At 71.8% G+C, this 57,671-nt stretch carries 40 protein-coding genes (2 of these 40 running past the window's edge); 22 read left to right on the forward strand and 18 right to left on the reverse strand.

What is annotated here, in order from left to right:
• The 3 genes from ACH4K4_RS13085 to ACH4K4_RS13095 all read right to left on the reverse strand — a co-directional run.
• Window positions 1-132, reverse strand: partial view of a cytochrome P450 gene (locus ACH4K4_RS13085; protein ID WP_398166977.1) — the beginning only. It extends 1,230 nt beyond the left edge of the window; 132 of the gene's 1,362 nt are visible here — the first part of the coding sequence; it begins with the start codon at window positions 130-132; the stop codon falls past the left edge of the window.
• 37 nt (window positions 133-169) lie between these two features.
• A complete protein-coding gene (locus ACH4K4_RS13090; RefSeq protein WP_398166979.1) occupies window positions 170-880 on the reverse strand; it encodes a TetR/AcrR family transcriptional regulator in 711 nt (236 codons plus the stop codon).
• Window positions 881-996: 116 nt separating this feature from the next.
• The gene (locus tag ACH4K4_RS13095; RefSeq protein ID WP_398166981.1) at window positions 997-1,842 is read right to left on the reverse strand and encodes a protein phosphatase 2C domain-containing protein; all 846 of its coding nucleotides are present in this window, start codon (window positions 1,840-1,842) and stop codon (window positions 997-999) included.
• A 484-nt stretch (window positions 1,843-2,326) separates the two neighbouring features.
• On the opposite strand from ACH4K4_RS13095, the gene ACH4K4_RS13100 reads away from it, so the two are divergent.
• From ACH4K4_RS13100 to ACH4K4_RS13120, 5 genes are read left to right on the forward strand one after another with little or no spacing between them, the layout of a single operon-like run.
• Window positions 2,327-5,134 carry a nitrate- and nitrite sensing domain-containing protein gene (locus ACH4K4_RS13100; RefSeq protein ID WP_398166982.1) on the forward strand — a complete coding sequence of 936 codons (2,808 nt, stop codon included), beginning with the start codon at window positions 2,327-2,329 and terminating at the stop codon, window positions 5,132-5,134.
• Entirely contained in the window at window positions 5,131-5,628 is a 498-nt protein-coding gene (locus ACH4K4_RS13105) for a roadblock/LC7 domain-containing protein (RefSeq protein WP_398166983.1), read from the forward strand. Before ACH4K4_RS13100 ends, ACH4K4_RS13105 begins: the two co-directional genes overlap by 4 nt.
• A complete protein-coding gene (locus ACH4K4_RS13110) occupies window positions 5,625-6,026 on the forward strand; it encodes a DUF742 domain-containing protein (protein ID WP_398166984.1) in 402 nt (133 codons plus the stop codon). Before ACH4K4_RS13105 ends, ACH4K4_RS13110 begins: the two co-directional genes overlap by 4 nt.
• A gap of 4 nt (window positions 6,027-6,030) precedes the next feature.
• Window positions 6,031-6,672, forward strand: coding sequence for a GTP-binding protein (locus ACH4K4_RS13115; RefSeq protein WP_398166986.1), 642 nt, complete (start codon window positions 6,031-6,033; stop codon window positions 6,670-6,672).
• A gap of 41 nt (window positions 6,673-6,713) precedes the next feature.
• Window positions 6,714-7,964 carry a styrene monooxygenase/indole monooxygenase family protein gene (locus ACH4K4_RS13120; RefSeq protein ID WP_398166988.1) on the forward strand — a complete coding sequence of 417 codons (1,251 nt, stop codon included), beginning with the start codon at window positions 6,714-6,716 and terminating at the stop codon, window positions 7,962-7,964.
• Here the strand turns inward: ACH4K4_RS13120 and ACH4K4_RS13125 are convergent.
• The 6 genes from ACH4K4_RS13125 to ACH4K4_RS13150 all read right to left on the reverse strand — a co-directional run bounded on the left by ACH4K4_RS13125 (window position 7,961) and on the right by ACH4K4_RS13150 (window position 14,543).
• Window positions 7,961-9,499: an alpha/beta hydrolase gene (locus tag ACH4K4_RS13125; protein ID WP_398166989.1), complete on the reverse strand. Its 1,539-nt coding sequence runs from the start codon at window positions 9,497-9,499 to the stop codon at window positions 7,961-7,963. The genes ACH4K4_RS13120 and ACH4K4_RS13125 overlap by 4 nt on opposite strands.
• Before the next feature lie 123 nt (window positions 9,500-9,622).
• A complete protein-coding gene (locus ACH4K4_RS13130) occupies window positions 9,623-10,849 on the reverse strand; it encodes an NlpC/P60 family protein (RefSeq protein ID WP_398166990.1) in 1,227 nt (408 codons plus the stop codon).
• A gap of 191 nt (window positions 10,850-11,040) precedes the next feature.
• Window positions 11,041-12,204 (reverse strand): chitinase, encoded by a 1,164-nt coding sequence (locus tag ACH4K4_RS13135; protein ID WP_398166992.1) that lies wholly within the window; start codon window positions 12,202-12,204, stop codon window positions 11,041-11,043.
• 203 nt (window positions 12,205-12,407) lie between these two features.
• The gene (locus tag ACH4K4_RS13140; protein WP_398166993.1) at window positions 12,408-12,671 is read right to left on the reverse strand and encodes a hypothetical protein; all 264 of its coding nucleotides are present in this window, start codon (window positions 12,669-12,671) and stop codon (window positions 12,408-12,410) included.
• An 85-nt stretch (window positions 12,672-12,756) separates the two neighbouring features.
• On the reverse strand, window positions 12,757-13,497 hold the full coding sequence (locus ACH4K4_RS13145) for a TetR/AcrR family transcriptional regulator (RefSeq protein ID WP_398166994.1): 741 nt from the start codon (window positions 13,495-13,497) through the stop codon (window positions 12,757-12,759).
• 98 nt (window positions 13,498-13,595) lie between these two features.
• Window positions 13,596-14,543: a diiron oxygenase gene (locus ACH4K4_RS13150; RefSeq protein ID WP_398166995.1), complete on the reverse strand. Its 948-nt coding sequence runs from the start codon at window positions 14,541-14,543 to the stop codon at window positions 13,596-13,598.
• Between the two features lie 169 nt (window positions 14,544-14,712).
• Between ACH4K4_RS13150 and ACH4K4_RS13155 the strand changes: the two genes are divergently transcribed.
• On the forward strand, window positions 14,713-15,834 hold the full coding sequence (locus ACH4K4_RS13155; RefSeq protein ID WP_398166996.1) for a ferritin-like domain-containing protein: 1,122 nt from the start codon (window positions 14,713-14,715) through the stop codon (window positions 15,832-15,834).
• Here ACH4K4_RS13155 and ACH4K4_RS13160 read toward each other — a convergent pair.
• From ACH4K4_RS13160 to ACH4K4_RS13175, 4 genes are all read right to left on the reverse strand, one after another.
• Window positions 15,831-16,667, reverse strand: a complete 837-nt coding sequence (locus tag ACH4K4_RS13160) for an ABC transporter ATP-binding protein (RefSeq protein WP_398166997.1) — start codon at window positions 16,665-16,667, stop codon at window positions 15,831-15,833. The two genes, ACH4K4_RS13155 and ACH4K4_RS13160, sit on opposite strands and share 4 nt — an antisense overlap.
• A 77-nt stretch (window positions 16,668-16,744) precedes the next feature.
• Window positions 16,745-17,203 carry an HD domain-containing protein gene (locus tag ACH4K4_RS13165; RefSeq protein ID WP_398166998.1) on the reverse strand — a complete coding sequence of 153 codons (459 nt, stop codon included), beginning with the start codon at window positions 17,201-17,203 and terminating at the stop codon, window positions 16,745-16,747.
• 37 nt (window positions 17,204-17,240) lie between these two features.
• Window positions 17,241-18,695, reverse strand: a complete 1,455-nt coding sequence (locus ACH4K4_RS13170; RefSeq protein WP_398166999.1) for a penicillin-binding transpeptidase domain-containing protein — start codon at window positions 18,693-18,695, stop codon at window positions 17,241-17,243.
• On the reverse strand, window positions 18,692-20,230 hold the full coding sequence (locus tag ACH4K4_RS13175) for an FtsW/RodA/SpoVE family cell cycle protein (RefSeq protein ID WP_398167001.1): 1,539 nt from the start codon (window positions 20,228-20,230) through the stop codon (window positions 18,692-18,694). The genes ACH4K4_RS13170 and ACH4K4_RS13175 overlap by 4 nt, the downstream gene beginning before the upstream one ends.
• A gap of 668 nt (window positions 20,231-20,898) precedes the next feature.
• Here ACH4K4_RS13175 and ACH4K4_RS13180 point away from each other — a divergent pair.
• The gene (locus tag ACH4K4_RS13180) at window positions 20,899-22,137 is read left to right on the forward strand and encodes a cytochrome P450 (RefSeq protein WP_398167202.1); all 1,239 of its coding nucleotides are present in this window, start codon (window positions 20,899-20,901) and stop codon (window positions 22,135-22,137) included.
• A 76-nt stretch (window positions 22,138-22,213) separates the two neighbouring features.
• Here ACH4K4_RS13180 and ACH4K4_RS13185 read toward each other — a convergent pair whose 3' ends face one another.
• Window positions 22,214-23,446 (reverse strand): cytochrome P450, encoded by a 1,233-nt coding sequence (locus ACH4K4_RS13185; protein ID WP_398167002.1) that lies wholly within the window; start codon window positions 23,444-23,446, stop codon window positions 22,214-22,216.
• A 739-nt stretch (window positions 23,447-24,185) separates the two neighbouring features.
• Here ACH4K4_RS13185 and ACH4K4_RS13190 point away from each other — a divergent pair.
• The 10 genes from ACH4K4_RS13190 to ACH4K4_RS13235 are packed head-to-tail and all read left to right on the forward strand — an operon-like array spanning window position 24,186 to window position 36,192.
• Entirely contained in the window at window positions 24,186-25,019 is an 834-nt protein-coding gene (locus ACH4K4_RS13190) for a sugar phosphate isomerase/epimerase family protein (RefSeq protein WP_398167003.1), read from the forward strand.
• Complete coding sequence (locus ACH4K4_RS13195; protein ID WP_398167005.1) at window positions 25,012-25,407, forward strand: acyl carrier protein; 396 nt, start codon at window positions 25,012-25,014, stop codon at window positions 25,405-25,407. Before ACH4K4_RS13190 ends, ACH4K4_RS13195 begins: the two co-directional genes overlap by 8 nt.
• The gene (locus ACH4K4_RS13200) at window positions 25,404-28,865 is read left to right on the forward strand and encodes a thioester reductase domain-containing protein (protein ID WP_398167007.1); all 3,462 of its coding nucleotides are present in this window, start codon (window positions 25,404-25,406) and stop codon (window positions 28,863-28,865) included. The genes ACH4K4_RS13195 and ACH4K4_RS13200 overlap by 4 nt, the downstream gene beginning before the upstream one ends.
• A 37-nt stretch (window positions 28,866-28,902) precedes the next feature.
• Complete coding sequence (locus ACH4K4_RS13205) at window positions 28,903-29,763, forward strand: 3-hydroxyacyl-CoA dehydrogenase family protein (RefSeq protein ID WP_398167008.1); 861 nt, start codon at window positions 28,903-28,905, stop codon at window positions 29,761-29,763.
• Window positions 29,760-30,053 carry an acyl carrier protein gene (locus ACH4K4_RS13210; RefSeq protein ID WP_398167009.1) on the forward strand — a complete coding sequence of 98 codons (294 nt, stop codon included), beginning with the start codon at window positions 29,760-29,762 and terminating at the stop codon, window positions 30,051-30,053. Before ACH4K4_RS13205 ends, ACH4K4_RS13210 begins: the two co-directional genes overlap by 4 nt.
• The gene (locus ACH4K4_RS13215) at window positions 30,050-31,165 is read left to right on the forward strand and encodes an acyl-CoA dehydrogenase family protein (protein WP_398167011.1); all 1,116 of its coding nucleotides are present in this window, start codon (window positions 30,050-30,052) and stop codon (window positions 31,163-31,165) included. The genes ACH4K4_RS13210 and ACH4K4_RS13215 overlap by 4 nt, the downstream gene beginning before the upstream one ends.
• Complete coding sequence (locus tag ACH4K4_RS13220) at window positions 31,162-32,160, forward strand: 3-oxoacyl-[acyl-carrier-protein] synthase III C-terminal domain-containing protein (RefSeq protein WP_398167013.1); 999 nt, start codon at window positions 31,162-31,164, stop codon at window positions 32,158-32,160. The genes ACH4K4_RS13215 and ACH4K4_RS13220 overlap by 4 nt, the downstream gene beginning before the upstream one ends.
• Window positions 32,157-33,308: an HAD-IIIC family phosphatase gene (locus ACH4K4_RS13225; RefSeq protein ID WP_398167014.1), complete on the forward strand. Its 1,152-nt coding sequence runs from the start codon at window positions 32,157-32,159 to the stop codon at window positions 33,306-33,308. Before ACH4K4_RS13220 ends, ACH4K4_RS13225 begins: the two co-directional genes overlap by 4 nt.
• Complete coding sequence (locus tag ACH4K4_RS13230; protein WP_398167016.1) at window positions 33,305-34,558, forward strand: MFS transporter; 1,254 nt, start codon at window positions 33,305-33,307, stop codon at window positions 34,556-34,558. The genes ACH4K4_RS13225 and ACH4K4_RS13230 overlap by 4 nt, the downstream gene beginning before the upstream one ends.
• The gene (locus ACH4K4_RS13235) at window positions 34,555-36,192 is read left to right on the forward strand and encodes an AMP-binding protein (protein ID WP_398167017.1); all 1,638 of its coding nucleotides are present in this window, start codon (window positions 34,555-34,557) and stop codon (window positions 36,190-36,192) included. Before ACH4K4_RS13230 ends, ACH4K4_RS13235 begins: the two co-directional genes overlap by 4 nt.
• A 10-nt stretch (window positions 36,193-36,202) precedes the next feature.
• Here the strand turns inward: ACH4K4_RS13235 and ACH4K4_RS13240 are convergent, their stop codons facing one another.
• Window positions 36,203-36,940 carry a 4'-phosphopantetheinyl transferase family protein gene (locus tag ACH4K4_RS13240; protein ID WP_398167019.1) on the reverse strand — a complete coding sequence of 246 codons (738 nt, stop codon included), beginning with the start codon at window positions 36,938-36,940 and terminating at the stop codon, window positions 36,203-36,205.
• 117 nt (window positions 36,941-37,057) lie between these two features.
• Between ACH4K4_RS13240 and ACH4K4_RS13245 the strand changes: the two genes are divergently transcribed.
• The 3 genes from ACH4K4_RS13245 to ACH4K4_RS13255 all read left to right on the forward strand — a co-directional run bounded on the left by ACH4K4_RS13245 (window position 37,058) and on the right by ACH4K4_RS13255 (window position 49,317).
• A complete protein-coding gene (locus ACH4K4_RS13245; protein ID WP_398167203.1) occupies window positions 37,058-47,764 on the forward strand; it encodes an amino acid adenylation domain-containing protein in 10,707 nt (3,568 codons plus the stop codon).
• A gap of 83 nt (window positions 47,765-47,847) precedes the next feature.
• Window positions 47,848-48,327, forward strand: coding sequence for an MSMEG_6728 family protein (locus ACH4K4_RS13250; RefSeq protein ID WP_398167020.1), 480 nt, complete (start codon window positions 47,848-47,850; stop codon window positions 48,325-48,327).
• Between the two features lie 819 nt (window positions 48,328-49,146).
• Window positions 49,147-49,317, forward strand: a complete 171-nt coding sequence (locus ACH4K4_RS13255) for a hypothetical protein (protein WP_398167022.1) — start codon at window positions 49,147-49,149, stop codon at window positions 49,315-49,317.
• A 602-nt stretch (window positions 49,318-49,919) separates the two neighbouring features.
• On the opposite strand, the gene ACH4K4_RS13260 is transcribed toward ACH4K4_RS13255, so the two are convergent.
• The 3 genes from ACH4K4_RS13260 to ACH4K4_RS13270 form a co-directional block, all read right to left on the reverse strand.
• Window positions 49,920-51,341, reverse strand: coding sequence for a hypothetical protein (locus ACH4K4_RS13260; RefSeq protein ID WP_398167023.1), 1,422 nt, complete (start codon window positions 51,339-51,341; stop codon window positions 49,920-49,922).
• Between the two features lie 118 nt (window positions 51,342-51,459).
• Window positions 51,460-51,873 (reverse strand): type II toxin-antitoxin system VapC family toxin, encoded by a 414-nt coding sequence (locus tag ACH4K4_RS13265; protein WP_398167024.1) that lies wholly within the window; start codon window positions 51,871-51,873, stop codon window positions 51,460-51,462.
• Window positions 51,870-52,133, reverse strand: a complete 264-nt coding sequence (locus ACH4K4_RS13270; protein ID WP_398167026.1) for a CopG family transcriptional regulator — start codon at window positions 52,131-52,133, stop codon at window positions 51,870-51,872. The genes ACH4K4_RS13265 and ACH4K4_RS13270 overlap by 4 nt, the downstream gene beginning before the upstream one ends.
• A gap of 215 nt (window positions 52,134-52,348) precedes the next feature.
• Between ACH4K4_RS13270 and ACH4K4_RS13275 the strand changes: the two genes are divergently transcribed.
• Window positions 52,349-53,623, forward strand: a complete 1,275-nt coding sequence (locus ACH4K4_RS13275) for a tyrosine-type recombinase/integrase (protein ID WP_398167027.1) — start codon at window positions 52,349-52,351, stop codon at window positions 53,621-53,623.
• Window positions 53,624-54,672: 1,049 nt separating this feature from the next.
• On the forward strand, window positions 54,673-57,671 hold the 5' portion of the coding sequence (locus ACH4K4_RS13280; protein ID WP_398167028.1) for a type ISP restriction/modification enzyme. It continues 370 nt past the right edge of the window; the window shows 2,999 of its 3,369 coding nt (coding positions 1-2,999); it begins with the start codon at window positions 54,673-54,675; the stop codon falls past the right edge of the window.

The raw sequence follows: 57,671 nt of genomic DNA on the forward strand, positions 1-57,671 counted from the left end.
CGGTTCCATGAGGTTCGGCTCGCCCGGGTGCAGGCCGACGTAGGTGGGCAGCGTGTCGGGCAGGGCGACGGAGTCGGAGGCGGGTGCGCCCGGCGGGGTGGCCGCGACGGATTCGGTGGACGATGTGGTCATCGTGCGTTCTCCTCTCGATCAGGGGTGTGACCGGGGATCACTGGCGTAGTTGCCGCCGCGTTTCCTGTCGGCTCAGTTCCTCCAGGCGCGCGTAGCGCGCGATGATGCCGGGCGCGGCTACGGCGGTGAGCCGCGGGTCGGGGTCGGCGTGGGTTTCCAGCGCGGTGCGGATCGTGTGGCACAGGAGGTCGGCCCGTTCCTCGGGCCGGCCCGGCGCGCGTTCGGGGAAGAGCACCTCGGCCTGGAAGAAGCCGCCGGCCGTCGCGAGGCAGGTGTACATCTGCCGGTCGACGCTCAGGTCCTCGCGCACCAGGCCGTGGGCGCGCAGGTCGGCCAGCTGCGAGCGCAGCGTCTGGTTGCCGGTCTCGACCAGCTCCGCCATCTCTTTCTTGGCGACGTCGTTCAGCCGCCCCATGATGTCGGAGTCGTCGAGGTACAGGGCGCGCAGTACGGGGTCCTCGACGAAGTCCAGGAGGGCTCCGCGCAGCAGGCGGCTGGGCAGTATGTCCCGGCTGTCTGCCCGCATGCGTTCCAACTGCCTGCGGTGCTGCGCCGTCTTGGCGCGCAGGACCACGGCCAGCAGCAGCGCGTCCTTGGTTTTCCAGTGCAGGTAGACGGTGCCCTTGCCGACGTCCGCGCGGCGGGCGATCTCGTCGGTGGTCACGCGGCGGTAGCCCCAGGCGAGCAGCAGTTCGCACGCGGCGTCCAGGATGCGTTCGCCCCGCTCCGTACGCTCCGCTGCTTCCACGTGCCCCCCTCTGACTGTGTGACCAGATTTCTCATCTGGTCACACAGTCAAAGTTAGGCCGGGCGGAGCCGGACGTATAAGGCTGTTTTCGGCCGCCCCGGCCCGCCCCGCCCCTCTTACGGCTCGACCAGGACCACCGTCGCGTCGTCCCGGGACTTGCCGCGCGGGAACCGGGTGCCCGCCGGGTCCGCGGCCTCCGCCGCGCGCACCCGGTCGACCAGGGCCTGCGGCCCCTCCTTGCGCACCACCGCGAGGCAGTCGGCCCAGGAGCCTTCCCCGAAGACCTCGACCCACCGCGACGCCCCGTCGCTGAGCGCGGTCAGCGACCGCACTTCGGAGCGCGGGAAGGAGCCGGTGACCGCGCGGGCGGCCACCGCCGGGTCGGTCGCGGCGGTGAAGAAGCCGCCCTCGGCGTTGCGCAGCGCCTCGACCGCGGCCCCGTACTCGCGGCCCGCCGCCGTGCGTTCGGCGGAGCCGCGCGGCAGCGCCCGTACGGCGTCGCGCAGGGTCTGCACGGCGGGCGGCAGTTCGTCCAGGCGGGTGTCCAGGACCGGCCGCACCGAGCCGTCCGGGTGCTCCACGAGGAGGACGGAATCGGACAGGACCAGGTACTCGACGGTGCCGGGCGACCACCGCGCGGCCACCACGGTTGCCTGGGGCGTACGGGCGTGAGAAAGGTCACAGGTGGAACGGTGAACTTCGGCCGTCCGGGAGATGGCGGCCGAAAGTGTCTCAGGGAGCGTCATATCGCGGTATGAACCGGACAGTTCGAGCAATGCGCCGCCCAGCCGGGCGGTGAACCACGGCACTCCGTGCGCGCAGCCGACGTCGTCGGGCGGTGGGGTCACACCGTCCAGCAGGACCAGGGCTCCGCCCTGGCCGGAGGCGGGAAGAGCGACGGACGCGTAGTCCTCGTTCGGGTGTTGGGGGTCTCCCGGCTCGGTGGCCAGTTCGATGCGCATGCGGGCCAGTCTGCCGCAGCGGGTCCGGTTTCCCGCGGTGTGCGCCGTTCGCCGGGCCTGGGTGCGTAGCAGCAGGTCAGAGCCGTAACAGGGGCTTGAAATCGCGGTCGGGCCGGATGCGGGCGCGCATCTTTCCAGGACTCCGTACGGTTCTCCAAACCCGTCCGGGGGTTGCGGAGGGTTGCACGCCGCGGCGGCCAAGATCGGAAGTTGATGGTCAACTTCCGATTGATGTTCACTCATTCGAGTGGCCGGGTGTGCGTTGCCGGGCCGCTGCGCGATGCCGGTGGAATGGTCGTGGCCCGGATCTTGGGTGGGGCCGGAACGCTCGTCGCGACGCGCAGAGCCGGGCTGTTTCCTCTCGCGGACGTGCGAATTGCTGCGGATCACGCGGCCTTCGCACGGGTACGCGCCGCGAGCGGAGGGCGATCCGGGTCCGCGGGACCACACGGTGTGGGCAGGCGAGACAGGAATGCGAGCAGCGGTGCCAAAGAAGCGGCTTCGGGACGGCGCGGTCGGTCCGGAAACACCGGCCGGTTCGGTTTCGGGTACGGCTCAGGGCGTCGGCCCGGCCGCACCCCCGGGGGCCGTACCGGCGCCGGGAACCGGCACCGCGCCCGGTGGCACCGGGCCCGCCGCCCGTGGGAAGAAGCCCCCCAAGGCCGCTCCGCCCGCACCCGTCCCGGCGCCCGCCGGGCGCCGCGCGCGGGTGCGCAACCGGCTCGTCGTCGCCGTGGCCGTCGCCGCGGCCGCCGTCCTGGGCGCGGGCGCCCCAGCCGTCCTGTCCGCCGTGGACGACGCCCACGACTCCCAGCGCCTGGTCGACCTCGCCGGACTGAACGCCCGCGCCGTCACCCTCGCGCACTCCCTCGCCGACGAGCGCGACGCGATGACCGAGTACGTCGCCGCGGGACGCACCGCCAAGTCCGGCGCCGGCGTCTCGGAGTCCCAGCGGGCCCGCGTGGACCGGCAGATCGGCGAACTGCGCGCGGTCGCCCACGGAGCCGCCGGGGCCACCGACACGTACAAGGCAGCCGACAAGCTGTTGCGCGCGCTGCCGGAAACCCGCCAGAAGGCGCTGTCCGGCCCTGGCCAGGCCACCGACACCCTCGACGCCTACACGGCCGCGATCCAGGCGCTGGGCGCCCTGTCCGACGCCGTCGCCCGCGACCTGCCCGCCCGCGCGAACGAGGTTGCCCCGGACGCCCGTGCCCTGCCGCAGCTCGGCCGCGCCACCGACCAGGCGTCCGTCACCCGCGCGCTGCTGGTACCGGCCCTCGCCAACGGCGGCCCGCAGCCCCGGCTGACCGCCGCGGCCCAGCAGTCGTACGTACGCGAACAGGCCGCGCTGGCCGCCTTCAAGCAGTCGGCGAGCACCAAGGCGCAGGACGCCTACGAGCGCACCGTCAACGGTGGCGACGTCAACACCGCCGAGCACTACCTCACCCGGCTCACCGACCAGCCGCGCCTGGACGCCGCCGACCAGAGCCTGAGCAGCGCACGCGTACAGGCCGCGCTCACCGCCCGGATCGGCCTGATGCGCGGCGTCGAGGCGTCGATGGCCACCGCCGACATCGACCGGCTCGGCGCGCTGCGAGACGACGACGTGACGGCCATGGAGATTCGTATCGCCCTGGTCGGCGCCTGCCTGCTGCTCGCGGCCGGCGCCGGTGTCTCCGCGTGGCGCTCGGTGACCCGGCCGCTCGCGGCGCTGCGACTGGGCGCCAAGCGGGTGGCGGCCGACCCGGCGGGCGAGCCGCCGGTCGGGTTCAAGGGCCGCAACGACGAGTTCGCCGACGCCGTACGGTCCGTCAACGCGCTGCACGCCCACGTGGGCGAGACCGCCCGCCGGGTCGCCGGACTGGAGGCCGAGCGCGCCCGGCTGGTCGGCGGACGGCAGCGGCTGGCCGCCGAGCGCGAGGCGCTTCGGGAGGAGCGGGAGTCGCTGCGGCAGGAGATCGCGGACCTCACCGGGCGGATGACGGCGCTGCGCACCGGCGTACAGGGACGGTTCGTCAACCTCGCGCTGCGCACCCTGGGCCTGGTGGAGCGCCAGCTGACCGTCATCGAGTCGCTGGAGGAGAAGGAGCAGGACCCCGACCGCCTGGAAACCCTCTTCAAGCTGGACCACTTCGCCGCCCGCATGCGGCGCAACAGCGAGAACCTGCTCGTGCTGGCCGGCGCCGAGCACAGCACCGCGCACCCGGGCCCGGTCCCGCTGCTGGACGTGCTGCGCGCCTCCGTCAGCGAGATCGAGCGGTACGAGCGGGTCCGCGTCCAGTCGCTGCCGCCGCACTCCCAGGTCGCCGGGTTCGCCGCCGACGACATCAGCCACCTGGTGGCCGAGCTGCTGGAGAACGCCACCGCCTTCTCGCCGCCGGACTCGCATGTCGAGCTGTCCGGCTGGCTGCTGGAGAGCGGCGAGGTCATGCTCTCCGTCCAGGACGAGGGCATAGGGATGACCGCCGACCGGCTGGCGGAGCTGAACGCCCGCCTGGCGGACGCGGCGGAGCCCTCCGGCGACAGCCTGGAGACGGCGGACGAGGCCCTCGGGCTCGGCCTGTACGTCGTCGTCCGGCTCGCCGCCCGCCACGGCGTGCGCGTACAGCTGCGGGACCAGAAGCAGGGCGGCATCACGGCCGTCGTCGTGCTGCCCGCGTCCATCCTGCCCACCCGGCCCGCCCCGGCCGCCGCGCACACGCCGCCCGGCGAGTCCGGCGCCACCCAGAACCTGCCCGGCTCGGTCGCCGAGGCCAACTCCAACACCCTCCAGACGCGGCTGCCGCGCCTGGACCCGGCGGCCGGGAGCGCGGACCAGAGCGAGCACGCCCCCTCGGACGACTCCCTGGTGGCAGCGGCGGAGCGCGCCGTGGACGCCGCCGAACACGACAGGACCCAGGACGCGGCCCACCCGGCGCCCGGGACCGCGGACCCGGCCGCGCAGACGACCAGCGGGACCGGCGCGGCAGGACCGTACGCCGCCGGGCCCGGCGAACACACCCGGGCGGACGCCGCGACGCCGCCCCGGGTGACCGATCAGGGGCTGCCCAAGCGCACGCCCAGGATCGTGGCGCGGAAGCCCCCCGCCGCACCCCGCACGGGCAACGCGGCGGCCAACGCCGAAGCCCTGCGGGCCCGGCTCGGCGGCTTCCAGCAGGGGGCGCGGGACGGCCGGCGCGACGTCGAGGCCGAGATCGCGGAACGCACAGCGGAGCAGACCATCCCACAGACGGACACCGACGGAGCGGGGGCCCCGGGAGAGAGCCACGTTGTCGAGGAGGCACGCGATTGAAGGCGCAAGCGCCCACTGCTTACGGACTGAGCAGTCAGGCACGGAATCTGCACTGGTTGCTGACCAACCTGGTTGACGAGGTACCGGGCATCCGCTCGGTCGCGGTGGTCTCCTCCGACGGACTGCTGCTGCTCTCCTCCGACCCGAAAGCCGCCGCCACGGCGGCTCCGGGCGGGCGGCCCGGAGCACCCGCGGGGCCCCGCGGGTCCAGCGCGGACCTGGCCACCATCGTCTCCGGGCTGGGCAGCCTGACCACCGGCGCCGCCAGGCTGATGGACGGCGGCGCGGTCAAGCAGACAATGGTCGCGATGGAGGAAGGCAGCCTCTTCGTCATGTCGGTCAGCGACGGCTCGCTGCTCGGGGTGCACGCCGCCCCGGACTGCGACATGAGCGTCATCGCCTACCACATGGCGCTGTTCGTCGGCCGGGCCGGCCATGTCCTCACCCCCGAACTCCGCAGCGAGCTGCGCAAGTCGATGGAGAGCGCCCAGTGAGCACCGTCCCCAAGCTCCCCGTACGCGGCGGGGACAGGAAACCCTCGCGCGTGCGCCCGTACTCGCTCACCGGCGGACGCACCCGCTTCGGCCACGTGCTGCTCGTCGAGACGTTCGTGGCCGCGCTGGACGGCCCCGAGGAGCGGCGCGAGCTGACCTCCGGCGGCTGGGGCGACCGGGTGATGCCGGAGATGCGCGCGATCGTCGAGCTGTGCCGCCGCATGCGCTCGGTCGCGGAGATCTCCGCGCTGCTCAAGATGCCGCTGGGCGTGGTCCGCGTCCTGCTCAGCGATCTCGCAGACCAGGGAAAGATCCGCGTCTACGGCACCGGGCACGGCCCCGGCCGGCCCGACCGCGCGCTGCTCGAAAGGGTGTTGGGTGGACTTCGCAGGCTCTGACACGATGACGGCCACTGCGGCCGGGGCCGCCGGAGCGTCCGGGGTGTCCGCGGCGGCCGACGAGGCGGGGCTGCAGAGCTGGCAGACGGATCGTTCCCGCGCGCCCATCGCGACCAAGATCGTGGTGGCGGGCGGCTTCGGCGTGGGCAAGACGACCTTCGTCGGCTCGGTCTCCGAGATCACCCCCTTGCAGACCGAGGCGGTGATGACGCAGGCCAGCGAGGACACCGACGACCTGTCCGCCACCCCGCACAAGACCACGACCACGGTCGCGATGGACTTCGGGCGGATCACCCTCGACTCCGACCTGGTGCTGTACCTGTTCGGTACGCCGGGGCAGCAACGTTTCTGGTTCATGTGGGACGACCTGGTGCGCGGCGCGATCGGCGCCGTCGTGATGGCCGACACCCGCCGCCTGGACGACTGCTTCCCCGCGCTGGACTACTTCGAGAGCTGCGGCCTGCCGTACATCGTCGCGGTCAACCACTTCGAGGGGACGGCCGAGTACGCCGTCGAGGACGTACGCGAGGCGCTGACCGTGCCGCCGCACGTGCCCGTCGTGATCATGGACGCGCGCCAGCGGATCACGGTCGTCGACGCGCTGCTCGCGCTCGTCGCGCACGCCCTCGAAGCCACTCCCGAATAGCCCCGAGCCGCCCCCCCCGTACCTGGGAAGAGAGCACCACCATGCGGAAGATACTCATCGTCGGAGCCGGCCAGTCCGGTCTCCAACTCGCCCTCGGACTCCAGTCCAAGGGCTACGAGGTCACCCTCATGTCCAACCGCACCGCCGACGAGATCCGCTCCGGCCGGGTCATGTCCACGCAGTGCATGTTCCACACCGCGCTCCAGCACGAGCGCGACCTGGGGCTAAACTTCTGGGAGAGCCAGGCGCCGCGCATCGAGGGGCTGGGCGTCTCGGTCGCCGCCCCCGGCAGCCACGCGGCGCCCGGCGGCACCCAGCGCGCCGTCGACTGGGTCGGCAAGCTGGACGGCCACGCCCAGTCCGTCGACCAGCGCCTGAAGATGGCCGGCTGGATGGAGACCTTCGCGCAGCGCGGCGGGCAGCTCGTCATCCACGGCGCCGCCGTCTCCGACCTCGACTTCTTCGCGAGCCGCTACGACCTGACGCTGGTCTCGGCGGGCAAGGGCGAGCTGGTGTCGATGTTCGGCCGGGACGCGTCCCGTTCCCCGTACGACGCACCGCAGCGCGCCCTGTCCGTCGCGTACGTGCACGGCCTGGGCCCGCGCCCCGAGCACCCCGACTTCGACGCGGTGCGCTGCAACCTCGTACCGGGGGTCGGCGAGCTGTTCGTCATGCCGACGCTGACCAACTCGGGCCGCGCCGACATCCTCTTCTGGGAAGGCGTACCCGGCGGCCCGCTGGACGTCTTCTCGGGCGTCCGGGACCCCAACGAGCACCTGGCGACCACCCTGGAGCTGATGGAGCGCTTCACTCCCTGGGAGTACGCGCGCGCCACGAAGGTCGAGCTGACCGACGCCAACGGCACGCTCGCCGGACGCTACGCGCCGACCGTGCGCCACCCCATCGGCCGGCTCCCCTCCGGCGGCCTGGTCCTCGGCGTCGCGGACGTCGTCGTCGCCAACGACCCGATCACCGGTCAGGGCTCCAACTCCGCGTCCAAGTGCGCCGCCTCCTACCTCGCCTCCATCGTCGAGCACGGCGACCGCCCCTTCGACGCGGACTGGATGCAGACCGCCTTCGACCGCTACTGGCAGACCGCCCGGCACGTCACGAGGTGGACCAACGCGATGCTGGCGCCGCCGCCGGAGCACGTGCTGAACCTGATCGGCGCGGCCGGACAGCTCCAGCCGGTCGCCGACCGGTTCGCGAACGGGTTCAACGACCCGTCCGACTTCGACAACTTCTTCTTCGAGCCGGAGAAGACCGAGGCGTACCTCGCTTCGCTGGGCTAGCCGGCCGACCCGGGCGCCGGGCAGCCGGCGTCCTTCGCCGGCGCGGCCCCCGTGAGCAGATACCGGTCTACCAGGGCGTCCACACACGGGTTGGCGTTCTGGTACTGGCCGTGGTCGCCACCCGCGACGGTGACCAGGCGGGAGCCGCGCAGCGCCCGGTGGGCCCCGAGGGCGCCCTCGTAGTGGGCGGCCGGGTCGTGCCGGGAGGCGAGCAGGAGCGTCGTCGGCAGGTCCTTGCCGGTGACGTGGACGCGCGGGGCGCGGGAAGCGGGCCAGGCGGCGCAGGTCGCGGCGAAGGCCAGGGCCCGCGCCCCGACGAGCGGGTACTTCGCCGTGTACGTGGCGGTACGGCGCACCCAGCCGTCCATGTCCCGGCTCCATGGGGTGTCGTTGCACGTCACCGCCGTGTACTCGGCAAGGAACCCCGGGCTGAGATAGCGGCCGAAGACCATGCCTGCCGTGTCGCGCTCGGCCGGTGTGGCGGTGTCCCAGTGGTCGAGGGCGGCGAGCGCGGTGGCCAGCGGCGCGAAGCCCTCGGCCGCGTTGTAGAGAGCCTGGCTGGTGCCGAAGTCCAGGCGGTTGGGGGTCACCCGCCGCCCGTCGCCCAGGCCGGCCGGGCGGTCGCGCAGGGCCCGCCGCCGCGCTTCCCATTTCGCCTTCGCCTCGGCCGCGGTGCGCCCGTAGTGGTACGTGGCGTCCCGCGCGGCCAGCCACGGCAGGAAGTCCTGCTCCAACCGGCGCTGGAAGCTGAGCGGCTGGCCCTCCTCGAAGTCCTGCCAGGTACCGGCGAAGCCGACCGGGCTGTCCAGGACGAGCCGTTCGACGCGGTGCGGGAACTCCGTCGCGTAGTAGGCGCCGATCACGGTCGCGTACGAGGGACCGTAATACGCGATCTTGCGGGCGCCGAGCAGCGCGCGGAACAGATCCATGTCGCGCACGGTCTGCTCGGTGGTGACATACGGCGCCAGCCCGCCGCTCCGCTCCTGGCAGGCACGGGCCAGCTGCCGCGAACGCCGCACGACACCGCGCACCGCCTCGGCCGAGCGGTCCCGGGAGTCGTCGCCGAAGAACGCGTCGAACTCCTCCTGGGTCTGGCAGCGCAAGGGGGTGCTGAGCGGCAGTCCGCGCTGGTTGAAACTCACGATGTCGTAGGCGGCCGCCACCTTCGGGGATTCCGTGGCGAAGCGGTGCGGTCTGAGCAGCCCCGTGCCGCCCGGCCCGCCCGCCGCCATCATCAAAACGCCCCGCCTGGCGGCCGGATCGGTCGCCCGGTGCCGGGACACGGAAACGCTGATGTCCGGGCCGCTCGCGGGGCGGTGCCAGTCGCGCGGCACGGTCATCGTCGCGCAGTCCAGAGACGGCGCGCCGTCACAGGTGTGCCAGTCGAGCCGCTGCTCCGTGTAGCGCGCGGGAACGTGCCCGCCGCCCGCGGCCGCGGCGGACCCGGTGGCCGCCGGCAGCAGCGCGGCCGTCGCCACGGTCACCAGTCCCGCCACGGAGGCCCTTCGCCACCGGCGCTTTCCGAACACCCGCATACGTTCCTCCCCTGGAGACGCGTACGACCGTACTGCCGTACAGGAAAGATGCTGCGGTGCGGGGCGGGCGGAATCGATCACCCAGGTTTCACTTGTGCGGGTGGCACCAGTACCACCCCCGGCTCAGGCCGGGCCCGTCGCCGACCCGTACCCCGTATCGGCGCCCGCCGTGGCGTCGTCCGGCAGGGGCGGTGGCACGTAGGCGCGCAGCGCCGCGGCGTCCCGGTCCGGTCGTACGGCGCCGAGCAGGGGGTTCGCCGCGATGGGGGAGACCTTGACCCGGGCGCCGGGGCGCGGGGCCTGGACCACCTTGCCGTCGCCCAGGTACATCGCGACGTGTGTGGCGCCGGGGAAGTAGAGCACCAGGTCGCCGGGGCGCAGCCGGCTCAGCGGGACGTGCGGCAGCTGCCGCCACTGCTCCTGGCTGGTGCGCGGGACGGCCAGGCCGGCGTGGGACCAGGCCTGCGAGGTGAGGCCGGAGCAGTCGAAGGAGTCGGGCCCCTGCGCGCCCCAGACGTACGGCTTGCCGACCTGCCGCAGGCCGTACCGGACCGCCCGCTCGCCGCCGGCCGAAGGGGCGCGCGCCCCGCTCAGCTCGCCGGACGACAGCAGGCTGCGCTGTGCGGCGTCCGTGCCCTCCTGTTCCATCCGGCCGAGTTCGGCGAGCTGGTCCTCGGAGAGGTCGGAGAGCAGTTCCTCGACCTCCTTGAGGCGGCCCTCCACCGCGTCCCGCTGCTGCTTGCGCTGCTCGGTGAGCACCTGTTGCCTGTCCAGCGCCGCCCGCGACGCCTTCGCCAGCTCGTCCGCCCGCTTTTCGTTGCGGGTGAGCCGGCTGACGACGGCGGCCTGGCCGCCGGCCGCCTCCTTGAGCAGGTGCCCCTCCTCCAGGACGTCCCGCGGGTCGTCGGCGAGCAGCATGCGCAGGTACGCGGAGAGCCCGCCGGCGCCGGTGCCCTGGTACTGCTGGCGGGCCAGCCGTCCCGCGTCGGCCTGCCCGTCGGCGAGCCGCGTACGGGTGCGGGCCAGCCGGACGTTGAGGTCCTGGGTCTTCTTCCGCTGCGCCTTCAGGCCCTCCTCGGTGGCGTTGTACTCCTCGGTGGCCTGTTCGGTCCGCCGGTAGAGGTCCTGGAGGCGGGTGAGCAGACGGCGCAGCGACGCGTCTCCGGAGCCGTCGGGCTCCGGCGCTTCCCCGGCGGGGGCCGGGTCCGGCTCGGGAGCGGCGTGCACGGGGGCCGCGGGCAGCGTCAGGGTGACCGCGCCCGCCAGCGCCGCCGCGCACACCGACCGTACGATCCGCCCCGGCGCCGACCGACCTGGTCCGGGCCGTACCGACGGGCACCGCTGCGACACGAGTCCACCTCCGACGAACTGCTGCGGCCGCGGCGGACCCGCGGTCCGCCGCCCGGTTCGTTCGGATCGTGCCACGGTCGTCGTATCTTCGCCGCGGGGGTGCGGCCACCGGAGCGGTACGGTCACCCGATCGGCGGTCGGCGGCGTGTTGCCGCACCCGACGGCCCGTCAGGCATGCTGCTGAGGCGGGATCAGTTCCCGTAGTACCTGTCGAAGTTCTTCTGGAACTCCCAGCCGCCGAAGCGGTCCCAGTTGACGGACCAGGTCATCAGTCCGCGCAGCGCGGGCCAGCGGCCGTGCGTCCGGTAGCTGCCGCAGTCGGTGGACTTGGTCAGGCAGTTGAGGGCCTTGGTGACCTCGGCCGGCGGGGTGTGCCCGTTGCCCGCGTACGGGGAGGCGGGCAGGCCGATGGCGATCTGGGACGGCTTGAGCGCGGGGAAGACGTTGTTCTGGTTGCCGGCGACCGGGAAGCCGGTCAGCAGCATGTCGGTCATCGCGATGGGGAAGTCCGCGCCGCCCATGAAGTGGTACTGGTTGTCCAGGCCCATGACGGGGCCGGAGTTGTAGTCCTGGACGTGCAGCAGCGTGAGGTCGTCGCGCAACGCGTGGATGACGGGCAGGTACGCGCCGGCGCGCGGGTCCTGGCCGCCCCAGGGGCCCGAGCCGTAGAACTGGTAGCCGAGCTGGACGAAGAACGTCTCCGGCGCCATGGTCAGGGTGAACCCGGCGCCGTACCGGGCCTTGAGGGTCTTCACCGCCGAGATCAGGTTGACGATCGACGGGGTCTTCGGGTTCTTGAAGTCGGTGTCGCCGCCGGCCAGCGAGAGGGAGTGGCCCTCGAAGTCGATGTCCAGGCCGTCCAGCCCGTACCGGTCGATGATCGCGCCGACCGACTGCACGAACCGGTCGCGGGCGGCGGTGGTGGTCAGCTGCACCTGCCCGTTCTGCCCGCCGATCGATATCAGCACCTTCTTGCCCGCGGCCTGCTTGGCCTTGACCGCGGCCTTGAACTCGTCCTCGGTCTCCACACCGGGACACTCCGCCTTCGGGCACAGGGAGAAGCGGATGTCGCCGGAGGTGGCGGAGGTCGGCTCGCCGAAGGCCAGGTCGATGATGTCCCAGCTGTCCGGGACGTCGGCCAGCCGGGTGTAGCCGGAGCCGTTGGCGAAGCCGGCGTGGAGGTAGCCGACGAGGGCGTGCTCCGGGAGGGCCTGCGCGCGGGTGGCGGACCCGGTGCCGGGGGCCGCGGCCGGCGGGCCGGCGTGGGCGGGGGAGGCGAACAGGGCCGTGGCGCCGAGGAGGCCGGCGGCGACGGCGGCGAGGGATCTCTTGGAGAGCCTGCGTCTGCGGCGCATGGGGGGTGCTCCTTGTCGACGGCGGTACGGAGGGGGCGTACACGGGTGCCGAAGGCGGGAGGGGGCCGCCCCTGCGGGGGTGGGGCCTTGCCAGGGAGGCGCAAGCGCGGCTCCCCCCTGGGCAGGGAGCAAACAGGACTAGACCAGCACTGTCAATGGTCCGGACCAAGTGGGAAGTGCCGCGCCGCCCTCCCCGCCCGCTGTCAACGCCGCTTCCCCCACGGCCACTTGGGACCGCCTTCCGGCTTGCCCTCCGGGTCGTACTCGTACTTCCACCCCCGTGGCAGCCCCAGCCGGCCCACCCGGCCCGGCGCCCGCCGGTACAGGTGCACCGTCGGCGGGCGGCCGTCGTCGTTCGGCACCGGGATCTCGTACGTCTTCGGCGGCTGGCCGGTCGCACCGACGAGGACCGGCAGCACCCGCCCATCCAGCGGACCGCCGATGAACGGGGTGTTCTCACTTCTCACCCCACCAGTCTCACATCGATTCCCGGACCGGTGAAAGTGCAGGTCAGGCCATACGCCGCCGAGTAGGCCGAACGGCGGGGCGCGCTCAGAGCAGGTGCGCCGCCTCGGCCACGATCGGCAGGATCCGCCGGGCCAGCTCGCCGACCGGGCCCTCGGAGGTCTCCATGGCCAGCGCCGCCCGCGCCACCTGGGCGGCCTGCTCGTCGGTCGCCGCGGTCGCGGTCAGCAGCGCCACGAAGTGGTCGACCAGCCAGTCGCGCAGCTCGTCCAGCGGCGGCTGCTTGTCCTCGTCCAGCCAGATCAGGGACGCCGCCTCGACGGCCGTTATCCACGTACGGACCGCCATCCGCAACCGCGGCGTGGGGGCGGCCGCGCCCAGATGGTGCAGGATCTGCTCGGCGGCGGTGCGCCGCACCTCGTCCACGATCGCGGACGTGCGGGTGGTCTCGACGACGCTGCCGCCCTGGAGCAGGGCGCTGAAGCCCGCGTCGTGCTCGTCGACGAAGGCGAGGTAGCGGTCCAGCGCCCGGCCGAGGCGCTGCGTCAGCGGACCGTCCTCGGGCTCGTCGAAGCAGCCCTCCAGTATGTCGGCCGCGCTGCGTAGCGCGGCCTCGTACAACTGCTGCTTGCCGCCGGGGAAGTAGCGGTAGACGAGCGGCCGGGACACCTGGGCGGCGTTCGCGACGTCGTCCAGCGAGACGTCCTCCGGGGCGCGCTGGGCGAACAGGCCCAGGGCCGCGGCGAGGAGTTGGGAGCGGCGCTCCTCGACGCTGAGCCTGCGGTAGGCGGGTCGGGGTACTGCTGGGGCGGTGCCGCTGCCGTTCATCCCAGCAGCGTAACCGCCCCGTCGGAGAAGCGCCGGGGCGGGTTCCGGCGGATTCGGGAGCACCCGTCGCCCGAGGAGCGGGCGTCCCCGCCCGGCCGCTACGCCAGCAGCCCCGAGCTCTTCCAGAGCCGGCGGCCCACGCCGCGCAGTACGCCGATGTCGTCCAGGAACTCCGTCAGCCGGCCCGCGCCGGACTGCATCACCTCGCGCCGGTGCCCGCTGGCCTTCACCTGGGCCACCGCCTCGCGCCGGTCCAGCCCGACGTTCGTGTAGACCTGCGGGTTGACGAAGGCGATCGAGAAGACGCGGGCCGCCTCGCCGCAGCTCAGCCGGGTCAGCTCCTGCTCCCAGCGCGGCGCCGTGACCATCTGGCGGCGCAGTTCCTCACGGGCGTACCGGACGTGCCGGGCCTCCTCGACGACGTGGATGCGGGTGACGCCGCGCACGATCGTCTGCACCCGCTCGTCCGGGAAGGTCAGCCGCTGCATCCAGTCGAGTATCTCCTCGCCGAGCAGCGTGCAGGCGAAGGAACCGGGCGTCGTGGAGACGGTCTTGAGGACGCGCGCCAGGTTGTGGTTGAGGCGCGAGACGGGGTACGAGGGCGCCCCGCCCTTCTGGATCATGCGCGCGAACATCTTCGAGTGCCGGCACTCGTCGGCGATCTCGGTGAGCGCGTAGCGGACGTGCGCGCTGGTCACGGACTTGTCGTAGATGTGCCGTACCAGCAGCTGCATCAGGATGATCTCGAACCAGATGCCCAGCGAGGCCAGCGAGGCCGCCTCGTGCCGGGACAGTTCCATCCGCTGCTCCTCGGACATCTTCTTCCACAGCGGGGTGTCGTAGAGGGACACCAGCTCCGGCGGCCAGTACCACTTGCCCTCTTCCAGGGGTGCGTCCCAGTCGAGTTCGGTGTCCGGGTCGAAGGAGTGCTTCGCGGAGGAGTCGAGCAGCCGTTCCGCCACCTGCTCGCGGTCCTTGAGCAGCCCGAGGGCGTCCCGGAGGACTTCCGGCTCCGTCACGGTGGTTGCTGTCGTCACGGTCGTCATGGCTGTGGTTACCTCGCTCGTGGGTTACCCGCGGTCACGTCTTATGAGACTGCCTGTCAGCAAGCGCGTCAATCCCCTGCGCACGACTTATTGACCCGCCGGTAAGCCCCGTGTGAGCCTGCCAACGACCGCCTCCGGCGCGGGGGGCGGGTGAAGCGAGGAGGCGCGTGTGTCGAGCCGCGAGCTGTACGCGATGGACCCGGGCGACGAGCTGTGGACCGTACCGGCGGGCAGCCCGGCCCGCTTCAGCTGGGAGTACGACGGCGGCCGCGAACGGCTCCTGGCCCTCTACCAGAAGGGCAAGGACAAGCAGTGGGACGCCGGCCTGCGCATCGACTGGGCGCAGGAGGTGGACCCGTACGACCCGCTCGGCACCCCGGACGAATCGGTCTCCCTGTACGGCACGGCGTACTGGGACCGGATGTCGGACAAGGAGCGCGGCGAACTGCGGCAGCACTTCGCGGCCTGGCAGTTCAGCCAGTTCCTGCACGGCGAGCAGGGCGCGATGGTCTGCGCGGCACGCATCGTGGAGACCGTCCCCGACCTCGACGCGAAGTTCTACTCCGCGACCCAGACCATGGACGAGGCACGCCACGCCGAAATCTACAGCCGCTTCCTGAAAGACAAGATCGGGATGCTCTACCCGGTCAACGACAGCCTCCAGGCGCTCCTGGAGGACACCCTCACCGACTCCCGCTGGGACATGCCCTACCTGGGCATGCAGGTACTGATCGAGGGCCTGGCGCTGGCCGCCTTCGGCATGATCCGCGACACCACCACCAAGCCGCTGCCCAAGCAGATCCTGACCTACGTCATGCAGGATGAGGCCCGCCACGTCGCCTTCGGACGGATGGCGCTGCGCGACTACTACAAACAACTCTCCGACGCCGAACTGCGCGAACGCGAAGAATTCGTCATCGACGGCTGCTACCTCATGCGCGACCGCCTACGCGGCCTGGAAGTCCTGGAAAACTTCGGCATCCCCACCCACGAGGCCGCCGAGTTCACCGAGAACTCCGAATTCCTCCACCTCTTCCGCAAACTCCTCTTCAGCCGCATCGTGCCCTGCGTCAAGGACATCGGCCTGTGGGGCGAACGCCTCCAACGCGCCTACGTGGACATGGGCGTCTTCGACCTGGGCGACTCCAACCTGGACCAACTGATGGCCCAGGACGAAGAACTCGCCGAACAACTCGACGCGGAACGCTTCGCAAAAGAGGAACGCGAACGCACGGCGGAGGTGACGGAGGCGATCGCTGAGGGCGGCCAATGTGAGCAGTTGGACGGTTAGTGATGTCCTGATTGGGCGAGCCAGCGGTTGTTGTGGTGGGTTACGTGGATGGGGCGGCCGAAGCAGGTTGTCAGGTGGGAGGCGGTGAGGACGTCCGCCACAGGGCCCGCCGCCTGTACCCGGCCCTCGCGCAGGAGTAGCGCGTGGCCGATGGCGGGGGAGAGCTCTTCCAGGTGGTGGGTGACGGTGACGGTCGCCAGGTCGGGGCGGTTCACGGCCAGTCGGTGCATGGTGTCGATCAGGTCTTCCCTGGACGGCAGGTCGAGTGCGTTGAACGGTTCGTCCAGGAGGAGCAGTGACGGGTCGGCCATCAGCGCGCGGGCGATGAGGAGGCGGGCCCGTTGTCCTCCGGAGCACACGCCGTACGGCCGGTCCGCCAGGTCCTTGCACTCCAGCTCGGTCAGCAGCTCGTGCGCGCGCTCGCGGGCGGCGTCGTCGTACTTCCCCCACAGCGGCTGCACGGTGCCGGTCGCGCCGGTGAGGACGACGGTGTGGCCGGTGGCGTCCTGGGGGACCTTCTGCGCGCTGGAGACGAGACCGATCGCGGCGCGCAGTTCGCGTACGTCCACGGTGCCCAGGCGGTGGCCGAGCACCTCGACCTGGCCCGTGGTGGGGAACATCAGCGCGCCGACGAGCCGCAGCACGGTGGTCTTGCCGGCGCCGTTGGGGCCGAGGAGGGCCCAGTGTTCGCCGGCCCGTACGGTCCAGTCGATGCCGTCGAGGATGACCTGGCCGGTGGTGAGGCGGCGGACGCTCGCGCCGTGGAGGGCAGCGATCACGCGGTTTCCGGGGGCCGAGGGGGCGGTGGTGTCCGAGGGCTCCGAGGTCGTCATGGCGGGCAGGGTAGCTGTATGGGGCAGGTTTGCGGGGTGGTGTCCGGGTGGTGGAAGGGGCAATGGGGACAGCGGTGTCAGTGGGGGTGGGGTAGGCCCAGGAGGGTGCGGATGTGGGTGTACTTGGCGGTCAGGCGGTCGCGGGTGGCGGGGGCCAGGACGGCGAGCCGTGCCGGGTCGGCGTTGTGGGCCAGGTCCGCTTCTTTGATCAGGAGCGCGCCGGGGGTGGCGAGGATGCGGGCCGTGTACGCCTCGGCCGGTTCTCCCGGGTGCTTGGTGACCGCGCGGATCATTGCCTTGGTGTGCTCGGTGAGCGCGGCGCCGTCCAGCCACGCGGGCGTCAGCGCGTCGTCCTCTATCGCGTCGTGCAGCCAGGCCGCGGCGACCTGTTCGTCGCTGCCGCCGCGCGCCCGTACGCCCTCGGCGACCGCGGCGAGATGCTCCGCGTACGGGCGGCCCGCCTTGTCGGTCTGGCCTTCGAGCGCGCGACGGGCCAGCGCCTCGACTTCGGCGAGGGAGAGGTGCGGTTGTGTCATGTGTCCCCCTGCGTCCCTGCCCTTGTGTGCTCGTACGTCACCGTAGCGCCGCCTGCATCACCGCGCGGGCGATGGGGGCCGCGCTGCCGCCGCCGCTGATGTCCGCGCGGTTGGCGGCCGCGTCCTCGACGACCACCGCCACGGCCACCGCCGGGTCCCTCGCGCCGTCCTTCCTGGCCCAGGAGACGAACCAGGCGTACGGGGTGCCCTCGTTGCGCACCCCGTGCTGCGCGGTGCCGGTCTTGCCGCCGACCGTGGCCCCGTCGATCGCCGCGCCGGTGCCGGTGCCCTTGGTGACGACGCCGGTCATCATCTCCTGGAGGCGTCTGGCCGTGCCGGGGCTCATGGCCCGGTGCAGGGTCTTCTGCCGGGTGGTGGAGACCGTCTCGCCGTGCGCGTCGGTCACCTTGTCGACCAGGTAGGGGGACATGACGGCGCCGTCGGCGGCCACCGCCGCGGCGACCATGGCCATCTGGAGTGGGGTGGCCGTGGTGTCGTACTGGCCGATGGCGGAGAGGGCGACCTGCGCGTCGTTCATGTCGGTGTCGAAGTTGCTGCGGGCGGGGGCGGAGGGGATCTTCAGGTCGGTGGCGTTGAAGCCGAAGTTCTCGGCGGTGTCGGTCATGTCTTCGAGTCCGACGTCCACGCCGAGGTGGGCGAAGACGGTGTTGCAGGAGACCTCGAAGGCGTGCCGGAGCGTCGCGTTCCGGCAGCCGCCCGCCTCGTTGGTGAGCTGCGTCGTCGTTCCGGGGAGGGGGTACGGGCTCGGGGTGTCGGTGGCCGTGTCGAGGTCGGTGACCTTGCGGTGGTCCAGCGCGGCGGCAGCCGTGACGATCTTGAAGGTGGAGCCCGGCGGGTACGTCTGTTTCAGCGCGCGGTTGAGCATCGGCTGGTCGCCGTCCCGGTTGAGCCGGCGCCAGGCCCCGGCGACCGGCCGGCCGGTGCCGGCGATGTCGTTCGGGTCGTACGACGGCGTGCTGGCCAGCGCCAGGATCTTGCCGGTCCGCGGCTCGACGGCGGCCACCGCGCCCTTCTTGCCGCCCAGCCCCTCGAACGCGGCCTGCTGCGTCGCCGCGTCGATCGTGGTCGCCACGTCGCCGCCGGGCTGCTGCTCGCGCGTGATGTCCGTCCACAGGGGGACCGGGGCGAGGCGGGGGTCGGTGCCGGACAGCACGCCGTCCTCGGCGTTCTCCAGGAGCGAGGTGCCGTAGACCTGGGAGGCGTAGCCGGTGACGGGGGCGTAGCGCGGGCCCTGGGTGTACGTGCGCTCGTAGCGCAGCTGTCCGCCGCTGTCGCGGGACCCGGTGACCGGCTCGCCGCCGACCAGGATGTTGCCGCGCGGCTGGCTGTAACGGGCCAGTACGGGGCGCCGGTTGGCGGGGTTCTTGTCGTACTCGTCGGCCTTGAAGACCTGGACCCGCGCGGCGTTCAGGAGCAGCGCGACGAGCAGCACGAGGCAGAAGACGCTGGCGCGGCGGATGTAGCGGATCATCGGCCGCCGCCCTCGTCGTCGCGGTCGGTGTGGCCGGCGGCGGGGGGCTCGGGACCGGGGCCGCCGGGGCCGCCGGGGGGACCGGGCTCGCGCGGGCCGCCCGCGTACCCGGTGAGGTACGGGCCGTCCCCGTCCGGCTCGGCGGAGGACCCCGACGGCGCGCCGCCGGTGCGTACGGCCGCGACGACCCCGGTCTCCGCGGCGTCCGGGTGGGGCCTGCGGGCGCTGTCGCTGATCCGGACGAGCAGCGCGATGATGATCCAGTTGGTGACGACGGACGAGCCGCCCTGGGCGAGGAACGGCATCGCCATGCCGGTCAGCGGAATCAGACCCATCACCCCGCCCGCGATGACGAAGACCTGGATGGCGAGCAGGGAGGCGAGGCCGACGGCGAGCAGCCGGCCGAACGGGTCGCGCAGCGCCAGGCCCGCCCGGTAGCCGCGGGCGACCAGCAGCGCGTACAGCAGGAAGAGCCCGGTGAGGCCGACCAGGCCCAGTTCCTCGCCGAAGGTGGCCAGGATGAAGTCCGACTTCATGGCGAAGCCGATGAGGGCGGAGTGGCCCTCGCCCAGGCCGGTGCCGAGCAGCCCGCCGGCGGCGAAGGCGAACAGCGACTGGGCGAGCTGGCTCGCGCCGCGGCCCGCCTCGATGCTCGCGAACGGGTGCAGCCAGTCCGCGACCCGGCTGTGCACGTGCGGTTCGAGGGAGCCGACGGCGGCGGCGCCGGCGGCGGCGAGCAGCAGGCCCACCGCGATCCAGCCGGTGCGCCCGGTGGCCACGTACAGCAGGACGACGAAGACGCCGAAGAAGAGCAGCGAGGTGCCGAGGTCGCGTTCGAGGACCAGGACGCCGACGCTGACCAGCCAGATGGCGGCGATCGGGCCGAGCACCCGGCCGGTGGGGAACTGGAATTTCCACATCCGTTTGCCGGTGTGGGCCAGGGCGTTGCGGTTGGCCGCCAGGTAGGCGGCGAAGAAGACGGTGATCAGGATCTTCGCGAACTCGCCGGGCTGGAAGGAGAAACCCGCCACCCGGATCCAGATCTTGGCCCCGTTCACCGCGGGGAAGAGGATCGGGACGATCATCAGGACGAGTCCGGCGGCGACCGACACGTAGGCGTAGCGCTGGAGGGTGCGGTGGTCGCGCAGCAGCAGGACCACGGCGGCGAACAGGGCGACGCCGAGCGCCGACCAGACCAGCTGGGTGGGTGCCGCCTGGTCCTTGGGCGTCTCCAGGTCGAGCCGGAAGATCAGGACCAGCCCGAGCCCGTTCAGCAGAATGGCGATGGGCAGCAGCAGGGGGTCGGCGAACGGGGCGCGGAACCGTACGGCGAGGTGGCCGAGGAGGGCCAGGGCCCCCAGCCCCGCGCCGTAGCTCGCCGCGTCGCCCGGGACGGCGTTCTGCCGGGCGAGTCCGACGTCGATGTACCCGCAGACGCTGATGAGTACGGCGCCGACCAGGAGAACCAGTTCGGTGCCCCGGCGTCTGGGCAGTCTCAGACCCGGTGGGGGAGCGTCCGCCGCGGTAGCCGTCATGGCAGGCAACGTAGCAAGCGTGGGGATATATGTCCTTTATGTCAGCGTGTGTGGGGTGTGTGTGGTGTGCGGGATATGTGGGGCGTATGAGGTGTGTGGTTTGGGATTGCTGTGGGTTGCCGGGTGGGGGCGCGGTGGGGCCCGGGGCCGGAAGGGGCGTACGGGTACGGTCTCCCCGCCGGGCGGGGGGGGTGCCGTTCCGTGTGAGGCGGCCACGCGGTCCCCGCTTCCGGGTCGGCCGGGCACGATTTCCGCGCCGGCCCGGCCGCGCGGCACCCGGCGGCGCCCCGGCGGCCGGGCCCCGGCATGGCGCCCCACCTGCCCCTGGCCGGGGCCGGCCGGTGCGGCGGGCGGGGTGTCACGGCGCTCTCGGGGGCGCCCCTAGGGGACGAACAAGGGTTGATCCGTGATTGGCCGCAATGGCAGTTTGTAAACTCGCCCTCAGACCACGCGCACACATATGTACAAGGCTGAGCTCGTCACGCTGGATGCGGCCGACCGGTTCATGGCGCACGTCACATCCGCGAACGCCGAGCGGATGTCCCGGCGTTCGGCAGCCCTTACCGGGGCCCGCCGAGGGCGGGTGACCGTCCCCCTCGACGAAAGGCAGTATTAGCGTCATGACGACTCTCCGTTCCCGGATCATCGCCTGGGCCGGCCGCTTGTATATGGCAAGAACGAGGAAGAAGGGCTTCGACCTGTCTCGGATGTCTTTCTTGCCCGAGTCTGTACTGATGCCATTGCGGCGGGACGGTCTCGACCCCGTGGGCGAGCTGGCGACGGTGCGCGAGCAGGAGCCCATCAGCAAGCTGCCGGTGCCGATCGCCGCCAACGTGTGGCTGGTCACCGGTTACGACGAGGTCAAGGCGGTGCTGGGCAAGGCCAACGCCTTCAGCTCCGACTTCACCAACCTCATCGGCCAGGCCGGCGCCAGCACCGACCAGAACCCCGGCGGCCTCGGATTCGCCGACCCGCCGGTGCACACCCGGCTGCGCCGCCTGCTGACCCCGGAATTCACCATGCGCCGGCTCGGCCGGCTCACGCCGCGTATCCACGAGATCGTGGAGGAGCGGCTGGACGCCATGGAGAAGGCCGGCCGGTCCGGCGAGCCGGTCGATATCGTCGAGCACTTTGCCCTGCCGATTCCGTCCCTGGTCATTTGCGAACTCCTCGGGGTGCCGTACGAGGACCGCGCGGACTTCGAGCGGCTGAGCGCGGCCCGCTTCGACCTTTTCAGCGGCGCCAACGCGTCGTTCGGCGCCATATCGGAATCGCTCGCCTATTTCCGCGAGGTGGTCAAGAAGCAGCGGAAGGACCCGGGCGACGGCCTGCTCGGCATGATCGTGAAGGAGCACGGCGACACGGTCAGCGACGAGGAGCTGGCGGGCCTCGCCGACGGCGTGCTGACCGGCGGCTTCGAGACGACCGCGAGCATGCTGGCGCTCGGCGCCCTGGTGCTCCTCCAGGACTCCTCGCACTTCGCGGCCCTCAAGGACGGCGACGAGGCGGCCGACCGCTACGTCGAGGAGCTGCTGCGCTACCTCACCGTCGTCCAGGTGGCCTTCCCCCGGTTCGCGCGCGAGGACCTGGAGATCGCCGGGGTGCAGATCTCCCAGGGCGACGTGGTGCTGTGCTCGCTGAGCGGCGCCGACCGGGACGGCAAGCTGGGCCCGGAGATGGAGCGCTTCGACCCGTCCCGCAACGTCCCCTCGCACCTCGCCTTCGGGTACGGCATCCACCGCTGCGTCGGCGCCGAGCTGGCCAAGATGGAGCTGCGCGCCGCCTACCCCGCGCTGGTGCGGCGCTTCCCCAACATGCGGCTCGCGGTCGGGCCGGACGAACTGGCGTTCCGCAAGCTGTCGATCGTGTACGGCATCGAATCGCTGCCGGTCCGCCTCGACGGCTGAGCGGCTCCTTCTCGCGGCGGCCCGGCCCCCTGCCGAAAGGCGGGGTGCCGGGCCGCCGCTGTTCCGCCGTGCCGCCTCACTCAGGCCGCAGGGCCACCGGCAGGCTGGTCACGCCGCTCAGCAGGTTGGAGTAGTTGCGCCGGATGTCGCCACGCTGCTCCACCGAGGCGACGACCTCCCGCAGGCCGGTGAGCATGGCGGCGATCTCGGCCCGCCCGAGGTAGGCGCCGAGGCAGAAGTGCGGGCCGTAGCCGAAGGACAGGTGCTTGTTGGGGGTGCGGCCGAGCAGGAAGCGCTCCGGGGCCTCGAAGACCTCCTCGTCCATGTTGGCCGAGTCGTTCCACAGCGTGACGACGTCCCCGGCCCTGATCACCTGGCCCTGCCCGCCGGCCGGCACGTCCTCCAGTGCCGTACGGCCGAAGTGCAGCGCGGGCGTGGTCCAGCGCAGGATCTCGTCGACCGCGGTGGCGATCTCCACCTCGCCGTTCTTCAGCGCCCGCCACTGCTCCGGGTGTTCGACCAGCGCGAGCACCCCGCCGGTCATCGACATCCGGCTGGTCTCGTCACCGCCGATGATCAGGCTGTAGCAGTTGACCACGATCTCGTCCATGGTCAGCGGCTCGCCCTCGACGGTCCCGGTGGCCAGCACGCTGATCGCGTCGGTGCCCGGGTTCTTGCGGCGCTCCTCGGCCAGCGTCCTGAAGTACGCGAGGATGTCGTTGCGCGCCTGCCACGCGGCGGCGGGCGACTGCGCGGCCCCGTCGCTGCCGAGTGCCGTGGCGGTCAGTTCCAGGACCTTCGCCCGGTCCGCCGCCGGCACGCCCATCAGGTCGCAGATCGCGGTGAGCGGGATGTCGGCGGCCACGTCCCGGGCGAAGTCGCACTCCTCGCGCGCGACGGCCTCGGCGAGCAGCGCGCGGGTGGACCGTCGGATGTTGTCCACCACGCCTTCCAGCGCGCGCGGCGAGAACGCCTTGAGCAGGATCTTGCGGATGTCCGCGTGCCGCGGCCCGTCCGTCACCGCGGCCATCATGCCGGCGGCGGAGTCCCCGCCCATCAGCAGCGTGGTGAGGACGTTGCCCTTCTCCGACGTGAACCGCCGGTCGTCCCGGTAGATTTCGGAGACGTCCGCGTGCCGGGAGACGACCCAGAAGCCCGGGGCGCCGCCGGTCGACGGGTGCCAGTAGAACGGCTGCGTCCTTCGCAGATGGCGCCATACCTCGCGCAGGTCGTACTCGGCGTGGGTGCGCGGGTCCGTCAGGTCGAGTGTCGCCGTGTCCCCCGGGCTCAGCATGATGCGGCTGGGCATGGATTCATCTGCTCCTTAGGCTCCCCGCCGGAGTCGCCCGTACGGCTGCTCCGCAACGCGCGCACAGTAGCAACCCGGTGTGTCACGGCGGGGAGCGGAGCCGCGGCCGGCGGGCGGCCGTCCGCGACCGAGGTCGCCGGCGTGCGCCTTCGTACGGTGAGCGCGGCCGGCGCAGCCCTGTCCTGACCGTTCGGACCACCCGCTCCCGCTTTCGTTCGATACGTCCAACTACCCCGGGTGACCTGCGAATTCGTCGACCCTGGAGTCGTCATAAGGTGATATTCCGGCATAGGGTGCGCACAGGGATGCGTGCTAGCATCCGGGTGTTCGACAGGGCTGGAGCAAGTCGACAGGATCGTTGGCCGACGGGGGCGCGAATGATGGCAATCAACGAGAGAGCGGCCGCGGCGGCAGACGCCGCCGCCCGCGCGGAGGGCACGCGCCGGTGTGCTGCCGGCCGCCGCACCGCACCAGTGACTCCCGCGGCGATTTCCGCGGCGTAGCGGACAGACGTAGCGGATACCGGCCCACGGCGTCCGGTTCCGGCTTCCCACCACCGACCATCACCCGCGAGCGGCCGACGCGCTGCCGGAAACGGCACCGGCCCGCACGCGCGGTGCCATGCGGCAACCACCACTGCAGGCAACGCAATTGTGTGCCGACCTGTTCCGCGGGAACGAGGCCGAGGCTTCCTCCGGGCCCGGGCCGGAAAGCGCACCGACGAGGAGCGGGACGATCCATGACCGGTCAGACAAGTCTCGGGTTGCTGGTTGACCAGGCGTTCTACGGTTCCCCTTACCAGGGCAAGGACGCCTGGCGGGCCGCGGCGGAGCTGGGCGTCGAATGGATCTGCATCGTCGAAGAGGCGATGGAGCTGAAGCCGGACCGGCTGCTGGAGTTCCGCAACGACGCGGACGCGGTGGGTCTTCCGATCAGCCTCACCGCGTGCCACGCCTTCGGGCTCAGCGATTTCCGCGATGTCGTACGGGAGTTCCACCTCAAGCGGGCCGAGGCGCACGTCGACCTGACGCGCGAACTGGGCGGCCAGGTGATGAAACTGCTGCTGGGCGACTGGTTCTGGCGCGCCATGTGGCCCGAGGAGGCGCAGTGGCAGCTGCTGGCCACCTCGGTGCGCCGCCTCGCCGACTACGCCGAGGCGTGCGGCATCGGGCTCAGCGTGAAGCCCGAGCCGATGGACACCTCCCTCGTCACCGACGTCGACGACCTGGTGCGGCTGCTGGACGACGTCGGCTCCCCGGCCCTCCAGGCTAACGTGGACGTCTCCCACCTCGTGGTCGCCGGCGTGGCCGCGTCCGAGGTGGGCCGGCTGGCCGGGCGGGTCAACAGCGTGGACTACTCCGACTCCAACGGCACGTACCACGAACACCTGGTGCCCGGTGAGGGCGTCGCGGACCTGACCGCCTTCACCGAGCAGCTGCTCGCCGCCGGCGCCACGTGGATCGGCGTCGAGGTCGGCCCGTTCGCCGACCCGGAGCACGCCTACGACAAGGTCGGCCGGGCGATGGCCCGGTCCCGCGAACTCTTCGACACCGCGGCGGCGCGGCGTGGCTGAGAACAGAACCCTCCCGGAGGACCCCGTGGTGAACCCCGAAGACAGCGCGTCCGCACCCGAAGACCCGCTGCGGCTCGTCAGCGGGGCGTGGCAGGAGGTGCTGGGCATCGACGAAGCGCCCCTGGACACCGGCTTCTTCGACGCGGGTGGCAACTCGATGCTGCTGGTGATGCTCAGCGACGAACTCTCCGACCTGACGGGCCGGGAGCTGGAAGTCGCCGAGCTGTTCCGCCACGACACCGTCCGCGCCCAGGCCCGGCTGCTGGACCCGTCGTACGAGCCGGACGCGCCGGCTCCCGCGGCCTCCCCGGAGGGCCGCGGCCGCCTGCTCGGCAGCGCCCGGCGCGGCCGCCGGGACGACGCGGCCGGGCAGGCCGCCGCGCGATGAACAGCGAGACCGCCGTAGCGGTGGTGGGCGTCGGCTGCCGGTTCCCGGAGGCCGCGACCCCGGAGGAGTTCTGGGACAACCTCGACAAGGGCGTGGTCTCGCTCCGGGACATCCCGGCCGAGGACCTGCGCCGCTGCGGCGTGTCCGCCGAGACGGCCGCCGCGCCGGGCTTCGTGACCCGGTCCGGCTGGATCGAGGACCCGGAGCTGTTCGCCGCCGAGTTCTTCGGCTACACCCCCGTCGAAGCCGAGCTGATCGACCCGCAGCAGCGCCTCTTCCTCGAAGCGTGCAGGGACGGCCTGGAGCGGGCCGGGCACCTGCCGAACGGCGAGCACGGCCCGCAGGTCGGCGTCTTCGCCGGGGCGAGCAACAGCACGTACAACACCCTGCTCCAGTACGCCCGCGCCCGCACGGAAGGCCCCGCCGCCTTCGACGACCTGGCCCTGCAACTGGGCGGCGGCATCGACTTCATGGCGACCCGGGTCGCGTACAAGCTCGGCCTGCGCGGCCCCTCCATGGCCGTGCAGACCGCCTGCTCCTCCTCGCTCACCGCCGTGCACTACGCCGTCCTGAGCCTGCTGTCGGAGGAGTGCGACATCGCCCTGGCGGGCGGCAGCGGACTGTCCTACCCGTCCGTCGGCTACCACTACCAGCCCGGCGGCGTGCTCTCCGAGGACGGCTTCTGCCGTGCCTTCGACATCCGGTCCACCGGTACGGGCGCGGGCTCCGGCGTCGGCGTGGTCGTGCTGCGCCGCCTCGCCGACGCGCTCGCCGACGGCGACCCGGTCCTCGCGGTCATCGGCGGCAGCGCGGTCGGCAACGACGGCGCCCGCCGGCCCGGCTTCACCGCGCCGAGCCCGGACGGCCTGGCCTCGGTGGTCGCCGCCGCGCTCGCGGTGTCCGGCACCGACCCGGCCGACCTGCGGTACGCCGAGGCGCACGGCTCCGGCACGCCCCTGGGCGACCAGGTCGAGCTGCGCGGCCTCATCGACGGCCTGCGCGCGGCGGGCGGCCGCGCGGCCGACCGCAACCACTGCGCGCTCGGCACGGTCAAGGCGAACATCGGGCACGCCGGATCGGCCGCCGGCATCGCCGGGCTGATCAAGGCGGTCCACGTCGCCCGCACCGGCACCATCGCGCCGCACCCCATGTTCGAGCACGCCAGGGACCCCGGCGTACTCGCCGACAGCCCCTTCCGCGTCCCCACCGACCTGGAGCGGTGCGCCGAGCCCGGCCGCCGGGTGCTGGTGAACTCGATGGGCCTGGGCGGCGCCAACGCGTGCGTCGTCCTGGCCCCGCCGCCCGCGCCGGTGCGCCCCCCGGCGCCCGCCAGGCCCGTCGTACGGCTCCAGCTCTCCGCCCGCACCCGTACCGAACTCGACGCGCTCTCCCGCCTCCTGGCCGACGAGATCGACCAGGACCGCGCGGCGGCCGGGGACATCGCCCACACCCTGCGCACCGGACGGCAGGACTTCGCGGAGCGCCGGGTGGTCACCGCGGCCCCCGACCGGCTGGCCGCCGCCCTGCGACTGCCCCGCCCGCCCGCCGTCCGCACGCACCGCGCCGGTGCGCGCCGCGCCGTCCTGGCCGTCACCGCGGCCGGCGAGCGGGCCGAGGAGATACGCGCCGCCCTGGCCGCCGCCCTCGGCCCGCGCGTCGAACAGCACGACTCCATACCCCCCTCGCTGCCCGCCGACGCGTACCTGCTGGTCGTCGGCGAGGGGGAGGGCGGCACCGGCCGGTACGTGCTGCCGGTGGAGCAGGACGAGGACCGCGCCGCGCGCGACGAGCGCATCGCGGCAGCGCTCACGGACGCCTGGCTGCACGGCGTCCCGGTGGACCCGCGCGCGTTCGACGACGGCACCGGGCGGCGCGTCACGCTGCCCACGTACCCGTACACCCGGCGCCGCTGCTCGGCGCTGGACGAGTCGGTGTTCACCGTGCCGGGGGCCGCCGCCCGGGAGCCCGTACCGCGTGCGGAGGAGCACGCGTCCGGCGACCGGCCCGGCGGTCTCGAAGGCGAGCTGGTCTCCCTCTGGGAGGAGCTGTTCGGCGTCGGCGGCATCGGTGTGCACGACGAGTTCGGCGCCCTCGGCGGCACGTCCCTGCTCGGCCTGCGGATGACGCTGGAGGTGCAGGAGCGCTACGGCATGCTGCTCAACCTGCACCGCACCGGCGGCAGCCAGGCCACCGTCAGCCGCGTCGCCGAGGCGATCCGCGCCGCCCGCACGGACACCGGTGACACGGCCGGCCAAGCCCCCGGGGCCCGCCCCTCCGACGCCGCCCTCCTGGACGCCGACCTCGCCCTCGAACTGCCGCCCCTGGCAGCGCGCCAGGCACCGCCCGGCACGGACGTCCTGCTCACCGGCGCGACCGGCTTCGTCGGCGCCTTCCTGCTGCACGAACTGCTCCAGGACCCCGGCCGCCACGGCAGCCGCATCTACTGCCTGGTCCGCGCCGACGACGAGGCACACGGCCGCAGGCGCCTGCGCGAGACCGCCGAACGCTTCCGGCTGCCCGAGCCCGACCCGGCACGCGTCCACGTCGTCCCCGGCGACCTGCGCGACATCGCCGAGGTCTGCGAGACCTTCCGCGACGGCGAGCTGGCCCGCCGCACCGGCCACGTCGTCCACTGCGGCGCCCACGTCGTCTTCACCGAGCCGTACGAGGTGCTGCGCCCGGCCAACACCCTGGCCACCCACCACCTCCTCGGCTGGATGCGCCGCCACGGCATCACCGACATCAGCTACGTCTCCACCCTCGCCGCCTGCGGCCAGGCCCTCGGCTCCGAGGGACGGATGCTGGAGCGCAGGGAACAGCCCCTGGACCCCGAGGCCGGCGGCTACGGCATCTCCAAGTGGGCCAGCGAACGCCTCCTGGACAAGGCCGAGCGGGACGGCATGCGGGTACGGGTCTTCCGGCCGGGGCTGATCGGCGGCGCCACCACCACCGGCGCCTGCAACGACCTGGACATGCTGTGGCGGCTGGTGGCCGCGTGCCTGGCCGTCGGCGCCCACCCGGCGGACGACATGCCGCTGCCGGTGGCCCCCGTCGACCTGGTCGCCCGCGCCGTCGTCCGGCTCGGCCGGGAGCCCGGCTCGGCGGGCCGCGCCTACCACCTGGTCGGCGCGGAGGCCACCACCTTCTCCGCGCTCTTCGCCGAACTGGGCGGGCTGGGCGTGCCGACCCGCGGCGTACCGGTCGCGGAGTGGGCGCGCCTGGCGGGCCGGCGGGCGCTGGAGACCGGCGACCCGGTGCTCTCGACCATGGCGCTGTACGAGACCCACGACCTGGACACGCCCCGCGTGGACGTGGAGGCCCGGCTGTGGCGGGACTGGCTGCGCGACCAGGGCCTGGACCCCCGCCTGGACGGCGAACGGACCCTGCAAGCCCTGCGGTACCTCGCCGGGCGCCCGGCCTTCGCCGCTCTGCTGACCGATGTGACGGAAGGCGCCTGACCCAGTGAGTACCGACGGGACGACGGACGGAACGAGGATGGACGAGGAATGGGGTGGCCGGCTGGCCGTCGTCGGAGCCGGCGTCATGGGCACCGCGCTGGCCACGCTCGCCGTGGGCCGCGGCCTCCCGGTCCTGCTGATCGACGTGTCCGAGGCGCAGCTGGAACGCGCCGGCGGCGCCGTCCGCCGGCAACTGCGGCACGCCCGGCTGCTGGGCAAGCTGCCCAAGGGGCCGGACGGCGACCTGACCGTGACCACCTCCTACGCGGAACTGGCCGGCGCGGCGGCCGTCGTCGAGGCGGTCACCGAGACCACCGAGGCCAAGGCGGGGGCGCTCGCCGCGATCGGCGCCGCGGTCGCCCCCGGCACGCTGATCGCCTCCAACACCTCCGCCGTGCCGGTGGACGAGCTGGCCGGTCACACCGACCGGCCGCAGGACGTCGTCGGCACCCACTTCATGAACCCGCCCTACCTGATCAGAGCCGTCGAGGTGATCCGCGGCCCGCGCACCGGCGACGCGGCGATGGCGGCCCTGGACCGGCTGCTGAGAGCCCTGGACCGCGAGGCGATCGTGGTCGGCGACGGCCCCGGCTTCGTCTCCAACCGCATCCTGATGCGGGTCATCAACGACGCGGCGCGGCTGGTCGCCGAGGGCCGCGCCCCGGCCGAGTCCGTGGACCGCGTCTTCACCGGCTGCTTCGGGCACCGCACCGGGCCGCTGGCCACCGCCGACCTGATCGGCCTGGACAACGTCGTCGACACCCTCAAGGTGCTGCACGACCGCACCGGCGACGACGGCTACGTGGCCTGCGACCTGCTCCTGGACAAGGTGCGGGCGGGCGACTTCGGCCACAAGACCGGCAACGGCTTCTACTCCTACGGAGGAACGCGCGCATGACCACCGTCGACAACCAGGCCGACGCGGCCACCGGCCCCGGCGAGGAGGTGCAGCGGCGCCTGCTGGCGTTCCTCGGCTCCAGGACCGGCGACGACTGGGCCGTGGACCGGGACCTGTTCGCCTCCGGGGCGTTCACCTCGCTGTTCTCCCTGGAACTGCTCCAGTACGTCGAGCAGGAGTTCCACATCACCGTCGAGGGCGACGACCTGACCCTGGACAACTTCCGTACCGTGCCCGCCATCACCGCGCTCGTCGTGCGGCTGCGCGGCGGGGGAGCGGCGGGGCGGTGACGGCACAGGCGACCGCGGACGAAGCCCGCGCCGCGCTCGGCGAACTCGTCGGCGACCGCGCCGAGGAGTGGGACCTGACCGGCCGCATCCCCGCGGAGACCGTACGGGAAGCGTCCCGGCGCGGGCTGCTGTGCGCCCAGGTCGCCACGGAACACGGCGGCCTGGGCCTGGACAGCCGGGCCAACGGCGAACTCACCGCGCACGCCGGTTCCCTGTGCGGCTCGCTGCGGTCGCTGATGACCTCGCAGGGCATGGCCGCCTGGACCGTGCAGCGCTTCGGCACCGCCGCGCAGCGGAGCGCGTTCCTGCCCCGGCTCACCGGGGGAGAGACGGCCGGGGTCGCGTTCTCCGAGAGCGGCGCGGGCAGCGACCTGGCGGCGATGCGCACCGGGATCCGCCGCGAAGGCGGCACGGTGCGCGTCAGCGGCTCGAAGGTCTGGGTGACCGGCGCCGCGTACGCCGGCCTGCTCGTGGTCTTCGGCACCTGGGGCGACGGCGCCGCGGTGGCGCTGGTGCCCGCCGACGCGCCCGGCGTACGGATCGAGCGGGTGCCGGACCCGATGGGCTGCCGGGCCGCCGGGCACGCCGACGTCCACCTCGACGACGTACGCGTACCGGCGGACCACGTGCTGTCCGGCGCCGGCCTGCCGGTCGCCCTGCTCGCCACCGCCGCGCTGACCTACGGGCGGCTCTCCGTCGCCTGGGGCTGCGCGGGCATCCTGCGGGCGTGCCTGGACAGCACCGCGGCGCACGCGCGCGAGCGGCAGCAGTTCGGCAAGCCGCTCGCCGACCACCAACTCGTCGCCCGGCACCTGGCCGAACTGGCCGTCTCCGAGCAGGTCGCCCTCAGATGCTGCGAACACGCCAGCGCCTGCTGGGACGGCAACCGCCCCGAGCTGGGCACCCAGGCCGTCGTCGCCAAGTACGTCGCCTCCAGGGAGGCCGTCAAGGGCGCCGCCACGGCGGTGCAGGTGCTGGCCTCCCGCGGGGCGCGGGACGGCCACCCGGTGGCGCGGGCGTACCGCGACGCCAAACTCATGGAGATCATCGAGGGCAGCACGGAGATCAGCCAGCTGCTCCTCGCGGACCACGTACGGACGGGCCGGGGATGAGCACGCACAGCGGCGCCGGGACGGACACGGCCGTCGGGGTGGGGGCGATCCACTGTCTCCTGCCCGACGAGCGGGTGCCCGTCGAGAAGCTGGACGAGATCGGACAACTGCCGCGTGAGGAAGCCCAGTTCGTGCGCGACTGCGGCATCCTCACGGTCGGCCGGTTCGCCGACGAGCCCGCTGCCGCACTCGCGGCCCGGGCGGTACGCGAACTGCGGGAGAAGGACCCGGCGGCACCCGGGCCCGACGTCCTCGTGGTGGTCGGCGCCCGCGCCCCCGAGGTGCTGCTCGGCTCCGACTCCGGGCGTGTCGAGGCCGAGGCCGGACTCGGCTCGGCCTTCTCCTTCGTCCTGGACGGCCTGGGCTGTACGGGATCCAGCGCCGCCTGGTCGCTCGCCCGCGACCTCCTGGTGGCCGACCCCGCCCGGCACTCCGTCATGGTCGCGCACGCCAGCCGCCCGGTCTCCCTGGACCGGGTGCGCTACCCGGTCACCGTCGTCGGCGACGGCGCCTTCGCCATGACCCTGGTGCGCGGCGGCCGTCCGGTGCTGCGCGCCCACCGCCAGCACACCGACGGCAGCTTCCACGACCTCCTCCAGGTCGACTACAAGAGCGCGCCTTGGTACGAGTGGCGCGAGGAGGTCCAGTCCGCCGACCGCTACCGCTTCGAACTGGCCATGCACAGCAGGCAGCACCTCAAGCGCCTGGTCGGGCAGGTCCTCCAGGACGCGGGCGTGGAGCGGCAGCAGGTGGCCGCCACCCTCATGCAGAACGTCACCGCGCCGGCCTTCCAGTTCTACGAGACCCTGCTCGGCCTGAGCATCCACCCCGTGTGCACCGAACACCTCCAGGCGTACGGGCACCTGGGCGCCATGGACGTGGTGCTCAACCTCGACCGGCTGCTGGCCCGCGGCGAACTGGCGCCCGGGGACCTCGTCCTCGTCCTCAACAACAGCCCCGTCGCGGCCTGGGCCGTGACCCTCTGGGAGGTATGACCGGCATGGCGGGCACCGAGACGGCGGGGACCACGACCACCACGGAGGCGGCGGCCAAGGCCGTACGCCCCGCGGTGAAGTGCCTGGTCTGGGACCTGGACAACACCCTGTGGCAGGGCGTCCTGCTGGAGAACGACGAACTCGCGCTGCGGCCCGGCGTCCTGGAGACGCTGCGCGCCCTCGACGAGCGCGGCATCCTCCAGTCGGTCGCCAGCCGCAACGAGTACGACGACGCCTGGGCCCGGCTGGAAGCCCTCGGTGTCGCCGAGTACTTCGTCCTGCCGCACATCGGCTGGGGCCGCAAGTCCGACGCCGTACGCGCCATCGCGGAGCAGCTGAACTTCGCGCAGGACACCCTCGCCTTCATCGACGACCAGCACACCGAACGCGCCGAGGTCGCCTACCACCTGCCGGACGTGCGCTGCTACGACGCGCCGGAGGCGGCGGCCCTGCCGGACCTCGCCGACTTCACCCCCACCGTCACCGCCGACGCGCGCCGCCGCCGGGCCATGTACCAGGAGAAATTCCGCCGGGAGGCGGCACAGAGCGAGTTCAACGGGCCCGACGAGGACTTCCTGCGCTCCCTGGAGATGCGGATGCGCATCGCCCGCGCGGACGAGGGCGACCTCGCGCGCGTCGAGGAACTGACCCAGCGCACCAGCCAGATGAACGCCACCGGCGTGCACTACTCCGACGCCGACCTGCGCGCCCTGCTCACCGACCCGGACCACGAGGTGCTGGTCACGACCGTCGAGGACCGCTTCGGCTCGCACGGCGCGGTCGGCGTGGCACTGCTGGAGCGGCAGCGCGGCAGCTGGCGCCTGAAGCTGCTCGCCACCTCCTGCCGGGTGGTCAACTTCGGCATCGGTACGCACCTGCTGCGCTGGATCGCCGACCGGGCGGCCCGGGCCGGTGTGCACCTGGAGGCCGACTTCCGCCGTACCGAACGCAACCGGATCATGGAGGTCGCGTACCGCTTCGCGGGCTTCGACTCCAAACCCTGCCCGTGCCGGGACGAGCAGGACCGGAGCACGGCCGGCGTACAGCGCCTGCACCTGGTGCCCGCGCGGCAGGCCGCCCCCACGACGCTCACCGTGACCGGGCCCGCCCTGTGGACCGCCGACGGCACCGGGACACCGTGGGCATGACGGGCGGCGCCTTCGGACGGCTGTGGGCCTCCACCGCGGTCTCCGCGCTGGGCGACGGCGTACGGCTGACGGCCCTGCCGCTGCTCGCCGTCTCGCTCACCTCCGACCCGCTGCTGATCTCCCTGGTGACGGTCGCCAACTGGCTGCCCCTGCTGCTCGCGCCGCTGGCCGGCGTCTGGGCGGACCTGGCCGACCGGCGCACGCTGCTCATCGGCGTCGACCTGGTGCGCGCCGCCGCCGTCCTGGTCCTCGCGCTGACCGTGGCCGCCGGCGTGGTGAACCTGCCGGTGGTGTGCGCCGTGGCGGCGGTGCTCGGGCTGGGCGAGACGGTGCACACCGTCGCCTCCCAGTCGTTCCTGCCGATGGTCGTCGACACCTCCCGGCTCGCCGCCGCCAACGGCCGGCTGCACGTGGCCCAGCTGGTCTTCCGCGACTCCGCCGGGCAGCCGCTGGGCAGCCTCGCCTTCGTCGCCGGCGCGGGCCTGCCTTTCCTGATCGACGGGGTGTCCTTCCTGGCCGGCGTGGTCCTGCTGTGCACCGTGCCGCGGTTCGCCGGGAAGCAGGGGCCCGCCGCCGGTACGGGGCCCGGCGCAGCCCCGCGCTGGCGCACCATGATCCTGGACGGGGCACGCCTGCTCCGTGCCGACCGGCTGCTCGTCACCCTCGCCGTCATGCTCGGCACGCTGAACTTCTTCATGGCCGTCACCGGAACGCTCGAAGTCCTCTACGTCGTGCGGTGGCTGGGCCTGCCGGAAGCCGTCTTCGGCGTGTTCCTGGCCGTCGGCGCGATCGGCGGCGTCGCCGGCGGGCTGCTGAACGCCCGGCTGGCCGACCGGTTCGGCACCTTCCCGGCCGCGCTCGGCGGCATGGTCCTGATGGGCCTGGCGATGCTGCTGACCGGCCTGGTGCGGCACACGGTCGTCGCGGCCGCCGGCTTCGCCGTGATGGCGCTCGGCGCCGCCGTCTACCAGGCGCTGACCGTCTCCTTCCGCCAGGCCACCACGCCGCCGGACCAGTTGGGCAGGCTCAACGGCGTCTACCGGCTGATCGGCACCGGCACCATCCCGCTGGGCGCGCTGGCGGGCGGCGCGCTGGCCAAGCTGGTCGAGGTCAACGTCCCGTACGTGGCGGCCGGTGCCGGTGTGCTGCTGCTGGCCGTGCTGGTCACGCGCCCGGTGGTGCGGATGGGCGCGGCACAGCGGCGGCGGGCCGGAACCCCGGACGGCATACCGGCGGAGGCCGCTTCGTGAGCCGACCGCCCACCGCGAGCAAGGACCCCGCACCGACGCCCCCACCGTTCACCGCCGGAACCGTCCCCGTGGAGCACGTCTTGGAAGACCGCACCCTCTATCAGTGGTTCGCCGGGTCCGCCCGCCGGTGGCCCGGCGCACCGGCCCTCGAACTGGGCGGGCAGACCCTGACCTACGGCGAACTGCACCGCCGGGTGCTCGCCCTGGCGGCCCGCGTCCTCGCCGGCCAGCCCGCCGCCGGGCCCGCTCGCCCGCCCGCCCGGATCGCGCTCGTCGCCTCCCGTACGGTGGCCGCGTACGTGGCGTACCTGGCCGTCCAGCGCCTCGGCTCCTCCGCCGTACCGCTCAACGCCGAACACCCGCTGCCCCGCAACCTCGACATCGCGCGGCGCGCCGGGGTGGGCGCCGTCCTCCTCGACGCGGCGCATCACGAGGCGTTCGCCGGGCTGCCCGAGGACTTCCGGCCGCCGGTGACCGTGGTGCCGGCGGACGGCGGCGGACTCCCCGAGCCGTCCCCCGGCGCCCTGCCCGCCCACCCGGGCGACCCGGAGGCCGAGGCGTACCTCCTGTTCACCTCCGGCTCGACCGGCCGCCCCAAGGGCGTGCCGGTCCGCCACCGCAACGTCTCCCCGTACGTGGCGTACAACATCGCCCGGTACGAGGCGGGCCCCGGCTGCCGGATGTCCCAGACCTTCGGCCTGACCTTCGACCCGTCGGTGTTCGACCTGTTCGTCGCCTGGGGCTCGGGCGCCACCGTCGTCGTACCGGACAAGGACGAGCTGTACCGCCCGGTGGATTACGCGGTGCGCCGCCGGCTCACCCACTGGTTCTCCGTACCGTCCCTGGTCACCACCGCCCAGCGGTACGGGAACCTGCCGCTCGGCGAGGTCACCACGCTCCGCCACAGCTGCTTCAGCGCGGAGCCGGTCACCGCGCAGCTGACCGCGCTGTGGGCCGAGGTCGCGCCGGGCAGCCGGATCCACAACCTCTACGGGCCGACCGAGCTGACCATCACCTGCACCGACCACGAACTCGCGGGCGGGGGTACCGGCAGCTCCAACGGCACGGTGCCCATCGGGACGCCCCACCCCCACATGGAGGCGGTCCTCCTCGACGAGCAGGGGCTGCCGTGCGACGACGGGGAACTGTGCGTGCGCGGCGCCCAGCGGTTCGACGGCTACCTGGACCCGGCCGACAACGCCGGGCGGTTCGTACGGTACGAGCCGGGCGCGCCCGCCGTCCCGTACGACGGCACCGGACCGCTCACCCGCGACCACTGGTACCGCACCGGCGACCGGGTCCGCCGGGAGGCCGGCCTGTTGGTGCACCGCGGCCGGCTGGACAGCCAGGTCAAGATCATGGGGCACCGGGTGGAGCTGGGCGAGGTCGAGGCCGCGATGCGCCGCCACCCGGGGGTGACCGAGGCGGCCGTGGTGGTCGTCCGGGTCAAGGACGAGGTGCGGCTGCTGGCCGCCTACCTGGGCAAGGAGATGTGCGGGCGCGAGTTCAGCCACTGGCTGCGGGAGCGGATCCCGCTGCACATGGTGCCGCGCCGCATCCGGCGCCTGGAGGAGCTGCCGCACAACGACAACGGCAAGCTGAACCGCCGGCGGCTCGCCGAGCTGCTGGCTTGAGGGGCGGCGATCAGGTGCGCCGGACCTTCGGGCCGCCCGGACACGGCGGACCGGTGAGCGTGGCCGCCACCGGTCCGAAGCGCGGGCGTGCCGTGCTCACGACCGCGGCCACGGCGTCCCGGCGCGCGTCCGTCCGGTCCAGTACGTACAGGTCGCCGTGGCGCGAATGCCGCTCGGGGCCGCCCTCGGCACCGACGGGAAGGGCCGAGAGGTCGACGGCGGCCAGCCCGCCCAGGGTGGTCCTGCCGAGCTTGACGAGGCACTCCTTGCGCACCCACTGCCGCAGGAAGTACGCGTCGCCGTCGGCGTGTTCGCGCATCGCCGCCAGCTCGGCCGCGCTCAGCACCCGCCCGGCGGCCCCGCGCACACTGTCCGGCAGCGTCCCCCGCTCCACGTCGACGCCGACCGGTTCGCGGCCCGCCGCCGCGGCCACCACGCCCGTCGTGTGCGACAGGCTGACGTACACCTGCGGCAGCCCGGCGAGCGCGGGCCTGCCGTGCTCGCCGGAACCGCAGCCGGGACAGCGCTGCTCCAGGACGAGGGAGTCCGCGGGGCGGCCCAGCACCCGGGCCGCGCACAGCCGCACCAGCACGTGCGCGGCGACGAAGTCGGCCCGGCCGCCCGCGGTCAGGAACGCGTCGGCGCGCCGCCGCTCGGCGCCGGTCAGCAGCCGCTCGTACGCCGGAATCAGACCGAGCACCTCGTTTGTGCCCGCCACCACCGCCAACGGCCGTCCGCTCGTCCCCACGGAGATCACCCTTCCAGCGGGCGCACGGCCGGGGCAAGACCACCGCATTTCCGCTTTCGAACCTTTTGAGCGGCCCGCTCCGCGCGTCGGCCGACGAGTGGAGGACCAGTGAACGACATGACGCGGGCGGCGGCCCCCTTCCCGGAACTCTTCGCACGGCAGGTGGCGCGTACGCCCGACGCCACGGCGCTGGTCTTCGAGGACGTCACACTGTCGTACCGCGAACTGGACGCGCGGGCCAACCGGCTGGCGCACTGGCTGGTGGCGCGGGGCGTGGGCCCGGAGGCGCGGGTGGCGCTGGTGCTGCCGCGCTCGGTGGAGCTGGCGGTGGCGCTGCTCGCCGTGCTCAAGGCCGGCGGCGCGTACGTACCCGTGGACCCGGAACACCCGCAAGCGCGCCGCGCCCACGTCCTCGGCGACGCCGCGCCCGTCCTGACCCTGGACGAAGCGGCCCTGCGCCAGGACTTCTCCGCCTGCCCCGGGACCGCCCCCGAGGTGCCCGTCACCCCGGCGAACGCCGCCTACGTCATCTACACCTCCGGTTCGACGGGCGTCCCCAAGGGCGTCGTGGTCTCCCACGCGGGCCTCGCGGGCCTGGCGGCCACGCAGATCGAACGGTTCGCGGTGACGGCGCAGAGCCGCGTGCTGCAATTCGCCTCGCCCGCCTTCGACGCGTCCGTGTCGGAGATCTGCATGGCGTGGCTGTCGGGCGCCGCCCTCGTCATGGCGCCCGCCGCGCGCCTGCTGCCGGGCGCGGGCCTGGCCGGACTGGTCGCCGGGCAGCGCGTCACCCACGCCACGCTGCCGCCGTCCGTCCTGGCCGCCCTGCCGCCGCACACCACCCTGCCGGAGATCACCTCGCTGGTGGTCGCGGGCGAGGCCTGCCCGCCGGACGTGGTGGGGCGCTGGTCGGCAGGCCGCCGCATGGTCAACGCGTACGGTCCGACGGAGACCACGGTGTGCGCGTCGGCGGGCGAGCCGCTGTCCGGGCGGGTGGTGCCCGCCCTCGGCGCGCCAGCCGGGGACGCGTGCCTGTACGTGCTCGACGAGCGGCTGCGGCCGGTGCCGGGCGGCGCCGCCGGCGAGCTGTACCTCGCGGGCTCGGGCCTGGCCCGCGGCTACCTGGGGCGTGCCGCGCTGACCGCGGAGCGGTTCGTGGCCTGCCCGTCCGGCCCGGCGGGCGCCCGGATGTACCGCACCGGCGACGTGGTGCGCCGCCGCGCCGACGGCGGGCTGGAGTTCGTGGGCCGCGCCGACGACCAGGTCAAGGTGCGCGGCCACCGCGTCGAGCCGGGCGAGGTCGAGCAGGCGCTCGCCGCGCACCCGGCGGTCGGGCAGGCCGTGGTCACCGCCCGCGAGGACCGGCCCGGCGACGTGCGCCTGGTCGGCTACGTCGTGCCCGCCGGCGGCGCCGCGCCGGACGCGGCGGGCGACGCGCACCGGGTCGGCGAGTGGCAGGACATGCACGACCTGGTCTACGCGGACGAGGCCGGCCCGGACCGCGGCGAGGCGCCGTTCGGCGAGGACTTCAGCGGCTGGAACAGCAGCTACGACGGCACCGCCATCCCGCTGGACGCGATGCGCGACTGGCGCGCCGAGACCGTACGGCGCATCCTCGCGCTCAAGCCGCGCCGGGTCCTGGAGATGGGCGTCGGCAGCGGCCTGCTGCTGTCGAAGGTGGCGCCCGCGTGCGAGGCGTACTGGGGAGCGGACTTCTCCGCCGCGGCCGTCGAACGGCTCCGCCGGCAGGTCGCCGCCGTGCCGGAGCTGGCGGACAAGGTCGAGCTGAGCTGCCGGCCCGCCGACGCCGTCGAGGGCCTGCCCACCGGCTACTTCGACACCGTCGTGATCAACTCGGTCACCCAGTACTTCCCCAACGCGGCCTACCTCCTGCGGGTCCTGCGCCGGGCCGTGGACCTGCTGGCCCCCGGCGGCCGGGTCTTCGTCGGCGACCTGCGCAACCTGCGCACGCTCCGGCTCTTCCGTACGGCCGTCGAGCTGGCCCGCGCCGGGGCGGACGCCGAGCCGGACGCGGTACGCGCGGCGGTCGACCAGAGCGTCCGGCTGGAGAAGGAACTCCTGGTCGACCCGGACTTCTTCGCGGCGCTGCCCGCCGAACTGCCCGGCGTGACCACCGACCTCCGGCTCAAGGGCACCCGCCACCACAACGAGCTGACCCGCCACCGCTACGACGCCGTCCTGCACAAGCACCCGGCCCGTACGGTCTCCTTCGCCGACGTGCCGTGCCTGCGCTGGGGCCGGGACGTCACCGATCCGGCCTCTCTCGAAGAGGCCCTGCGGGAGCGGCCCGGACAGCGGCTGCGCGTGACCGGCGTGCCCAACCCGCGCCTGGCGGGCGAGGCGGCGGCGGAGGCGGCCGTGGCGGCGGGCCTGCCCGTGAGCGAGGCGCGCACCCTGCTCGCCACGGCCGACGCCACCGCCGGCGCCGAACCGGAGACGTGCACCGAGACCGGCGACCGCCTCGGCCTGTGGTCCGCGGTCACCTGGGCGGCCGACGGACCCGACGGCCGGTACGACGTGCTGTTCGCGCCGCGGGAGGACATGGCGTCGGCGGTCCCGGCCGGCCTCTGCCTGCCCGCCGGCGACCGCACCGCCGCCCTCGCGGACCACACCACCGACCCCGGCGCGGCCCTGACCACCACCGCCCTGGTCACCGGCCTCCACCGCCACCTGCGGGACCGGCTGCCGGCCTACCTCGTACCGTCGGCGATCGTCGCGCTGGACACCCTGCCCCTGACCCCGAACGGCAAGGTGGACCGCGCGGCGCTGCCCGCGCCCGGCCCCGCCCGCCCCGGAGGCGAGGCGGGCGGCCGGGCCCCGCGCACCCCGCGCGAAGGCGTCCTGTGCGAGCTGTACGCCGACGTCCTCGGCGTGCCGCACGTCGGCATCGACGACGACTTCTTCGCCCTCGGCGGCCACTCGCTGCTCGCGACCCGCCTGATCGGCCGCATCCGCACCGCCCTGGACGTGGAACTCCCGATCACCGCCGTCTTCGAGGCGCCCACGGCCGCCCGGCTCGCGGAGCACGTCGACGCGGCCGCCGCCGCGGGCCGCCCGGCGCTGCGGGCGGCCCCGCGCCCCGACGCGCTCCCGCTGTCGTACGCCCAGCGCCGCCTGTGGTTCCTGCACCGCCTGGAGGGGCCGGGCGCCACGTACAACGTCCCGCTCGCGCTGCACCTGTCGGGCCCGCTGGACCACGACGCGCTGCGGGCGGCACTGGGCGACCTGCTGGCCCGGCACGAGAGCCTGCGCACCGTCTTCCACGAGACGGCCACCGGCACCCCGCGGCAGGTCGTCCGCGACCTCGCCGACCTGCCCGGCGCGCCGTCCGTGTTCTCCGTCGTGGAGACCGGCCCCGGCGACGTACGGCGGCTCCTCCACGAGGCCACCCGCCACGCCTTCGACATCGCCACCGAACTGCCGCTGCGCGCCACCTTGTTCGCGACCGGACCGGACGAGCACGTACTGCTGCTCGTGCTGCACCACATCGCGGGCGACGGCTGGTCCATGGCCCCGCTCTCGCGTGACCTGGCGGCGGCCTACGACGCGCGCCGCCAGGGTGCGGCCCCGCAGTGGGCCCCGCTCCCCGTCCAGTACGCCGACTACACCCTCTGGCAGCGCGACTTCCTGGGCGACCCGCAGGACCCCGACAGCGTGCAGGGCAGGCAACTGGACTACTGGACTCGGCAGTTGAGCGGGCTCCCCGAGGAGATCGCCCTTCCGTACGACCGGCCGCGGCCGCGGCGCGCGACGTACCGAGGCGACGCCTTCGGCCTGGAGCTGCCCGCCGGTCTGCACGAGCGCCTGCACGCGCTCGCCCGCGACACCGGCACCAGCCTGTTCATGACCGTGCAGGCGGGCCTGGCGGCCCTGCTGACCCGCCTCGGCGCGGGCACCGACATCCCCCTCGGCAGCCCCGTCGCGGGCCGCACAGACCAGGCGCTGGACGACCTCGTCGGCTTCTTCGTCAACACCCTCGTGCTGCGTACGGACACCTCGGGCAACCCGACCTTCCGCGACCTGCTGCGGCGCGTCCGCGACACCGACCTCGCCGCCTGGTCCCACCAGGACCTGCCCTTCGAACAGCTCGTGGAGGCCCTCAACCCGGCGCGCTCCGCGGGCCGGCAGCCCCTGTTCCAGGTCGTGGCCGCCGTGCAGAACGCCCCCGAGGGCGGCTTCGACCGGCTCGGCGTCCGCACCCGCTCCGAACTGCTCAGCACCGGCACCGCCAAGTACGACCTGTTCCTCAGCCTCTGGGAGCGCCAGGGCCCGCAGGGCGAACCGCTCGGCCTGGACGGCTTCGTCGAGTACAGCACCGACCTCTTCGACCGCCGCACGGTCGAAACCCTCGCCGCCCAGCTGGTACGCGTCCTGCAAACGGCCGCCGCCACCCCGGACGTGCCCCTCGCCCACCTCGACGTCCTGACCACCGAGGAACACGAGCGGCTGCGCCTGGACGCGACCAGTCCCCGGCCCGCGGTGCGCCACAGCACCCTGCCGGAACTCTTCGGCGAGCAGGTGGCGCGCACGCCTGACGCCACGGCGCTGGTCTTCGAGGACGTCACACTGTCGTACCGCGAACTGGACGCGCGGGCCAACCGCCTCGCCCATTGGCTGGTGGCGCAGGGCGTGGGCCCGGAGGCGCGGGTGGCCGTGGTGCTGCCGCGCTCGGTGGAGCTGGCGGTGGCGCTGCTCGCCGTGCTCAAGGCCGGCGGCGCGTACGTACCCGTGGACCCCGCGTATCCCGCCGAGCGGCGCGCCTTCGTCCTGGCCGACACCGCGCCCGTCCTCACCCTGGACGCCGGGGCGGTGCGCCGGGACCTGTCCGCGTACCCGGACACCGCCCCCGCGACCGGGCTGCGCCCGGCCCACCCGGCGTACGTGATCCACACCTCCGGCTCGACGGGCACACCCAAGGGCGTCGTCGTCTCCCACACCGGCCTGGCCGCGCTGGCAGCCTCGCAGGCCGAACGCTTCGCGGTGACGGGGGAGAGCCGCGTCCTGCAGTTCGCGTCACCCGGCTTCGACGCGTCGGTCTCCGAGATGTGCGTGACCTGGCTGTCGGGTGCCGCCCTCGTCATGGCGCCGGAGGAGCGGCTGCTGCCGGGCGCGGGCCTGGAAGAACTGCTCGCCGAGCAGCACGTCACCCACGCCACCCTCCCGCCCTCCGTCCTGGCCGCACTGCCCCCGCAGGCGACGCTGCCCGGCGTCGCCTCGCTGGTGGTGGCGGGCGAGGCGTGCCCCGCCGACCTGGTGGAACGCTGGTCGGCAGGCCGCCGCATGGTCAACGCGTACGGCCCGACCGAGGCCACCGTCTGCGCCACGGTCGGCGAGCCCCTGTCCGGCCGGACGCTGCCCGCGCTGGGCGCGCCGATCGGCGACGTACGGCTGTTCGTGCTCGACGCGCTGCTGCGGCCGGTGCCGGGCGGCGCCGCCGGCGAGCTGTACCTCGCGGGCTCGGGCCTGGCCCGCGGCTACCTGGGGCGCTCCGCGCTGACCGCGGAGCGGTTCGTCGCCTGCCCGTTCGGCCCGGCGGGCGCCCGGATGTACCGCACCGGCGACCTGGTACGGCGCCGGAGCGACGGCGGGCTGGAGTTCGTGGGCCGCGCCGACGACCAGATCAAGGTGCGCGGCCACCGCGTCGAGCCGGGCGAGGTCGAGCAGGCGCTCGCCGAGCACCCGGCGGTGCGCCAGGCCGCCGTGGCCGCGCACGCCGACCGCCGCACCGGCGACCTGCGCCTGACCGGCTACGTCGTGCCCACCTCCGACGCCGCCCGGCAGACCCTCGCCGCCGACCTCCGCCGCGGCCTGCTCGCCCGGCTGCCCGAGCACCTGGTGCCGTCCGTGATCACGGTGCTCGACGCGCTGCCCCTGACCCCGAACGGCAAGGTGGACCGCAAGGCGCTGCCCGCCCCCGACCCGGCACGCGCCGGAGCCGGCGCGGGCGCCCGCGCACCGCGCTCGCCGCAGGAAGAGATCCTGTGCGAGCTGTACGCCGACCTCCTCGGCGTCACGACCGTCGGCATCGACGACAGCTTCTTCGCCCTCGGCGGCCACTCGCTGCTCGCCACCCGCCTGGTCAGCCGCGTCCGCGCGGTACTCGGCGTGGAGCTGCCCGTCGCGGCGCTCTTCGAGGCCCCCACCGTCGAGGCCCTGGTCGAACGCCTCGGCCTGTCCACCGCGCGCCCCCGCGGTGCCCTGCGGCCCATGCCGCGCCCCGAGGTCCTGCCGCTGTCGTACGCCCAGCGCCGCCTGTGGTTCCAGTACCGCCTCGAAGGCCCCAGCCCCACTTACAACATCCCCCTCATGCTGCGCATCCAGGGCCCGGTGGACGAGGAAGCGCTGCGCGCCGCCCTCGGCGACCTGCTCACCCGCCACGAGAGCCTGCGCACCGTCTTCCGCGAGACCGGCGGCACCCCGCAGCAGGTCGTCCTCGACCCGGCCACCACCCCGGACGCCTTCGACATCCTCACCGTCACCGACGACGCCCCCGGCGACCCGGAAGCGTTCCGCGCGCTCCTGAAGGAAGCCGCCCGGCACCGCTTCGACCTGACCGCCGACCTGCCGCTGCACGTGAAGCTCTTCCGCGTCGGCCCGGACGAGAACGTCCTGCTCCTGCTGCTCCACCACGTCGCCGGTGACGGCTGGTCGATGGCGCCGCTGTCCCGCGACGTGGCCACGGCCTACGACGCGCGCCGCGCCGGGCGGGCCCCGCAGTGGACCCCGCTGCCCGTCCAGTACGCCGACTACACCCTGTGGCAGCGGGACTTCCTCGGCGACCCCGAGGACACCGGCAGCGTCTACGCACGCCAGGCCGCCTACTGGCGCGAGCAGTTGAAGGGCATTCCCGAGGAGATCGCCCTGCCCTTCGACCGCCCCCGCCCCCAGCGCGCCTCCTTCCGCGGCGACTCCATCACCTGGGAGATCCCCGCGGAACTCCACCAGCGCCTGCACGCACTCGCAGGCGAGACCGGCACCAGCCTCTACATGGTGCTCCAGGCCGGCCTGGCCGCCCTCTTCACCAGGCTCGGCGCGGGCACCGACATCCCCGTCGGCAGCCCCGTCGCGGGCCGCACCGACCAAGCGCTGGACGACCACATCGGCTTCTTCGTCAACACCCTCGTGCTGCGTACGGACACCTCGGGCGACCCCACCTTCCGCGAACTGCTCCAGCGCGTACGGGACACCGCCCTCGCCGGCTGGGCCCACCAAGACCTGCCGTTCGAGCAACTCGTGGAAGCCCTCAACCCGGTCCGCTCCGCGGCCCGCAACTCCCTCTTCCAGACCATGCTCACCCTCGACAACGCGCCCGAAGGGGAGTTCACCCTCGGCGGCCACGCCGCCCACGCCGAGCCCGTCCACGTCGACGCCTCCCGCTTCGACATGTCCGTCTTCCTGACCGAACGACGCGGCGCGCGCGGCACACGCCCCGGCATGGACGGCGCCATCGAGTACAGCACCGACCTGTTCGACCGCGGCACCGTCGAGAAACTGGCCGCCCGGCTCGTCGCCCTCCTCGACACGGTGACCGCCGACCCCGACCAGCCGCTCGCCCGCCTCGACGTGCTCACCGCCGGCGAACGCGCCCTGCTCCTCGGCGAGGTCAACGCCACCGACCGGCCCGTCCGGCGCACCTCCCTCGCCGAGGCGTTCCAGGCCCGGGCCGCCGCACACCCCGACGCCCCCGCCCTCACCTTCCGGGACACGACCCTCACCTACGCCGAACTGGACGCCCGCGCCGACCGCCTCGCCCGCCACCTGGCCGCGGCCCACGGCGTCGGCGCCGAGAGCCGCGTCGCCGTCCTCATGGAGCGCTCCGCCGACCTGGTCGTCGCGATCCTCGCCGTCCTGAAGGCGGGCGGCGCCTACGTACCGCTCGACAAGCGCTACCCGGCCGCCCGCATGCGGCTGATCGCGGCCGAGACCGAAGCCGTCGTCGTCCTCACCCAGCAGGACCTGCCGGCCTCCGCCTACCTCCCCGACGTCCCGGCGCTGGCGGTCGACGCGCACGCCGAAACGGTGGCAGATCTCCCCGCCACCGGCCTCCCCGCCACCGATTCCGCCGCTCCCGCCGCCCACGCCGACTCCGTCGCGTACGTCATGTACACCTCCGGATCGACCGGCGCCCCCAAGGGCATCGCCGTCACCCAGGGCGACGTGGTGGCCCTCGCCGCCGACCACTGCTGGAGCGAGGACGGCCCCGACGGCGCCCGGCACACCGTCCTCGGCCACGCCTCCACCGCCTTCGACGCCTCCACCTTCGACCTGTGGGTACCGCTCCTCAACGGCGGCCACCTGGTCATGGCCCCGCCCGGCGACCTCACCCCCGACGACTACCGCGAACTCCTCGCCACCCACCACATCACCGCGGTCCTCCTCACCACCGCCCTGTTCAACCTCCTCGCCGAGGAGTGCCCGGGCGCGCTCGCCGGCGTCCGCCAGGTCTGGACGGGCGGCGAGGCCGCGTCCCCGTCCGCCGTACAAAAGATCCTCAACGCCTGCCCGGACACCAGCGTCTGCAATGTCTACGGGCCCACCGAGGTCACCATGTCGGCCACGTACCACGCGATGCGGGCACCGCAGCGGATCGCCGGAACGGTCCCCATCGGCCGCCCCATGGACAACATGCGCGTCTACGTCCTCGACAGCACCCTGCGCCCCGTCGCCCCCTCGGTGACCGGCGAACTCTACGTAGGCGGCACCGGACCCGCCCGCGGCTACCTCAACCGCCCCGGCCTCACCGCCGAACGCTTCGTCGCCGACCCCTTCGGCGCGCCCGGCGCCCGCATGTACCGCACCGGCGACCTGGTCCGCTGGACCGCGGACGGCCGACTCGACTACATCGGCCGCGCCGACACCCAGGTCAAGATGCGCGGCTTCCGCATCGAACCCGGCGAGATCGAAACGGTCCTGGACGCACACCCCGCCGTCGCCCAGGCCACCGTCAACCTGCGCGAGATCACCCCGGGCGACGAACGCCTGGTCGCCCACCTCGTCCCCGTAGCCAAGGAGGCGTTCGACTCCACGGCCCTCCGCCGCCACCTGCGCGACCGCCTCCCGGCCTACATGGTCCCGTCCGCCCTGGTGGCGCTCGACGCCCTGCCGCTCACCCCCAACGGGAAGGTGGACCGGGCGGCGCTGCCCGCCCCCGACCCCCGCTCCGAACTCGGCGGCCGCGGCCCCCGCTCCCCGAAGGAAGAGATCCTCTGCGGGCTGTACGCCGACGTCCTGCGCGTCCCCCGCGTCGGCATCGACGACAGCTTCTTCGTCCTCGGCGGCCACTCCCTGATGGCCACCCGCCTGATCAGCCGCATCCGCACCGCCCTGAACGTCGAACTCCCCATCGGCGCCCTCTTCGAGGCCCCCACCGTCGCCGCCCTCGTCCAGCGCATCGACTCCGCCACAACCCAGGCCCGCCCGCCGGTCACACCCGCCGTACGCCCCGAAGCCGTACCCCTCTCCTACGCCCAACGCCGCCTCTGGTTCCTGCACCGCCTCGAAGGCCCCAGCCCCACCTACAACATCCCGCTCGCCCTGCGCTTCACCGGCAAGATCGACCAGGAAGCGCTACGGGCCGCCCTCGGCGACCTCGTCGCCCGGCACGAGAGCCTGCGCACGGTATTCCCCCGCAAGGCCCGCGCCGCCCGGCAGGTCGTCCTGCCACCGGACTCCGGCCGTGACCTGCTCACCGTCACCGAGGTGGACCCCGCCGACCTGGCCCCCGCCCTCCACCGGGCCGCCACCCACTCCTTCGACATCACCACCGAACACCCCCTGCGCGCGACGCTCTTCCCACTCGGCCCGGACGAACACGTACTCCTCCTGCTCCTGCACCACATCGCGGGCGACGGCTGGTCCATGGCCCCCCTGTCCCGCGACCTCGCCGCCGCCTACGACGCCCGCAGCGCGGGGGAGGACCCGCAGTGGTCCCCGCTCCCGGTCCAGTACGCCGACTACACCCTCTGGCAACAGCAGTTCCTCGGCGACCCGACCGACCCCCGCAGCACCTACAGCCGCCAACTCGACTTCTGGCGCCGCGAGCTGGCAGATCTGCCCGCCGAAATCCCACTACCCCTCGACCACGCCCGCCCCGAAGTCACCACCTACCGCGGCGACATGTTCCCCCTCCGCCTCCCCGCCGACCTCCACCAAGGCCTCCACACCCTCGCCGGCGACACTGGCACCAGCCTCTACATGGTCGTCCAAGCCGGCCTCGCGGCCCTCCTCACCCACCTCGGCGCCGGCACCGACATCCCCGTCGGCAGTCCCATAGCAGGCCGCACCGACCAGGCCCTCGACGACCTCGTCGGCTTCTTCGTCAACACCCTCGTGCTGCGTACGGACACCTCGGGCGACCCCACCTTCCGCGAGTTGCTGTGCCGCGTCCGCGCCACCGACCTCGCCGCCTGGTCCCACCAGGACCTCCCCTTCGAACAACTCGTGGAAGCCCTCAACCCCGCCCGCTCCACCTCCCGCCACCCCCTCTTCCAAACCCTCCTCACCCTCGACAACGCTCCCGAACGCCACTTCACCCTCGGCGGCAACCACGCCCGCCCCGAACCCGTCGACATGCACGTCGCCCACTTCGACCTCTCCATCGGCCTCACCGAACGCCGCGCCCCCCAAGGCACCCCCGAGGGCCTCGACGGCTTCGTGGAATACAACACCGACCTCTTCGAACGGGAGACGGTGGAGGAAATGGCGGAAAAGCTGGTGGCGCTCCTGACCACAGCGACCACCGCACCCGACAGCCCACTCTCGGCCCTGCTGCCCCAACAAACGACCGAGGAACAGTCGCACTAACCCACCACCAGCCCACCGACCCACTAGCCCAGAAGAAGCAACCACCCCTGCACCACCACCGTGCAGGGGCTACACCTGACCCCATGCAGACCTTCCTCCCCTACCCCGACTTCGCGGCGTCCGCCGCCGTCCTCGACGCGCGCCGCCTCGGCAAGCAGCGGGTGGAGACCCTGCAGGTCCTGCGGGGCCTCACCGTCCCCGGCTACGGCTGGCGCCACCACCCGGCCGTCCGCATGTGGCAGGGCTACGAAGAGGCACTGGTCCGGTACGGCCTGGAAATGTGCCGCGCATGGACCACCACCGGCCGCCAGGACACCTGCGCCGCGACCCTGACCACCGACTTCACGTCCTACCGCCCAGAGGCGCCGGTACGGACGTACGCCGAACTGGCCGAAGCCGGCGAACTCCCCAACTGGCTGGGCGACCCGGCCTTCCACCGCAGCCACCAGTCCTCCCTGGTCACCAAGGCCCCGGAGCACTACGGCCAGTACTTCCCCGAAGTGCCGGCAAATCTGCCGTACGTGTGGCCGACGTCCGACCGGGGAGCAGCGGGGGGCGGATGACCGGAGGGCTCCCCTCCGATCCCTTAGGTTGATCGGCAGCTAAAACGAGCCATGCAACGGGAGACGGCTACCGGCGTAGAGGCAAAGCCAATTACATCCCTCCCGTAATGGAATAAACATGCGCATTGAATCTCAAGACACTCACCGGGACGAGGACGCACGCCTGCACTGCGGAGACGAACTCGTCACGGGCGAAGTCGTCTCCCGGGACGGCGAAGGCCGAATCGTCGCCGTCATCTCCTACGTCGGTGGCGTTCCGTCCGGCCCGCACACCCGGTGGTATCCGGACGGAACGAAGAAGAAGGAGGGCCAGACGCGGTGGGGCCTGGCCGTGGGGGACTGGCGCAAATGGCCCCCGAACGGCCAGGGGCAAGGACGGCAACCTCACGGAAGACGAGTAGTTTCCACGCCCGTCAAAGCCCCCGTACGGCAACCGCGCTAAACAGGAGAGAAACCCGCATGGAACAGCGCGTCCCCGAACCGCCCACCACCCCCAAGGAAGCCATCGTAGCTGTCCTCGGCCATTTTGCCCCCCCCACTTGGCGGACGGCTCTCCTGCGCCGATGCGCGTTCACGAATTCGACATAGGTTACCTCGTCTATCCCACATACCCTCCCATTGAGCCAGTGGGCCCGGCAGCTCCGCCGATGCCCGCCCAGCTGACGGGACGTACGTCGGATAACCGCGAATTCCCGACGCAGTACGATATGCGCGGCCGCAGTCCGGAAAAGCAACTCCTGGCCCACCTGTGTGAGCTCACGGAAAGCGGCAAGTCGGTCGTTATCGGCTCCCGCCCCGGGGTAAAGGGTAGAGGGCAGAATGGAGAAGAATCTCCTGAGTTCCCATGCTTACGAGATCGTCTCGGTCGACGAAAAGGGCCTGATTCAGTTGTGCAATCCGCACAACGACGATGATCCCCAGCCGCTGACCATCAAGGAATTCATGAAATACTGCAGCAGCCAGTACGCGTCTTCGGAGGATGAGGAGTGAGCGTCGACATCATTCATTTCTCGCACGGAATTAAGCGGCATACCGAGACCGCGAGGTTCGCGGTGCTCCGCCGCATCACGACAGCAACACCCGGGCCCTTCGCACCCAGCCAGCCGTAGGGTCGAGGAGCCGCCACGCAACTGAGGAGAACCGTGCCCGTGCCCACCACCGACACCCCCGCAATCCCCGAAATTTCCGAGGCAGAGGTCGCCACTCGCGCTCAGGGAGGCGAAGCCGAGGGGAGGCGCGATCAGTGGGCGACAACGAGAGAGGGCGGGAGTCAGTGAGACTGACTCCCGCCCTCTTCTGTCGGCATCCGCCCAGTTCAGCGCTTGATCTCTGCTGTTCCTTGGCGAGTGCCCCCGGCAGGATTCGAACCTGCGCACACGGCTCCGGAGGCCGGACAGTTCCCAGCCGATAGCGCAGGTCAGAGCGTTCCCTAACGCGTCGTCAGCCGCGCGGTCCCGCGCATGTCCCGCGAGGGCGACATGCGCCGCATCATCCTTAATTTACTGTAGGGATGATGCGTGAGGCTTACCGCATAGCTTCTTTTTCTCGGTTGATGCCCTAGAGGTCCGGTGCCGGGATGGTGCAGCGGGCTGTCAGCTGGTGGGCGAGCCATGCTCGTAGGCGCGGTGAAGGTAGGTTCGGCGTTTGGCACCGCGATCGCGTATACGTTGCTGGCGGGCGCGCACCGATTCTTCGCTGAATTCCATAGCCGCGACGACGCTGTGGCCGGTGTCGACGCGCTGCTTGACCAAAGTGTATAGCTGTTCCCTGGTGGTGCCTACGGTTCCGGCGAGCCCATGCTTGACCAGGTCGATGAACTGCGTTCCAGTGAGATAACGTTCAACTTGGTCGTATCCGAGGATCCGGGCGCTGCTATCCGTTCGTTTGCCGCGCGTGCAGTCGTCTTCAAGTAGAAGCCGGATGTACGAGACAGGCAAATACATGCCCGGGGCGAGCCCTTGAATCGGACGCCTTTCGGTGTTCCGTGGCCAGTAGGCGAGTTTTACGAAGCAGGGGTCACTGCCGAGACGCCATTCGCTTGGCTGCATTGGAGGGCTGCTCAGCTTGGCTGTTTCTTCGAGACGGTCAAGTTGACTCCTTAAGCGCTTGTCCACATAGATCGAGTGAGTGTCCGGATCGAGACGCTTGTACTGAACGAAAACGAAGCTTTTGGTCGGCTCGTGGTAGTAGAGCATGTCAGTTCCGAGGCGCGATTCCACCGGCGTGGCATTAACGTTGACGACCTCTAGTCGCCTTCCTGATGCGTCGTGAAGTACGTGAATGTCGCAGCGAGCCGTGTTGCCTTGCCTCCATTCACTGAACATCTCGAATGCCTCGCCGGCAACACGGACGTCATAGTCTATGAGGCTGTGCTCCACGGGCTGCGGAATCAGCCCGGCGGTGTACGGGGCATCTTCTGATGGCGGACGTTGCCATGCAGCAAGTGCAGAGAGCGGGAAGTCGGCGATGCGGAGCAGGCTCCCTGTCGCGTCGCGCTGCTCCTGCCAAGACTGGTCGGCAGGGCTGTTTCCGAAGGCAGGAGGGTCGGCTTGGGCGATCAGCCAGTCGAGAAGAGGGCTGAGTCCGGGCCACCTCGCGCGCAGCACGCTTTCCAACGACTGCCATGCGGCGTTGCTACATGCGCCGACCGTGCCCAGCAGCGAAGCTCGGTCGAACTCTTGCCGCAAAGGCGCTGGTACGTCGTTGAGCACACCGTCAGGGCCGTCGAGTGGAACGGACTCCGTACACTCTCGAAGCGGATCGACGGTGATGCTCTTTTCGACGGCCCCCACGGTGCCATGGCGGGCCACGATTCCAATCCATGTGAGCCACCGTGACCGGTCGCGGCCTGGCCGGGCGGGGTCCTCACCGACTAAGAGGGTGATAGGCGGTCCGTCGAGCGCTGCATCGATGTTCAGGCTCTTGGGGCGGGACTTGGTCAGGCGCTGTTCAATCCTGAACTTGCTCTGATTGCCAGCGAGTTCGTTCGAACTCAGAGTCACTATGAAGGCCACCCTGGGGACCCTATCCCGGTGACTGTGGTCATGGTTCAGATCGGAGAGACTCTTCGCGCTTGACGCCTCTGCGCTGGGGGCTCGAACGGGATCGGCGCCGCGGACAGGGAACTGGTGCTCAGACCTTGATGACGGTGACGCGCGTGCCGCACAGGGCGGTGAGGTCCTCGGGGTCAGAAGTAAGGACCGTGACAGGGCCAGGAGCAGCGAGGGCAGTGGCGCTGAGCATGGCGTCGATGGCGTACTTGTGCCCGTGCAGCCCGGCGTCGGCCAGGAGCTCGGCAGCGTGTCGGGCGATCGCTTCGGTCACCGGCTCGATAACGAGGCGGGACAACGTCCACTCCAAAGCCGGCCGGTTGATGCGGGGGTGGACCACTTCCACGAGGGTAGCGGCGGAGGTGATGACGCGGAGATCGTCAGCGCGGGCGAGGGCGAGCCAACCGGTGGTCGTGCGGTCCCGAAGGACGGACTTGGCCAGCCCCTCACTGTCGAGGACGAGACTACCGCCCGGAGTGGCAGGAGGGCGGGTCACGCGGCATCCGCCCCGCTGTGTGTCTGTTCCTGTCGGGCCTGGTGGAGCTGGTCGCGCAGCGCCTGGATCTCGCCGTCGGTGATGCGGCCGTGCTCAGCCTCAGCGACCTGGATGAGCTCGTTCAGGTTGTCGCGTTCGATCTGGCGGGCGACGGCGGCAGCCACGTACGCGGACAGGCCGGACGGGCCGCTACGGGACCGAGCGGCTTCCGCAAGGTCGCGCGGCATGGTGATTGAGTACTTCCCGGTAGGGTCGCTCATGCTCCTAATCCTACCAATGATCCCCCTTGGGGCAGTAGCTGGCGTCTGTGGAGCCGGGTGAATAGCACCCGCGGTGCGCCATCAGCTCAGTGGCCTTGTGCGTTCACCTGATCAGGAAGGTGGTGGACGCCATGAGGAAGAGACCAGGACCCGCAGCGTCCCGCATCCCGCAAAGGCGGCACTCCGCGCGGAATGGAAATATACGGCCGCAGAACGTGGACCGTCGTGCAGCGGGAACGGGGGTAATCAGGGAACTGGCTGATGAACTCGCTGACGCGCTGGTCCGCGTGCATCAAGGCTCGGATCGGGGCGACAGCGCGACTCGGAGGGCCGCGGCTGGAATCAGCTGGTATGCCTTCGCGCTGGAGTATCTGGAAATGCAGTGGCCGCTGATCGCGGCGAAGACCCGGGACGAAACCAATGACGCGTTGTGCGCGATCACCCAGGCGATGTTTCGCGATGTACGGGGGCGCCCGAGCGACGAACTGCTGCGGCGTGCGCTGCGGGGCTGGGCGTTCGTCGTCCCGCGTCCTGAGCCGTACCAGACGCCAGCCGATGTCCGACTCGCCCTGCGCTGGGCGGCGGGAGCCTCGCGCCCGCTGACCGATCTATTGGACCCGGCCTTGATGCGAGCTGTATTGCACGCCCTGCGGCTCAAGCGGAACGGACTGACAGCAGCCGCTGAGACGCAGCGGCACAAGCACAAGGTCCTGGTCAACGCGGTGCGCTACGCCATCGAGCAGCGCGCTCTGCCTGTCGACCCTCTTGCCTCGATCAACTGGCAGGTGGCCGAAACTGTCGGTCAAGTCGACCCGCGGGTGGTGGCCAACCCGGCCCAGGCTCGTTCCCTGCTGTGTGCGGTGTCCTACGTCGGCGGTTATCGCCGGGCGCGTGGGCGGCGGTTGGTGGGCTTGTTCGCCGGCATGTACTACGCCGGGTTGCGTCCCGCTGAAGCTGTCGCGGTGGCATTGCTGGATTGTTTCCTGCCCCACGAGGGCTGGGGCTTGGTAACCCTTCACCGCACCTTGCCTCAGGCGGGCTCGCGGTGGACTGACACCGGCACTCTCCACGACGAGCGCGGCCTGAAGTGCCGTCCGGCCGACGATACTCGGCCCGTTCCGCTTCCGCCCGAGTTGGTGACAGCGTGGCGGGAGAGCATCGACACCTTCGGCACTGCGAACGACGGGCGTCTGTTCTTCAATGAACGCGGCGGCATTGTTGGCTCCAGCACCTACGACCGCGTCTGGCATGAGGCCCGTGAACTCGCCCTGCCTCCCGATTTGGCGCGCTCACCTCTCGTGGCTCGCCCCTACGACCTACGCCACTCTACTCTGTCCACATGGCTCAACGCCGACGTGGACCCAACCGAGGTCGCCGAGCGTGCCGGCAACAGTGTTGAGGTCCTCATGTCTCGCTACGCGAAATGCCTGTACGGACGGCAGGCCATCGCCAACCAGCGCATCGACAGACTCCTGCACGAATACGAGTAGTGCTCGAAGGTATCTTCCTTTCGAAAGAGGCGGTAGGCGGGGACCACGGCGACATGTGCTGTACGGGTCGTGTGGTCGGAAATCCATGGGTGCTCTTGCGCCGGAGTGCTGAGAGGTTAGGTGATGGGGCGATGTCCGAATTGTTCCCGATGGCGTCGCACGTGGAGCGTGTGGCTATTATTGTGCCTGCCGCTAAGGGTATCTGACTTACTGCTTTGCATTCCAGGTGCTCGATTTGACTTTTTTCGCTCGCGGAATGCGTCGACTGAAGTTCGTTTGCATAGAAAGGCCTGAGCTGCAGCTTTAACAGCTGGCGGGGGTCTTGCGGGCGACGTGGTGATGCGGAATGCGGGATTCTGACGCTCGGATGACGCTCGAATCGGATTTCTCAACACACGGACTTCCAGCGGCTCAACAGCGTCAGCGACGGTACCGTCCCGCCGCCCGTATCCATCGCCGGTCCGTTCGACGAGGAAGTCGCGCAGGACAGCATCGATGTATCGGTCATCGCCAAGCGGCTGTCGGCCTGGCCCCCCGTTTCCTGACGTTCGACGCCGTAAGATCCGGGACGGAACGGCTCCGTAATCAGTGCTGACTACTAGCAGTCTGCCGAGCGTACTGATCCCGTTCTTGTGGGACCCGTCCGTTCAGTGGTTGATTCGTATGGTGGCAAACGCCTGTAGGGATGTTCGTGAGGCGGGACAGCGGGTCCGCTCGGCGCGGAAAGGTTGCCCGAGAGCGCCTTCCCGTCTGAGGTGGCGGGGAAGGTCCACATCGGCTACGGCGGTCTCTTCCTGACTAACACCCGCCCCTGTTTCCCCAGCGGTCACGGAACGCGCCGTCTGAGCTCCTAGCGCGCCCCTTGTGCGCGCTTAGCCGGCCCTTTAGCCTCCAACAAGCTGTGTCTGCGGTGATTCACCGCCCGCGTCCACAGTTTGGAGGGGGCCGAGGTGCCGGAGGAGTGGATACGGGCTCTCGTAGCGGACTTCGGATCCGAGTGCAGGGAGCGTCTGCGGATCAGTGACACGGAGGCGTCCATCAGCCTGCCGGTGGCGAAGCTGGTGGAGGCATTCGGGTCGCGCTGGAAGCTGAGTCCTCGCCTTCATCCTGAGTATCCCTTGCCCGAGGCCCGGGTGCGTCCGGATTACGCGGTGGAGACATCGGGGCGCATTACCGGATTCCTCGAGCTGAAGGCCCCTGGCCACGACGTCACGCCCGAGGGCTTCACGAAGAGGGACCGGGAGCAGTGGGAGCTGATGCGTCGGCTGCCCAACGTGCTGTACAGCAATGGTCACACCTGGTGCCTGTACCGAAGCGGTTCGCGGCCTCTCCGCACGGTTCGACTCGTAGGTGATCTGTACCGGTCCGGCAACCGGTTGCGTACCAGTGGAGCCGACGGAGCGACGTTCCAGGATCTGCTGCGGGATTTTCTCGGGTGGCAGCCTCATCGCATCACCACGGTTGGCCAGTTGGTGTCGTCTATCGCTCCGCTGTGCCAGTACCTGCGAGAGGAGGTGCTGGAGCAGCTCGTCCTCGAACGCAGAACGCCAGACGGTCTTCGCAGCCGGCGGCGGGCGCCTAAGCCTTTCACCGCCTTGGCGCACCACTGGAGCAAGGTGCTCTTCCCGTCAACCGATGGGCAAGACCCCGACCATCTCTTCGCCGACCGTTACACCCAGACGATCGCCTTCGCCCTACTGCTGGCCCGTATCGAGAACGTACCGCTCGCCGACCGCAGCTTCGTTGACGTTGCACGTGAGTTGAAGGTCGAGAACATGGTGATGGGTCGCGCCCTGCAGTTGCTGACGGAGACGGTGGACGCCGAGTTCTCCCGCCGAATCGATACGCTCGTGCAGGTCATTGACGCTGTCGACTGGGAGGCGATCCGAGCCCGGACGCCCGACGCCCACGTTCATCTCTACGAGGACTTTCTCCAGGAATACGACCGCGAGCTCCGTAAACGCTCCGGCACGTACTACACCCCGCCCCGTCTGGTGAAGGAGATGGTTCGCTTCACCCACGCCGTCCTGCGCACTCGCCTGGGCTGTGCGGAGGGTTTCGCGGACGAGCAGGTGACGATCGTCGACCCCGCCATGGGCACCGGCACATTTCTCAGTGAGATCATCGACAGGGTCGCCGAAGAACGCTCCCGCCGAGGGGAGGGTTTCCGCGGCGAAGCGGTGGAACAGCTGGCGGGCCGGCTGATCGGCTTCGAGCGTCAGATGGCCGCCTATGCGGTTGCCCAGATGAGGATCGTCCAGACCCTCCGCAAGCAGGTCACCGACACTCAACTCGGTGATCTACGGCTCCATCTCGCCGACACCCTCGCAGACCCCTACGAGAGGGCCACGCTCTTCACGTTCCTGCCTGATGGTGATCCTCTGGTCGAGAACACCCGCAAGGCGGACTGGATCAAGCGCGAGCAGAAGGTCACCGTCATGATTAGCAACCCGCCGGACCGGGAGAGAGCTGAGGGGGAGGGCGGCTGGGTGGAGAAAGGCCGCCAGGGAGACGGCAAAACACCTCTACTTGATGCCTTTCGCCTCGGTGGCAGAAACGGAGTGCACGAGAACAAGCTCAAGAACCTGTACGTCTACTTCTGGCGCTGGGCTACCTTCAAGGTCTTCGAGCAGCACCGTTCCGAGTCGGACCGCGGAATCGTCGCCTTCATCAGTACCGCGGGCTTTCTCAGCGGGCCCGGTTTCCGAGGGATGAGGAAGTACCTGCGTGAGACTTGTTCCGAGGGCTGGATCATCGATCTCAGCCCGGAGGGTATCCAGCCACCTCTGCGGACACGCCTCTTCGAAGGTGTTCAGCAGCAACTGACCATCGCCGTGTTTGTCCGCAGCAGGGACGACACCGAACCTGCCCACATCAGATACGTCGCCCTGGACGGCAGCACTCGTGAGGAGAAGTACGCGCAGCTCGAGGCTCTCGGGCCGGACAGTGACCAGTGGCGCCCGGTGCGTCAGGACGCCCATGCTCCGTTCACACCTGCGGCCCTCGGAGCATGGGATACATATCCCGCATTGGATGATCTGCTGCCGTGGACAGTGCCCGGCATTTTACCCAAGCGGACGTGGGTCTACTCTTCGGATCCCGATACGCTGCGCTCCCGGTGGCGGAGGTTGACTGCCGAGACGGACCTGGCCGAGAAGCGTGCCTTGTTCAGGGAGACCAAAGGCGGCCGCACCATCGACCGGCCGGTCAAGCCGCTCCCGGGCTCGGCACAGCGAAGGCGGTCGATGCTGGAGGCAGGCCCCGAGTGTCCGGAACCGGTGCCTGTGGCCTTTCGTCCTTTCGATCGACAGTGGATCATCCCGGACAACAGGGTCCTCGACAGATGCTCGCCGGAGCTGTGGGAGAACCGGGCCAAGGGCCAGATACACATCGTGGAGCTCCACTCCGAACGGTTCGGTGACGGCCCCGCCACGCTGTTCACCGCGCTGATGCCGGACATGCATCACTTCGCCGGCTGGGGTGGTGGCAGGGTGCTCCCCTTCCTGCAGAAGGACGGCACTCCCAATGTGGCCCCCGGCCTTCTCCAGCACCTTCAAAACTCCTTCGGCGGTCTGGCTGTCTCCGGCGAGGACTTGCTCGCGTACATCGCCGCGATCACGGCTCACCCCGGCTTCCGGTCCCGCTTCGATGACGAACTCACCACCATCGGTGTCCGCGTACCCCTCACCGGCGACGCCACGCTGTGGTCGGAGGCGCTGCACATCGGGCGGAAGGTGATCTGGGCCTCCACCTTCGGAGAGAGGCTCGTGGACCCGGTGATGGGGAGGCCCGGCGGGCCCCAGGAAGTCTGGACGACCGCAGAGCCGGCGATCACATACCAGAGACAGGTCGGCAGAGACGAACTACCCGAGAGTTTCGCCTACGATCCCGACCGTCTGGAACTCCACTTCGGCCAGGGCGTTTTCGGGTCCGTGACTCAACAAATGCGGGATTACCAGGTCAGCGGACAGAACGTTCTCGACGGCTGGTTGAAACGCAGGACGGGACCGCCGTCCCGCAGAGCCGTCAGTCAGCTGGACCACATCCG

This window comes from Streptomyces sp. NPDC017529 (assembly GCF_044329785.1).
Classification (GTDB): Bacteria; Actinomycetota; Actinomycetes; order Streptomycetales; family Streptomycetaceae; genus Streptomyces.

Bases quoted from the DNA above. Each gene is read 5' to 3' on its own strand.
- ACH4K4_RS13095 (WP_398166981.1), bottom strand. From the start codon at position 1,842: ATGCGCATCGAACTGGCCACCGAGCCGGGAGACCCCCAACACCCGAAC.
- ACH4K4_RS13115 (WP_398166986.1), top strand. From the start codon at position 6,031: ATGACGGCCACTGCGGCCGGGGCCGCCGGAGCGTCCGGGGTGTCCGCG.
- ACH4K4_RS13120 (WP_398166988.1), top strand. From the start codon at position 6,714: ATGCGGAAGATACTCATCGTCGGAGCCGGCCAGTCCGGTCTCCAACTC.
- ACH4K4_RS13125 (WP_398166989.1), bottom strand. From the start codon at position 9,499: ATGCGGGTGTTCGGAAAGCGCCGGTGGCGAAGGGCCTCCGTGGCGGGA.
- ACH4K4_RS13135 (WP_398166992.1), bottom strand. From the start codon at position 12,204: ATGCGCCGCAGACGCAGGCTCTCCAAGAGATCCCTCGCCGCCGTCGCC.
- ACH4K4_RS13145 (WP_398166994.1), bottom strand. From the start codon at position 13,497: ATGAACGGCAGCGGCACCGCCCCAGCAGTACCCCGACCCGCCTACCGC.
- ACH4K4_RS13150 (WP_398166995.1), bottom strand. From the start codon at position 14,543: ATGACGACCGTGACGACAGCAACCACCGTGACGGAGCCGGAAGTCCTC.
- ACH4K4_RS13160 (WP_398166997.1), bottom strand. From the start codon at position 16,667: ATGACGACCTCGGAGCCCTCGGACACCACCGCCCCCTCGGCCCCCGGA.
- ACH4K4_RS13165 (WP_398166998.1), bottom strand. From the start codon at position 17,203: ATGACACAACCGCACCTCTCCCTCGCCGAAGTCGAGGCGCTGGCCCGT.
- ACH4K4_RS13170 (WP_398166999.1), bottom strand. From the start codon at position 18,695: ATGATCCGCTACATCCGCCGCGCCAGCGTCTTCTGCCTCGTGCTGCTC.
- ACH4K4_RS13175 (WP_398167001.1), bottom strand. From the start codon at position 20,230: ATGACGGCTACCGCGGCGGACGCTCCCCCACCGGGTCTGAGACTGCCC.
- ACH4K4_RS13180 (WP_398167202.1), top strand. From the start codon at position 20,899: ATGGCAAGAACGAGGAAGAAGGGCTTCGACCTGTCTCGGATGTCTTTC.
- ACH4K4_RS13185 (WP_398167002.1), bottom strand. From the start codon at position 23,446: ATGCCCAGCCGCATCATGCTGAGCCCGGGGGACACGGCGACACTCGAC.
- ACH4K4_RS13190 (WP_398167003.1), top strand. From the start codon at position 24,186: ATGACCGGTCAGACAAGTCTCGGGTTGCTGGTTGACCAGGCGTTCTAC.
- ACH4K4_RS13200 (WP_398167007.1), top strand. From the start codon at position 25,404: ATGAACAGCGAGACCGCCGTAGCGGTGGTGGGCGTCGGCTGCCGGTTC.
- ACH4K4_RS13205 (WP_398167008.1), top strand. From the start codon at position 28,903: ATGGACGAGGAATGGGGTGGCCGGCTGGCCGTCGTCGGAGCCGGCGTC.
- ACH4K4_RS13210 (WP_398167009.1), top strand. From the start codon at position 29,760: ATGACCACCGTCGACAACCAGGCCGACGCGGCCACCGGCCCCGGCGAG.
- ACH4K4_RS13220 (WP_398167013.1), top strand. From the start codon at position 31,162: ATGAGCACGCACAGCGGCGCCGGGACGGACACGGCCGTCGGGGTGGGG.
- ACH4K4_RS13225 (WP_398167014.1), top strand. From the start codon at position 32,157: ATGACCGGCATGGCGGGCACCGAGACGGCGGGGACCACGACCACCACG.
- ACH4K4_RS13230 (WP_398167016.1), top strand. From the start codon at position 33,305: ATGACGGGCGGCGCCTTCGGACGGCTGTGGGCCTCCACCGCGGTCTCC.
- ACH4K4_RS13245 (WP_398167203.1), top strand. From the start codon at position 37,058: ATGACGCGGGCGGCGGCCCCCTTCCCGGAACTCTTCGCACGGCAGGTG.
- ACH4K4_RS13250 (WP_398167020.1), top strand. From the start codon at position 47,848: ATGCAGACCTTCCTCCCCTACCCCGACTTCGCGGCGTCCGCCGCCGTC.
- ACH4K4_RS13255 (WP_398167022.1), top strand. From the start codon at position 49,147: ATGGAGAAGAATCTCCTGAGTTCCCATGCTTACGAGATCGTCTCGGTC.
- ACH4K4_RS13270 (WP_398167026.1), bottom strand. From the start codon at position 52,133: ATGAGCGACCCTACCGGGAAGTACTCAATCACCATGCCGCGCGACCTT.